This window comes from Agromyces luteolus (assembly GCF_009729855.1).
Taxonomy (GTDB): domain Bacteria; phylum Actinomycetota; class Actinomycetes; order Actinomycetales; family Microbacteriaceae; genus Agromyces; species Agromyces luteolus.
Genome location: NZ_WODA01000006.1, coordinates 56,389 through 111,141 on the forward strand (window position 1 = coordinate 56,389; position 54,753 = coordinate 111,141).

At 72.9% G+C, this 54,753-nt stretch carries 58 protein-coding genes (2 of these 58 cut by a window edge); 24 read left to right on the forward strand and 34 right to left on the reverse strand.

Going from position 1 to position 54,753, the window contains the following annotated elements:
* Positions 1–1,108 carry the 3' portion of an HNH endonuclease signature motif containing protein gene (locus GLX25_RS03860; protein WP_155840890.1) on the forward strand. It extends 284 nt beyond the left edge of the window, so only the last 1,108 of its 1,392 coding nucleotides appear in the window; the start codon falls outside the window, past its left edge; its stop codon occupies positions 1,106–1,108.
* 52 nt (positions 1,109–1,160) lie between these two features.
* Here the strand turns inward: GLX25_RS03860 and GLX25_RS03865 are convergent, their stop codons facing one another.
* From GLX25_RS03865 to GLX25_RS03875, 3 genes are all read right to left on the reverse strand, one after another.
* Positions 1,161–3,221, reverse strand: coding sequence for an elongation factor G (locus GLX25_RS03865; RefSeq protein ID WP_155840891.1), 2,061 nt, complete (start codon positions 3,219–3,221; stop codon positions 1,161–1,163).
* 111 nt (positions 3,222–3,332) lie between these two features.
* Positions 3,333–4,202 (reverse strand): LLM class flavin-dependent oxidoreductase, encoded by an 870-nt coding sequence (locus tag GLX25_RS03870; protein ID WP_155840892.1) that lies wholly within the window; start codon positions 4,200–4,202, stop codon positions 3,333–3,335.
* Between the two features lie 9 nt (positions 4,203–4,211).
* On the reverse strand, positions 4,212–4,859 hold the full coding sequence (locus GLX25_RS03875) for a phosphoribosyltransferase (protein ID WP_155840893.1): 648 nt from the start codon (positions 4,857–4,859) through the stop codon (positions 4,212–4,214).
* Positions 4,860–5,043: 184 nt separating this feature from the next.
* On the opposite strand from GLX25_RS03875, the gene GLX25_RS03880 reads away from it, so the two are divergent.
* Together GLX25_RS03880 and cofD are read left to right on the forward strand one after the other, a co-directional pair.
* Positions 5,044–6,033 carry a zinc-dependent alcohol dehydrogenase family protein gene (locus GLX25_RS03880; protein ID WP_155840894.1) on the forward strand — a complete coding sequence of 330 codons (990 nt, stop codon included), beginning with the start codon at positions 5,044–5,046 and terminating at the stop codon, positions 6,031–6,033.
* A gap of 224 nt (positions 6,034–6,257) precedes the next feature.
* Positions 6,258–7,319: a 2-phospho-L-lactate transferase gene (cofD, locus tag GLX25_RS03885; RefSeq protein ID WP_166548421.1), complete on the forward strand. Its 1,062-nt coding sequence runs from the start codon at positions 6,258–6,260 to the stop codon at positions 7,317–7,319.
* A 1-nt stretch (position 7,320) separates the two neighbouring features.
* Here cofD and GLX25_RS03890 read toward each other — a convergent pair whose 3' ends face one another.
* From GLX25_RS03890 to GLX25_RS03920, 7 genes are all read right to left on the reverse strand, one after another.
* A complete protein-coding gene (locus GLX25_RS03890; RefSeq protein ID WP_155840895.1) occupies positions 7,321–7,794 on the reverse strand; it encodes a hypothetical protein in 474 nt (157 codons plus the stop codon).
* 133 nt (positions 7,795–7,927) lie between these two features.
* Positions 7,928–8,275 (reverse strand): hypothetical protein, encoded by a 348-nt coding sequence (locus GLX25_RS18455; protein WP_205719822.1) that lies wholly within the window; start codon positions 8,273–8,275, stop codon positions 7,928–7,930.
* Positions 8,275–9,117 carry a DODA-type extradiol aromatic ring-opening family dioxygenase gene (locus tag GLX25_RS03900; RefSeq protein WP_155840896.1) on the reverse strand — a complete coding sequence of 281 codons (843 nt, stop codon included), beginning with the start codon at positions 9,115–9,117 and terminating at the stop codon, positions 8,275–8,277. Before GLX25_RS03900 ends, GLX25_RS18455 begins: the two co-directional genes overlap by 1 nt.
* 51 nt (positions 9,118–9,168) lie before the next feature.
* Positions 9,169–10,032, reverse strand: coding sequence for an amidohydrolase family protein (locus GLX25_RS03905; protein WP_155840897.1), 864 nt, complete (start codon positions 10,030–10,032; stop codon positions 9,169–9,171).
* A complete protein-coding gene (locus tag GLX25_RS03910; RefSeq protein ID WP_155840898.1) occupies positions 10,029–11,261 on the reverse strand; it encodes a CaiB/BaiF CoA transferase family protein in 1,233 nt (410 codons plus the stop codon). The genes GLX25_RS03905 and GLX25_RS03910 overlap by 4 nt, the downstream gene beginning before the upstream one ends.
* Positions 11,258–11,854 carry an OsmC family protein gene (locus GLX25_RS03915; protein WP_155840899.1) on the reverse strand — a complete coding sequence of 199 codons (597 nt, stop codon included), beginning with the start codon at positions 11,852–11,854 and terminating at the stop codon, positions 11,258–11,260. Before GLX25_RS03915 ends, GLX25_RS03910 begins: the two co-directional genes overlap by 4 nt.
* On the reverse strand, positions 11,844–12,851 hold the full coding sequence (locus GLX25_RS03920) for an alcohol dehydrogenase catalytic domain-containing protein (protein WP_166548422.1): 1,008 nt from the start codon (positions 12,849–12,851) through the stop codon (positions 11,844–11,846). The genes GLX25_RS03915 and GLX25_RS03920 overlap by 11 nt, the downstream gene beginning before the upstream one ends.
* Positions 12,852–13,080: 229 nt before the next feature.
* On the opposite strand from GLX25_RS03920, the gene GLX25_RS03925 reads away from it, so the two are divergent.
* Positions 13,081–14,166, forward strand: coding sequence for an ABC transporter substrate-binding protein (locus GLX25_RS03925; protein ID WP_155840901.1), 1,086 nt, complete (start codon positions 13,081–13,083; stop codon positions 14,164–14,166).
* A 161-nt stretch (positions 14,167–14,327) separates the two neighbouring features.
* The gene (locus GLX25_RS03930; RefSeq protein WP_155840902.1) at positions 14,328–14,924 is read left to right on the forward strand and encodes a hypothetical protein; all 597 of its coding nucleotides are present in this window, start codon (positions 14,328–14,330) and stop codon (positions 14,922–14,924) included.
* 226 nt (positions 14,925–15,150) lie between these two features.
* On the opposite strand, the gene GLX25_RS03935 is transcribed toward GLX25_RS03930, so the two are convergent.
* Both GLX25_RS03935 and GLX25_RS03940 read right to left on the reverse strand, forming a co-directional pair.
* Complete coding sequence (locus tag GLX25_RS03935) at positions 15,151–15,492, reverse strand: hypothetical protein (protein ID WP_205719823.1); 342 nt, start codon at positions 15,490–15,492, stop codon at positions 15,151–15,153.
* Between the two features lie 11 nt (positions 15,493–15,503).
* Complete coding sequence (locus GLX25_RS03940; RefSeq protein WP_166548423.1) at positions 15,504–15,737, reverse strand: DUF4258 domain-containing protein; 234 nt, start codon at positions 15,735–15,737, stop codon at positions 15,504–15,506.
* A gap of 304 nt (positions 15,738–16,041) precedes the next feature.
* Between GLX25_RS03940 and GLX25_RS03945 the strand changes: the two genes are divergently transcribed.
* The gene (locus tag GLX25_RS03945) at positions 16,042–16,281 is read left to right on the forward strand and encodes a hypothetical protein (RefSeq protein WP_155840903.1); all 240 of its coding nucleotides are present in this window, start codon (positions 16,042–16,044) and stop codon (positions 16,279–16,281) included.
* Positions 16,282–16,443: 162 nt separating this feature from the next.
* A complete protein-coding gene (locus GLX25_RS03950) occupies positions 16,444–16,680 on the forward strand; it encodes a hypothetical protein (protein WP_155840904.1) in 237 nt (78 codons plus the stop codon).
* Between the two features lie 616 nt (positions 16,681–17,296).
* Here GLX25_RS03950 and GLX25_RS03955 read toward each other — a convergent pair.
* Genes GLX25_RS03955 through GLX25_RS03985 form a run of 7 tightly spaced genes read right to left on the reverse strand, consistent with a single transcriptional unit; the run spans position 17,297 to position 23,659 of the window.
* Complete coding sequence (locus GLX25_RS03955) at positions 17,297–17,743, reverse strand: RidA family protein (RefSeq protein ID WP_155840905.1); 447 nt, start codon at positions 17,741–17,743, stop codon at positions 17,297–17,299.
* 11 nt (positions 17,744–17,754) lie between these two features.
* Positions 17,755–18,594: an ABC transporter permease gene (locus GLX25_RS03960; RefSeq protein WP_155840906.1), complete on the reverse strand. Its 840-nt coding sequence runs from the start codon at positions 18,592–18,594 to the stop codon at positions 17,755–17,757.
* The gene (locus GLX25_RS18745; protein ID WP_166548424.1) at positions 18,591–19,424 is read right to left on the reverse strand and encodes an ABC transporter permease; all 834 of its coding nucleotides are present in this window, start codon (positions 19,422–19,424) and stop codon (positions 18,591–18,593) included. The genes GLX25_RS03960 and GLX25_RS18745 overlap by 4 nt, the downstream gene beginning before the upstream one ends.
* Positions 19,421–20,254, reverse strand: coding sequence for an ABC transporter ATP-binding protein (locus tag GLX25_RS03970; RefSeq protein WP_155840907.1), 834 nt, complete (start codon positions 20,252–20,254; stop codon positions 19,421–19,423). Before GLX25_RS03970 ends, GLX25_RS18745 begins: the two co-directional genes overlap by 4 nt.
* A 36-nt stretch (positions 20,255–20,290) precedes the next feature.
* The gene (locus GLX25_RS03975) at positions 20,291–21,298 is read right to left on the reverse strand and encodes an LLM class flavin-dependent oxidoreductase (RefSeq protein ID WP_205719824.1); all 1,008 of its coding nucleotides are present in this window, start codon (positions 21,296–21,298) and stop codon (positions 20,291–20,293) included.
* Between the two features lies 1 nt (position 21,299).
* Positions 21,300–22,712 carry a dihydroorotase gene (locus tag GLX25_RS03980; protein WP_166548425.1) on the reverse strand — a complete coding sequence of 471 codons (1,413 nt, stop codon included), beginning with the start codon at positions 22,710–22,712 and terminating at the stop codon, positions 21,300–21,302.
* Complete coding sequence (locus GLX25_RS03985; protein WP_155840908.1) at positions 22,709–23,659, reverse strand: alpha/beta hydrolase; 951 nt, start codon at positions 23,657–23,659, stop codon at positions 22,709–22,711. Before GLX25_RS03985 ends, GLX25_RS03980 begins: the two co-directional genes overlap by 4 nt.
* Positions 23,660–23,894: 235 nt before the next feature.
* Between GLX25_RS03985 and GLX25_RS03990 the strand changes: the two genes are divergently transcribed.
* The 5 genes from GLX25_RS03990 (at position 23,895) to GLX25_RS04010 (ending at position 28,197) form a co-directional block, all read left to right on the forward strand.
* The gene (locus tag GLX25_RS03990; protein WP_155840909.1) at positions 23,895–24,914 is read left to right on the forward strand and encodes a putative F420-0 ABC transporter substrate-binding protein; all 1,020 of its coding nucleotides are present in this window, start codon (positions 23,895–23,897) and stop codon (positions 24,912–24,914) included.
* Positions 24,914–26,029, forward strand: a complete 1,116-nt coding sequence (locus GLX25_RS03995; RefSeq protein WP_155840910.1) for a putative F420-0 ABC transporter permease subunit — start codon at positions 24,914–24,916, stop codon at positions 26,027–26,029. Before GLX25_RS03990 ends, GLX25_RS03995 begins: the two co-directional genes overlap by 1 nt.
* Positions 26,026–26,871, forward strand: a complete 846-nt coding sequence (locus GLX25_RS04000) for an ABC transporter ATP-binding protein (RefSeq protein ID WP_166548426.1) — start codon at positions 26,026–26,028, stop codon at positions 26,869–26,871. Before GLX25_RS03995 ends, GLX25_RS04000 begins: the two co-directional genes overlap by 4 nt.
* Before the next feature lie 172 nt (positions 26,872–27,043).
* Positions 27,044–27,529 (forward strand): nucleoside/nucleotide kinase family protein, encoded by a 486-nt coding sequence (locus GLX25_RS04005; RefSeq protein WP_155840911.1) that lies wholly within the window; start codon positions 27,044–27,046, stop codon positions 27,527–27,529.
* 41 nt (positions 27,530–27,570) lie between these two features.
* The gene (locus tag GLX25_RS04010; RefSeq protein WP_155840912.1) at positions 27,571–28,197 is read left to right on the forward strand and encodes an MSMEG_1061 family FMN-dependent PPOX-type flavoprotein; all 627 of its coding nucleotides are present in this window, start codon (positions 27,571–27,573) and stop codon (positions 28,195–28,197) included.
* A gap of 36 nt (positions 28,198–28,233) precedes the next feature.
* Here the strand turns inward: GLX25_RS04010 and GLX25_RS04015 are convergent, their stop codons facing one another.
* The 3 genes from GLX25_RS04015 to GLX25_RS04025 are packed head-to-tail and all read right to left on the reverse strand — an operon-like array spanning position 28,234 to position 31,439.
* The gene (locus GLX25_RS04015) at positions 28,234–29,151 is read right to left on the reverse strand and encodes an ABC transporter permease (protein ID WP_155840913.1); all 918 of its coding nucleotides are present in this window, start codon (positions 29,149–29,151) and stop codon (positions 28,234–28,236) included.
* Positions 29,138–30,136 carry an ABC transporter ATP-binding protein gene (locus GLX25_RS04020; protein ID WP_166548427.1) on the reverse strand — a complete coding sequence of 333 codons (999 nt, stop codon included), beginning with the start codon at positions 30,134–30,136 and terminating at the stop codon, positions 29,138–29,140. The genes GLX25_RS04015 and GLX25_RS04020 overlap by 14 nt, the downstream gene beginning before the upstream one ends.
* A gap of 10 nt (positions 30,137–30,146) precedes the next feature.
* A complete protein-coding gene (locus GLX25_RS04025; protein ID WP_155840914.1) occupies positions 30,147–31,439 on the reverse strand; it encodes a LolA family protein in 1,293 nt (430 codons plus the stop codon).
* 158 nt (positions 31,440–31,597) lie between these two features.
* On the opposite strand from GLX25_RS04025, the gene ggt reads away from it, so the two are divergent.
* Positions 31,598–33,445, forward strand: coding sequence for a gamma-glutamyltransferase (gene ggt, locus GLX25_RS04030; protein WP_155840915.1), 1,848 nt, complete (start codon positions 31,598–31,600; stop codon positions 33,443–33,445).
* A 189-nt stretch (positions 33,446–33,634) separates the two neighbouring features.
* On the opposite strand, the gene fgd is transcribed toward ggt, so the two are convergent.
* The 6 genes from fgd to cofE form a co-directional block, all read right to left on the reverse strand.
* Positions 33,635–34,660, reverse strand: coding sequence for a glucose-6-phosphate dehydrogenase (coenzyme-F420) (gene fgd, locus GLX25_RS04035; protein ID WP_271192354.1), 1,026 nt, complete (start codon positions 34,658–34,660; stop codon positions 33,635–33,637).
* Entirely contained in the window at positions 34,657–35,634 is a 978-nt protein-coding gene (locus GLX25_RS18460) for a CofC family guanylyltransferase (protein WP_271192353.1), read from the reverse strand. The genes fgd and GLX25_RS18460 overlap by 4 nt, the downstream gene beginning before the upstream one ends.
* Positions 35,631–36,500 carry a coenzyme F420-0:L-glutamate ligase gene (locus GLX25_RS04045; protein ID WP_155840916.1) on the reverse strand — a complete coding sequence of 290 codons (870 nt, stop codon included), beginning with the start codon at positions 36,498–36,500 and terminating at the stop codon, positions 35,631–35,633. The genes GLX25_RS18460 and GLX25_RS04045 overlap by 4 nt, the downstream gene beginning before the upstream one ends.
* Positions 36,497–37,495 (reverse strand): TIGR03557 family F420-dependent LLM class oxidoreductase, encoded by a 999-nt coding sequence (locus tag GLX25_RS04050; protein ID WP_271192352.1) that lies wholly within the window; start codon positions 37,493–37,495, stop codon positions 36,497–36,499. The genes GLX25_RS04045 and GLX25_RS04050 overlap by 4 nt, the downstream gene beginning before the upstream one ends.
* A gap of 154 nt (positions 37,496–37,649) precedes the next feature.
* Positions 37,650–38,423, reverse strand: coding sequence for a GntR family transcriptional regulator (locus tag GLX25_RS04055; RefSeq protein ID WP_155840917.1), 774 nt, complete (start codon positions 38,421–38,423; stop codon positions 37,650–37,652).
* Positions 38,424–38,513: 90 nt separating this feature from the next.
* Entirely contained in the window at positions 38,514–39,296 is a 783-nt protein-coding gene (gene cofE / locus GLX25_RS04060) for a coenzyme F420-0:L-glutamate ligase (protein WP_338081365.1), read from the reverse strand.
* Here cofE and GLX25_RS04065 point away from each other — a divergent pair.
* From GLX25_RS04065 to GLX25_RS04090, 6 genes are all read left to right on the forward strand, one after another.
* Entirely contained in the window at positions 39,283–39,765 is a 483-nt protein-coding gene (locus GLX25_RS04065; protein ID WP_338081366.1) for a hypothetical protein, read from the forward strand. The genes cofE and GLX25_RS04065 overlap by 14 nt on opposite strands.
* Before the next feature lie 9 nt (positions 39,766–39,774).
* Complete coding sequence (locus GLX25_RS04070; protein ID WP_240898140.1) at positions 39,775–40,305, forward strand: DUF6328 family protein; 531 nt, start codon at positions 39,775–39,777, stop codon at positions 40,303–40,305.
* A gap of 118 nt (positions 40,306–40,423) precedes the next feature.
* The gene (locus GLX25_RS04075) at positions 40,424–41,914 is read left to right on the forward strand and encodes a cell wall-binding repeat-containing protein (protein ID WP_155840919.1); all 1,491 of its coding nucleotides are present in this window, start codon (positions 40,424–40,426) and stop codon (positions 41,912–41,914) included.
* Between the two features lie 115 nt (positions 41,915–42,029).
* Positions 42,030–42,875 (forward strand): exodeoxyribonuclease III, encoded by an 846-nt coding sequence (locus GLX25_RS04080; RefSeq protein ID WP_155840920.1) that lies wholly within the window; start codon positions 42,030–42,032, stop codon positions 42,873–42,875.
* 74 nt (positions 42,876–42,949) lie between these two features.
* A complete protein-coding gene (locus tag GLX25_RS04085; protein ID WP_155840921.1) occupies positions 42,950–44,284 on the forward strand; it encodes a serine/threonine-protein kinase in 1,335 nt (444 codons plus the stop codon).
* Positions 44,281–44,745, forward strand: coding sequence for a hypothetical protein (locus GLX25_RS04090; protein WP_155840922.1), 465 nt, complete (start codon positions 44,281–44,283; stop codon positions 44,743–44,745). Before GLX25_RS04085 ends, GLX25_RS04090 begins: the two co-directional genes overlap by 4 nt.
* 8 nt (positions 44,746–44,753) lie before the next feature.
* Here the strand turns inward: GLX25_RS04090 and GLX25_RS04095 are convergent, their stop codons facing one another.
* Together GLX25_RS04095 and GLX25_RS04100 are read right to left on the reverse strand one after the other, a co-directional pair.
* On the reverse strand, positions 44,754–45,590 hold the full coding sequence (locus GLX25_RS04095; RefSeq protein ID WP_155840923.1) for an SDR family NAD(P)-dependent oxidoreductase: 837 nt from the start codon (positions 45,588–45,590) through the stop codon (positions 44,754–44,756).
* Between the two features lie 29 nt (positions 45,591–45,619).
* A complete protein-coding gene (locus GLX25_RS04100; protein ID WP_155840924.1) occupies positions 45,620–46,411 on the reverse strand; it encodes a DNA alkylation repair protein in 792 nt (263 codons plus the stop codon).
* 78 nt (positions 46,412–46,489) lie between these two features.
* Between GLX25_RS04100 and GLX25_RS04105 the strand changes: the two genes are divergently transcribed.
* The 4 genes from GLX25_RS04105 to GLX25_RS04120 all read left to right on the forward strand — a co-directional run bounded on the left by GLX25_RS04105 (position 46,490) and on the right by GLX25_RS04120 (position 49,939).
* Positions 46,490–46,960, forward strand: coding sequence for a GNAT family N-acetyltransferase (locus GLX25_RS04105; protein WP_166548429.1), 471 nt, complete (start codon positions 46,490–46,492; stop codon positions 46,958–46,960).
* A 149-nt stretch (positions 46,961–47,109) separates the two neighbouring features.
* Positions 47,110–47,964 carry an ABC transporter ATP-binding protein gene (locus tag GLX25_RS04110; protein ID WP_155840926.1) on the forward strand — a complete coding sequence of 285 codons (855 nt, stop codon included), beginning with the start codon at positions 47,110–47,112 and terminating at the stop codon, positions 47,962–47,964.
* Positions 47,965–48,030: 66 nt separating this feature from the next.
* On the forward strand, positions 48,031–49,056 hold the full coding sequence (locus GLX25_RS04115; protein ID WP_166548430.1) for an aliphatic sulfonate ABC transporter substrate-binding protein: 1,026 nt from the start codon (positions 48,031–48,033) through the stop codon (positions 49,054–49,056).
* Between the two features lie 25 nt (positions 49,057–49,081).
* Complete coding sequence (locus GLX25_RS04120; RefSeq protein ID WP_155840927.1) at positions 49,082–49,939, forward strand: ABC transporter permease; 858 nt, start codon at positions 49,082–49,084, stop codon at positions 49,937–49,939.
* A gap of 28 nt (positions 49,940–49,967) precedes the next feature.
* Here the strand turns inward: GLX25_RS04120 and GLX25_RS04125 are convergent, their stop codons facing one another.
* From GLX25_RS04125 to GLX25_RS04140, 4 genes are all read right to left on the reverse strand, one after another.
* Positions 49,968–51,644: a DUF5671 domain-containing protein gene (locus GLX25_RS04125; protein ID WP_155840928.1), complete on the reverse strand. Its 1,677-nt coding sequence runs from the start codon at positions 51,642–51,644 to the stop codon at positions 49,968–49,970.
* Positions 51,641–52,105, reverse strand: a complete 465-nt coding sequence (locus tag GLX25_RS04130; protein WP_155840929.1) for an LpqB family beta-propeller domain-containing protein — start codon at positions 52,103–52,105, stop codon at positions 51,641–51,643. The genes GLX25_RS04125 and GLX25_RS04130 overlap by 4 nt, the downstream gene beginning before the upstream one ends.
* 154 nt (positions 52,106–52,259) lie before the next feature.
* Positions 52,260–52,541, reverse strand: a complete 282-nt coding sequence (locus GLX25_RS04135; protein ID WP_155840930.1) for a hypothetical protein — start codon at positions 52,539–52,541, stop codon at positions 52,260–52,262.
* Positions 52,542–52,669: 128 nt separating this feature from the next.
* Positions 52,670–54,238, reverse strand: a complete 1,569-nt coding sequence (locus GLX25_RS04140; protein ID WP_155840931.1) for a polysaccharide deacetylase family protein — start codon at positions 54,236–54,238, stop codon at positions 52,670–52,672.
* 232 nt (positions 54,239–54,470) lie between these two features.
* On the opposite strand from GLX25_RS04140, the gene GLX25_RS04145 reads away from it, so the two are divergent.
* Positions 54,471–54,753, forward strand: partial view of a DUF6421 family protein gene (locus tag GLX25_RS04145; protein ID WP_155840932.1) — the 5' portion only. It continues 1,181 nt past the right edge of the window; 283 of the gene's 1,464 nt are visible here — the first part of the coding sequence; its start codon is at positions 54,471–54,473; the stop codon falls past the right edge of the window.

The window sequence follows — 54,753 nt, forward strand, 5'->3', positions numbered from 1 at the left end:
CGTCGCCGCTTCGACCGGGGCGTCACGCGGCGATGCCGCCCGGCTGATCGCCGTCGGCTCGGCGACCGCCACGCGCGAAACCTTCGTCGGCGGGCGGATGCCACCGCGGCGGCCGCACGTCGCAGGCGCCCTCGATCGCTCTGCGATCAGTCTCGAGGCCGCATCCGCGATCACGACGATGCTCGACCGCGTGGCGCTGCGCGCCGATCCCGCCCTGATCGACGTGGCCGAGGCGGCGCTCACCGAGCTCGCCGAGCGTGCGCCGCTCGAGCTGCTCGTGCGCGGCATCCGCGAGGCGGAGGCCCGACTCGACGCCGACGGGGTGGAACCGCGCGAAGAGCAGCTGCGCGAGCAGCGCTCGCTCACGATGCGCGAAGACCGCCACGGCGTCGTGCACCTGCACGCCAGGCTCGACCCCGAGACTGCGGCGCCCGTGAAGGCGGCCGTCGAAGCGCTCGTCGGCGACGCGCTCCGGCGACGCGACCCGCTGCCCGGCGAACCGCGCCCCGTCGTCGACGACCGCCGGTCGATTCCGCAGTTGCAGGCCGACGCGCTCGCGGCGATCGCACGCCACGCGCTCGGCTGCGAGACGACCCTGACGCCGCTCGCGAAGACCACCGTCGTCGTGCGCGTCGACCTCGACACGCTCGTCGCCGGACTCGGCGATGCTCGCATCGACGGACTCGACCAGCCGATCTCCGCGACCACCGCCCGGCGGCTCGCCGCCGACGCCGAGCTGATCCCCGCGGTGCTCGGCGGTCCGAGCCTGCCCCTCGACCTCGGCCGCACCGCCCGCCTCTTCACCCGTGCCCAACGGCTCGCCCTCGGCGAGCGCGACGGCGGCTGCGCGTGCTGCGGGCAGAACGTCGGCTACGTCGAGGCGCACCACATCCGCTGGTGGGAACGCGACGCAGGGCCGACCGACCTCGCCAACGGAGTCCTCCTCTGCAGCTTCTGCCACCACCTGATCCACCGTGAGGGGTGGTCGATACGCCCCGAGGCGAACGCGGTCTGGTTCATCCCGCCACCGCACGTCGATCCCGACCGCGTTCCGCGGCTCGGCGGGCGGGCGCGATTCGAACTGCAGATGACGGATGCCGCGGCGTGAGCGGGCGCGCCGGCGCTGCACGGGTACGAGTGGGAGGCGTTCAGGCTCAGGCTCAGGCGCGCGCCGCGCTCGGCGCCTTCGCGTAGTGGTCCGGCGTGATCGTGAGCTCCGCCTGCCCGGCCGTGATCGAGCGCAGGTCGAGCACGTACCGCGTGAGCTCGGACTCGGGCACGTGCGCCACCACCCGCGCCCGGCCGTCGCTCGCGGCCTCGGTCGCACTCACGCGACCACGACGGCCCGACAGGTCGGTGAGCACGGCCCCCTGCAGGTCGTTCGGCACGGTCACCGTCACGCTCGATACGGGTTCGAGCAGGACCGTCCCGGCCTCGGCGAGCGCCGCCTTCACGCCGATCGACGCGGCGGTGCGGAACGCCATGTCCGACGAGTCCACCGAGTGCGTCTTGCCGTCGGTCAACTCCACCCGCACGTCGACGACCGGGTGCCCCTGCGGTCCACCCGTCGCGAGCGCGTCGCGAGCGCCCTTCTCGACGGCGGTGATGTACTGGCGCGGCACCGCACCTCCGGTGACCGAGTCGACGAACTCGAACCCGTCCCCGGGCGGAAGCGGCGACACCGTGAGCTGCACCACCGCGAACTGTCCGTGCCCGCCCGATTGCTTCTTCAACTTGCCCTCGACCGAGGCCTTGCCCGCGATCGTCTCGCGGTACGCGACGGGCGCCGGACGGGTCTCGACCTTGACCCCGAAGATCCGGGCGAGACGCTCGACCGCGACCGCCACGTGCGTGTCGCCGAGCCCTCGGAGCACCGTCTGGTCCCCCGCCCGGTCGACCACGAGCGTCGGGTCCTCCGCAGTCAGTCGCGCGAGCGCGACGGGCAGCTTCTCGTCATCCGACTGCGACGCGGGCTCGAGCGCGACCGCGTACACGGGCGGTCGGGGCGGCGTCGCCGCAGGTCGGGCGGTACCCGATGCGCGCGACCAGAGCAGCGATCCCGACGGCGACCCCGTGAGCTTCGCGACGGCCCCGACCTCGCCGGCGGCGAGCGTTCCCGCGGTCACGTGCTCGGCGCCGCGCAGCCGGAACAGTCCGTGGATCCGCTCGTCAACCCCGGTCGTGGCGTTCCGCAGCTTGTCGCCGGTCCGCAGCGTGCCCGAGAGCACCTTGAGCATCGACACCTGGCCGACGAACGGGTCGGCCACGGTCCGGAAGACGTGCACGAGCGTGTCGCCCTCCTCGTTCGGCGCGACCTTCAGCTCCGACCCGCCCGACCCCTCGCCGACGAGGATGCGCCCGTCGCGGTCGGTCGCGGCGGGCGTGAGTTCGCAGACGAGGTCCGCGACCCGGTCGACGCCCGTCCCGTTGACCCCCGAGCAGACGAGCACCGGCACCGCCTCGCCATCCGCGACCTCCCGCGCGAACGTCCGCCCGAGCTCCGACGCCGACGGCTCGTCGCCCTCGAGGTACGCCTCGAGCTGCGCGTCGTCGTGCGAGACGATGTCCTCCGTCACCTCGACGTGCATCGCGTGCTCCTCGGCCTCCGCCTCCGGCGGCAGCGGCTCGTCGTGGTGCGTCCCGTCGTCGTCGTAGACGTGCGCCTCCTCGCTGAGCACGTCGGCGATCGCACGGAACGCCGCCTCCTCGCCGATCGGCAGCTCGAGCGCCCACAGGTGCTCGCCGAACTCGGCGCGCAGCTCCGCGAGCACGCGCCGGAAGTCCGCCCGCGCCTTGTCCTCCTGGGTGACCACCACGACATGCGGCACCCCGGCGGCCGCGGCGGCATCCCACGCCGCGCGCGTCCCGGCGACCACGCCGTCGACCGCGCTCACCGTGATGAGCGCGACGTCCGCCACTGACAGCGCTGCGTCGACGGCGCCCACGAAGTCCGGATGACCCGGGGTGTCCGCGAGCGTCACCGTGTACGCCGTCCCGTCCGGCCCCGTCCAATCGAGATGGGCGAGCGAGAGCCCGAGGCTCGTGTGCCGGGCGATCTCCTCGGGCTCGTGGTCGCAGACGGTGTTCCCCTGCTCGACGGATCCCGTCCGCGGGATCGCGCCGGCGCGATGCAGGAGCGCCTCCGCGAGTGTGGTCTTCCCCGAGCCCGAAGCGCCCACGAGGGCGACGGTCCGGTGGGTCTGGGGCGATGCCGAATTCATGGGGCCTCCCGCGCCGGTGCGGTTCCGTGCGTCCATCGTCGCGCGCGGAGGCCCTCAGGTCCAGAGGACGGACGTCCCGATCTGCGCGCTCGCCGGTCCGGGCGCCGCCGGTCAGCCGGCCGCGGCCCGCCGCTCGGCGACCAGTGCCCGCGTCTCCGGCGCGATGCGCGCGCCGAGCTCCGCGATCAGCGCCTCGTCGTCCCCGACGACGATGAAGGTGTCGACGCCGTGCCGGGTCGCCAGGTCGGCGAGGGTCTCCGGGTCCGAGTGGCGGGGCCCGACGTTCAGCAGGCGACGGATGCTCCGGGGCTCGCGCCCTGCGCCGCGCGCCGCCGCGTCGATGATCTCGTGCCCCGCATCGAGGGAGTCCGCGCCGTGCTCGAGCCGGCCGAGCGACGGCAGCCACCCGTCGGCCGCGCTCCCCAGCAGCCGGAGTCCCTTGGGTCTCATCACGCCGAGCCAGATGGGCATCGGCCTCTGCACTGGGGCGGGTCCTCGCTTCGCGCCGCGGATCGGGTAGTGCGTGTTGTGCAGGAACACGCCGCCCGAGGCATCCGTGTCCTGCAGCTCGCGGATCACGGTGATGGCCTCGCCGAGCGCGCCGACCTGCTCGGCGGGCGTCCGGCTCGGTGCGCCCATCGCGACCGCGGCCGGCGCGAACCCGCCCGCGCCGAGCCCCAGCGCGACGCGACCGCCCGTGAGCAGGTCGAGGGATGCCGCGGAGCGGGCGAGCACGGCCGGCGGCCGGAGCAGCAGGTTGTGCACGTTCGCGGAGATGCGGATGCGACTCGTGCGCGCGCCGACCCAGCTCATGAGCGTCCACGTGTCGAGGAATCGCGGCTGGTACGGGTGGTCCTGGAACGTGACGAACTCCAGCCCGGCGAGCTCGCTCGCGATGGCGAGCTCGACCGTGTGCTCGGGCTCGAGCGCCGAGGGCGTGATGAACGTTCCGAACTCGATCGGGCGGCCGTAGTCGGGCATGGGGCCACGCTACGCGCTCCCGGACCTCCGCGCCCGTGCCGCCTCGAGCAGCTCGAGGACCTCCTCGTCGGTCGTCTGGCGGAAATCGGCGTACGCCTGGCCGACCGCCATGAACCAGTCCGGGACCTCGACGGCGACCAGGGCGTCGGCCGACGGCACGCGCGCCGCGGCGTCCTTCGGCGCGACCGGAACCGCGAGCACGACGCGACGCGCACCGCGAGCGCGGGCGACCTCGCATGCGGCCTCGGCCGTCGCGCCGGTCGCGAGGCCGTCGTCGACGATGAGCGCCGTGCGGCCGCCGAGCGGCTCGGGCGCGCGGTCGCCGCGCAGCTGCGCCACGCGGCGGTCGAGTGTCTGCTGCTCCTGCCGTTCGACCTCGGCGAATCGGCGATCCGAGACGCGGGCGCGCCGCACGATCCCGTGGTCGACGACGCGGACGCCGCCCTCGCCGATGGCGCCCATGGCGACCTCCGACTGACCCGGTATGCCGAGCTTCCGGACGACGATCACGTCGAGCGGCGCGTCGAGCCCCTCGGCCACCGCCGCCGCGACCGGCACGCCGCCGCGCGGCAGCCCGAGGACGACGACGTCCTCGTCGCGGAAGCCGTCGAGCCGCTCCAGCAGGGCGGCCGCCGCGTCGGCGCGGTCACGGAACATGCCTCCAGCATGCGCCCCGCGCCCGTGCCCGGCGGGGCCGTTGGTCCCCGCGACACCGGCCCAGGCGGTGTCGCACCGAGGGCCGCCGGCCGGGCGGGGAGGTGCGCATCGGCCGGGGTGACCTTCGTCCCCCGCGCGCCGCGGCATCCGTCGCACGCTGGCAGTCGAAGCCGAGGGGACCGAGATGGATGCCTGGACGACGCGAGGCGACGGACGCCTCACCGCATCGACGCCGCCCGAACCCGAGCCGGCCGACGGCGAACTCGTCGTCGAGGTCGCCGCGTGCGGGGTGTGCCGGACCGACCTGCACGTGATCGACGGCGAGCTCGCGCCGCGCCGCAGCCCGGTCGTCCCCGGGCACCAGGTCGTGGGCCGCGTCGTCGCGACCGGACACGACGTGCGTCGCACCGCGGTCGGCGACCTCGTCGGGATCGCCTGGCTGCGCTCGACGTGCGGCGCCTGCCGCTGGTGCCGGTCGGGGCGCGAGAACCTCTGCCCCGATGCGCGGTTCACGGGCTGGGACGCCGACGGCGGCTACGCGCGGTTCGCCACCGTGCCCGAGGCGTTCGCGTACGCCCTGCCGGCTGACGCGGACCCCGTCGCGGTCGCACCGCTGCTCTGCGCGGGCATCATCGGCTACCGCGCGCTCCGCCGCGCGAACCTGCCGCAGGGCGGGCGGCTCGGGCTGTACGGCTTCGGCTCGAGCGCGCACCTGACGGCCCGGCTCGCGATGGCCGGGGGCGCGAGCGTCGTCGCGATGACGCGTGGCGAGGCGAACCAGCGGCTCGCCCGCGAGCTCGGACTGGACTTCGTCGGCGGCGAGCGCGACGCCGCGCCCGAGCCGCTCGATGCTGCGATCGTGTTCGCGCCGGCCGGCGACCTCGTGCCCGTCGCGCTCGAGGCCACGATGCGGGGCGGCACCGTCGTGCTGGCCGGCATCCACATGACCGACGTCCCGTCGATGACCTACGCCGACCACCTCTTCCTCGAGCGCGACCTGCGGACCGTCACGGCGAACACCCGTGCGGACGGCGACGAGTTCCTGCGGCTCGCGCTGCGCCTCGGCGTCGCGCCGACCGCGACGCCCTACGAATTCGAACGAGCGGATGCCGCGGTCGACGACCTGCGATCCGGCCGCGCGTCGGGCTCGCTCGTGCTCGTGCGCGAGGCCTGAGGGCCGCGGAAGGCGGAAGCGGCGCGCCGGACCCGCGCAGCCCTGGCTCCGAGCCCCCGCGCCCCCGCGCCCCGAGATTCCAGGCCTTCTGGCGCATGAGAATCCGGGAGATGGGCGCGCTGGAGCGCGCATCTCCCGGGATTCTCATTCGCCAGTCGCCGCACGGCCCGACGTCCGACGCGCCGACCGGCGGCCACGGCGCCGGGCGGCGCTAGCGTGGAACGGTGAAGATCACGGTGCTCGCGGGCGGAGTCGGTGGCGCGCGGTTCGCGCGCGGCGTGCGCGAGGAGTGCGCGCGCCGATGGCCGGCTGCGCCCGACGCCGAACCGGCCGCCGACGGCACCCCGGCGAGCGCCGCCGACGTGAGCGTCGTCGTGAACACCGGCGACGACCTCTGGCTCTCGGGCGTGCGGCTCATGCCCGACTTCGACTCGCTGCTCTACGCCCTCGCGGGCGTCAACGACACCGAACGCGGCTGGGGTCGCGCCGGCGAGTCCGAACGCGTCGCCGCCGAGCTCCGCGAGTGGGGCGTCGGCTGGCCGTGGTTCACGCTCGGCGACCTCGACCTCGGCACGCACCTCGCGCGCACGTCGTGGCTGCGCGACGGCCTCGCGCCGTCCGAGGTGGCCGAACGGCTCCAGCGCCGGTGGCGCCTCGGCGTGCGACTGATCCCCGCGACCGACACCGAGGTCGACACGCACGTGCGCATCGATCCGGCGCACCCCGACGCCGCGGGCCGCGACCAGCTGCACTTCCAGGAGTGGTGGACCCGCTACCGCGCATCCATACCCGCGCTCGGCTTCGAGCAACGCAACCTCGCCGACGCTCGACCCGCGCCTGGCGTCGAGGCCGCGATCGCCGACGCCGACGTGGTGCTCCTCGCCCCCTCGAACCCCGTCGTGTCGATCGGCACGATCCTCGCGATCCCCGGCATCCGCGACGCGCTCGCCACAGCGGCCGCGCCCGTCGTCGGCGTCTCCCCGATCATCGGCGGCCGGGTCGTGCGGGGCATGGCCGACGCGTGCCTCTCGGCGATCGGCGTCGAGACGGATGCCGCGGCCGTCGCGCGGCACTACGGCCCGCGCGCGACGGGCGGCGTGCTCGACGGCTGGCTCGTCGACGAGACGGATGCCGCGGCCGTGCCCGGTCTCGTCGGCGACGGGTTCGCCGCGGCATCCGCCCCGCTCTGGATGCACGACCTCGACACGTCGGCCGCGCTCGCGGGCGCGGCGCTCGACCTCGCGGCGGATGCCGCGGCGGGCACCGCGCCCGCGGGGCACCGCTGACTCAGCGGCCGCCGCGAGGCAGCGGGATCACCGGGCACTCGAAGTACCGGAGCACCCCGCCGAGCGCGAGGTCGCCCGCGCCGGCCGCGGCCCACAGCTCCTCGTCGGAGTCGAGCACGCCGTCGTCGTCGAGGTCGCCCGAGGCGAGCGCCGCACCGTAGCCGTTCGGCAGGAGCACCTCGGTGACGACCCAGCGACCGCCCCGGTACCCCGGGTCGCCGGGCGCGGCCGTGGCGACGTTCGCCTGCGTGCCCTCCGGGAAGGCGTAGATCGGCTGGAACGACGACGCGGGCGCGCCGGTGCCCGAGAAGTCGGTGGGCGTCCCGACGGTGCGGTACTGGGCGCCGTCGACCCAGAAGGCCGGTCCGCTGACGCCCGCGGCGTTCGCCGCCGGAGCGCCCGCCAGGACCCCGCCGACCGCCAGTGCCGCGGCGGCGACCGTCCCGAGGATCGGGCGGATCCGTGTGGTGTGCATGAGATTCCCCTTCCGTTCGGCCGCCGGTTCCGACGGCCCTCCAGCAGTCAATGCCGGAGCCGCGCGAGCGGCGACGGGGCAGCGCTGACGGTGCGCTTACCGTCCGCTTACGCGGGGATTACGGGGGCGCAGCTCAGGGGATGTAGTCGACCAGGCCCTGCGGCGCGACGGCGGCGCGGTAGCGTTCGACGAGCTCGCGCCATCCGAAGCCCTCGGTGTACTCGTGCTCGTACACGGCCTCGGTGAAGTGCCACAGCAGGTACGGATGCGCGCCCAGCGCGTACAGCGCACCGAAGTCGCGCGCGGCGAACGCGGCCCGCTCGGCCTCGGTGAGCACCCGGTCGTCGGTCGGGCCGTCAGGCGTGCCGCCGCCCGCGAGCCAGCGCTCGACGAACGCGGGCGGGTCGGCGACGTACTCGACGACCGTCGCGTCGCCGAGCTCGACCGCCCGGATGAACTTGTCGACCATGTACGCGCTCATCAGCGGGTGCTCCAGAGGAAGAACGGACTCGTGGAGAAGCGCGACTCGGGCACGTCGACGAAGTCGGCGGCGCGGCCGCCCATCGCCGCGAGCGCCGCGACCGCGTTCAGGAACTGGGAGGTCATGCTGCCGGCCGCGGTCAGGCGGTCGACGTCGCTGCAGACCCGGATCGCGCCGTCGAGGTCGCCGTCGCGCATCCATCCGGCGGCGAGCGCGTCGAACTCGGGGTCCGGCGACCCCGCGAACGTGCGGGGGCCGCCGACGTCGTTCGCCATGTGCCCGGAAGTGAGGATCCCAACCCGCGCGTCGGCGTCCCAGTCATCGATCGAGCGCCGCAGGTGCTCCCCCAGCGCGACGAACCGGCGTACCGACGGAACCGGCGGCATCGACGCGTTCGCGTGGATCGGCACGACCGGGATGTCGAGCTCGGGCCGCACGTACTGCAGCGGGATCACGAATGCGTGGTCGAGGCGCCACTCGAGGCTCACCGAGAAGTCGATGGCGTCGGGTTGCACGCTCCGGCCGGCGATCCGGTCGGCGAGCTCGCGGTGGCCGACGACCTCCGCGTACTCCATCCCAAACGTGCGCACCTCGTTCTCCCACGTGCCGTGGTACGCGTCGGCCTTGCCGATCGCGAACGCGGGGGAGTTGTCGTAGAAGAACTGCCGGAGGTGGTCGGTGCCGATGACGACGAGCACGTCGACCTCGTGCGACGCGACCGCCTCGCGGATGCGCGCGAAGTTCGCCGCGATCGGCCGCAGGTCGTCGGGCACGGGGTCGGTCATGGCGCGCCACAGCAGCGGGTTGTGCGGCGTGACCGCAGCGAGCACGAGCTCGGCCATCGGGTTCCTTTCGTTGCGTCGCGGGTCGGCTCAGCGGATGTCTCGGGCTCCTCAGATCCCGAACAGCCCGCGGGCGTTGTCGAGCAGGATCTTCCGCCGCGACTCGTCCTTGAAGGGCAGCTCGGCGAACTCGTCCATCCACCGGTCGGCGGTCATCACGGGCCAGTCCGAGCCGAACAGCACGCGGTCGGTGATGAGCGAGTCGGCGTAGCGCACGACCTCGGGCGGCAGGTACTTCGGCGCCCACCCCGACAGGTCGAGGTAGACGTTCGACTTGTGCCACACCATCGCGAGGTTCTCGAGGTGCCACGGCCAGGCCGGGTGGGCGCTGATGATCTTCAGCTCGGGGAACTCGGCGGCGACGTCGTCGATGTAGGGCACGGGCCTGGCGTTCTCGAGCCGGTAGCCGCCGCCGCCCGGCGTGCCGGCGCCCGCACCCGGGAAGCCCGAGTGGAACATCACGACGAGCCCGAGCTCGGCGCACGTCTCCCAGATCGGGAAGAACCGCTGGTCGTTCGCGAGGAACTTCTGCCGCGACGGGTTGAGCTCGCCCACGCCCCTGATGCCGTACTCGTCGTGCATGCGGCGGATCTCGGCGATCGCCGCCTCGCCCTTCCACGGATCGATGCCCGCGAAGGCGAGGAACACGTCGGGGTGGTCGGCCTGCGCGCGACCGAGCAGGTCGTTGGGCGCGCCCTTGATCCCCGACGTGGTCTCGGAGTCGGAGTTCACGATGACGGCCATCATGCGCCGCTCGCGGTACTGGTCGGCCTGCTCGGCGAACGACACGACGGGCCGCTCGCGCCCGAAGTGCTTCGCCATCTGCTGGTGCCGCCGGCCCATCGCAGCGAGGAACTCCTCGGTCTGCGGGTGCGTGTGCACGTCGATCGCGACGAGGTCGTCGGGGCGGGTCATGCGGGGGTCCCTTCGGGTGCGGTGGTGGCGGCGACGGATGCCGCGTCGCGAGCCAGCACGTCGGCGTTCCCCTCGCCGAGCCGCGGCGCCGCCCGCAGCGCGGGCCGTCCGCTGGCGTGGAACACGGTGCTCGGGGCGGGCACGCGCAGTGGCGCGCCATCCGGCCCCTCGATCTCCTCGACGAGGCCCATCGAGGCGACCTGCGGGTCGTCGAACAGGTCGGCGACGGTGTTCAACGGACCGTGCGGGATGTCGTGCGCGACGAGCCGGTCGAGCCAGTGCTGCCGCGGCATCCGCTCGGTGATGGCCTTCAGCTCGGCGTCGAGCTCGTCGTAGTTGCGGACGCGCGCCTCGCGGGTCGCGAAGCGCGGATCGCTCGCCAGGTCGGGGCGCTCGAGCACGTCGAGCAGGCCCGTCCAGAACTTCTCGGGCACCGACATGTGGATGACGAACGCCTTCCCGTCGGAGCCGACGCACGCGTACGCCTGCGCGCGCCGCGGGCGCGAGTCGGGCCCGGCGACCTGCCCGGTCTCGAGGTAGGTGGCCGCCGCCTCGGTGAGGAAGTCGATGAGGGAGCCGACCATCGACACCTCGACGTGCTCGCCCTCGCCGTTCGGCCGCTCGCCGCGGGCGTGCAGCGCCGCGAGAATCGCCTGCGACGCCGACAGGCCCGAGAGCAGGTCGGAGAACGCCGGGCCGAGCGGCCGGAGCGTGTCGGCCGGAACGACCTGGCTGTACATCGCGCCGACCGCCGAGATGACGGTGTCGTAGGCGGGCCGGGCGGCGTAGGGGCCGCTCGGGCCGAAGCCCGTGATCGAGCAGGTGACGAGCCGCGGGTTCAGCTCGTGCAGGGCGTCGGGTCCGAAGCCGAGGCGGTCGGCGACGCCGGGGCGGAAGTTCTCGATCAGCACGTCGGCATCGGCGGCGAGCGCGCGCAGCGCTGCGAGCCCCTCGTCGCTCTTCAGGTCGAGCACGACCGCGCGCTTGCCGCGGTTGTACGCGGCGAACTGCGGGCTCATCGCGCCGTGGCCCTCCCAGCGCCGCATCGGGTCGCCGTCGGGCGACTCGACCTTCACCACGTCGGCGCCGAGGTCGGCGAGCAGCTTCGCCGCGTACGGCCCGGAGATGTACTGGCCGAGCTCGATCACGCGGATGCCCGCGAGCGGGCCCGCGCCGCGGACCGTGCCGGCGGCGCGTCCCGGGTCGCGCATGCCCTGGTCGGGACTCATCGGGTCTGCTCCTCTCGGTGCTCGTTCCTGAGGTCGTCGGGGCGCGTGTCGAGGACGGTCCAGCCGCGCTGCACGAGCACGAGGTGCAGCGGCACGGCCTTCGACACGAGCGAGGTCGTCGGGCACCGCCGCGCCGCTTCGCGCAGCAGCGCCACGGCCTGTTCGGGCGCCGCGTCGTCGTCGATGCGGAGCTCGACCACGAACCAGAGCGGATGCGCCGGCGCGCCCTCGACGAGGTGCTCGCCTCGGAGGTCGAGGCACGTGCGCACCTCGGCCTCGAGCGAGCGGACCGCGACATCCGCCGCCGCCCAGGTCTTCGCCGCCCAGCCGAGCACGCAGAACGCGATCGAGCTGAGCAGGTACCGCATCGGGCTCGGCGCCGAGTCGTGGCCGCCGCGCTCGGCGGACTCGTCGGACCGGAACGAGTAGTGCGTGCCGTACTGCTCGAACTCGGAGACCGACGCGACGTCGCCCTCGAGCCGCGCGGCGACCCAGGGCCGCATGCGGGCGGATGCCGCGTCGGCGCGCGTCCGCTCGGCGACGCGCTGCAGCGAGGCGCGCAGCCGCGGTCGGTCGATGAGGTCAGCGGACATCGATGATCACCTTGCCCGGGGTCGTCGTGGGGAACTCGCGGTACGCGCGCCGCACGTCGTCGAGCGGGTAGCGCGCGCCGATGCGCGGGCTCACGGCGCCCGCGCGCACGAGGTCGAGCGCACGCCGCACCTGGTCGAGGTCGGCGCTCGCGACGCCGACGAGCCGCTTGCGGGCGAGGTAGAACTCGCGCGCGTCGATCGAGAGCCGGGTGTCGACGGATGCCGCGCAGAACGCCGCACGCCCGCCCCACCCGAGCGCGGCGATCGCCTGTCCGAGGAGCGCGGCGCTGCCGCTCACGTCGACGACCGCGTCGAAGCGGTCGCCGGGAGCCAGCGCTCCGGCCAGGTCGGCGCCCGCTCCGGTGACGAGCACCCGCACTCCGTCGGGCGCGTCGTCGAGCGGATGCCGCGTGGCCGCGGTCACGTCGGCGCCGACGTGCACGGCGTACTCGAGGGCCGCGCGGCCCAGCACGCCGCCCGCGCCGGTGACCAGGAGGCGATCACCGGCGCGGACGCCGGCGGCGTCGAACGCGTTGACGACGATGGGGAGGCTGTGCACGGTCGCCGTGGCGACCTCGGCGGCGAGCCCCGCACGGTCGAAGGCGACCGCCGACGGAACGACGACGAACTCGGCCGCTCCGCCGTCGCGATGCACGCCCACCACCCGCTGCGCGGGGCAGGTCGATTCGCGGCCCTCGGCGCACGCGGCGCATCGACCGCAGGGGATGTTGGGCTTGACGACGACGTGCTGCCCGACGCGCTGCTCGGGGACGCCGTCGCCGACGGCGACGATCACCCCGGCGGGGTCGATGCCGAGCACCCGTGGGAGCTTCGCGGCGGCACCAGGGCCGTGGCCGGCGATGACGTTGAGGTCGAGCTGGTTCACGCCGACCGACTCGACGCGGATGAGCACCTCGCCCGCGCCCGGCTCGGGAACGTCGACGTGCGCGACGTCGAGTCCGTCGAGGCCATGGGCCTGGAGGAGGGCTGCACGCACGGTCGCCTCGTTTCCGGTCGGTCTCGCGGCATCCGCGCCGCTTTGGATACCGTATCCAAAAATGCGCCGGTTCGTCCAGACCGAGATCGAACCCATCGTCCCCCGAAGACGTTCGTCAGGAAACCGTGGACAGATGCACAAGTTTTGGATACGGTATCCAGCAATTCGCGAGAGGCTCCGCTCTCCGCGGGACGCCGACCGCGAGTCAACCCGCCAAGAATGGAGAGTCATGCGCAGATCCATCCCTCGCTCCGGCCTCGCCGCGGCCGCCGGCCTGGCAGTGTTCGCACTGCTCACCGGCTGCGCCGCGGGCGCCCCCGCAGCAGGCAGCGACACCGAGCCCGTCGAGCTCGCCGACGGCGAACCCGGCGAGCCGGAGGACACCGACATCACGGTGGCCATCCCCTTCCCCGACATCACCATGTACTCGATGTACGTGCTCGCCACCGACCTCGGCTACTACGAGGAGGAGGGCCTCACGGTCGAGGTCATCACGGCCGACAACGTGACCGCGGCCGTGGCATCCGGCAGCGCCGACATCGGCGTCGAGTCGACCGGTACCGTCATCGAGGCGATCCGCGGCGGCGTCGAGGTCGACCTCGTCTCCGGGCACTACTGCCGGCAGAACTTCGACTTCGCCGTGCAGCCCGAGATCGACTCGGTCGAGGACCTCGAGGGCACGTCGATCGTCCTCGCCGGCACGCCCGGCGACCCGGCCGAGTTCCAGCGGGCCCGCGTGCTCGCCGAGGAGGGCTGGGACCTCGAGGGCGTGAACGTCGAGGTCGTCTACCCCGGCCCCGGCTCGGAATCGTGGACGGAGTTCTTCGTGAACGACCGCATCACGCTGCAGCCGTTCTACGGCGACGACCGCCCCGCGCTGGAGGAGGCCGGCGCGAAGTTCCCCGTCGAGGCGCTCCGCAACTGGGCGAACGACGTCATGGTCGCCGGGAGCGGCTACGTGCAGGAGAACCCGAACACGCTCGTGCGATTCCTGCGGGCGACGCTCAAGGCCGTCGACTTCGTGACCGCCCCGGCACCGGGTGAGTTCCCGGACAACGTCGACGAGGTGCTCGACATCTACGAGGCGAACGACTTCGACGTCGAGGCGCTCCGCGGCTCCGACAGCCCCTGGGTGCTCGACGGCCACCTCGCCTGCCAGAACCTCTACTTCGACACCGAGGCCTGGGACACCACCGTCGAGACGCAGAGCCTCGAGCCCATCGAGTTCGACACCGCGCAGCTCGTCTACCTCGAGAAGGCGCAGGAGCTCCTCGGCCTCGACAACTCCGGCCCGGAGACCCTCCCCTACCCCTGACCCGATCCCCCGCACGATCGACGGGCCCTCGCCGCAGCGCATGACGGCGGGGGCCCGTCGCGTGCCCGGCGGCGGTGCCCGTATGGGCCGGCCGAGCCGACGGTTCACGCGGTGCACGTGCATTCCGATCGGTCCCGCCCGAAGGCTTGTACCCTTCGTGGGTGCTGTTCGGCGTGTTCTTCGTGCTTACCTTCCCCTTCGCGGCCGGGTTTCTGATCTTCCTGATCGTGTGGTCGATCAGGCGGGCGCGTCAGGGTGGGCGTTCGGCGATCATCGCGACGATCGGGATCTGGGCTGCTGCCGGCGTGCTCACCGGACTCGCCGGCACCGCGTGGTACCTGGCGAATTGGCGGTCGGCGGTATCCGCATCCCCACCGCAGTTGACCGGTCGCTGGTCGAGTGAGTCGTCGGATGGCAGGGCCACGATCGAACTGAGACGGGACGGGTCCGCCGTCGTCGAAGGTGTTCCGTCGGATGCGGCGTGGACCTTCGACTGGATGGATGAAACCCCCGATCTTCCGGCCGTGCTCGACGGCCACGGAACGTGGGAGGGCGAGCGATTCGGCTCCGTCGAGCTCAGCTGTGCGGACGGACGAGACCTTCGCCTGCTCTGGCATGCGGTCGAGAGCCCGACCGGCACGATGTACCTGCAGTTCATCGCAGGCGACCCCGATGCTCCGGAGTACTTCGGCGAGTTCAGCAAGGTCGACGACCAGAATGCGCCGGACATGCAGGCGACGACGAAGCCGGCCTGCTGAGATGACTTCGGGTCGTTGATTGACCCCCCATCGCATCACAGGCCATGCGGATCGACGTCACTGGCATCAGCTGTGAGGTGAGGAGAGGGATTCGCCTTGGAGGCGTCGGGCGTCGAGGCGGCAATGGGCGTCTCCGGCCTCGGCACGAGGAAGTGGGCAACGATCTCGGCGTCCGCGAAGGCGCAGCGCTTCTTCGCATGAGGCGCGGGTGCTCGGCCGTCTCAGATCACGTCTTGGACTTGCCTCGCCCGGCTCGGACGTTCTTCAGTCCCTGAACCCCGCTGGCGATGTTGCGGCCAACGGCATTCGGCACGCTCTCGTTGGCCAGCGGCGCGTACTTCCGGTGGGCGGCTTGCCTGGAGGTTCCGAGGACGGCGCCGATCGCCGCCCATGTATCACCTGCGGCGTGCGCCTCCGCGACCGCGTCCGCGAGATCGCGTTCTGCCGCCTCGAGCGCGTCGAGTGCAGCACCGATCCTCGCCAACTGCGCTCCATCGCGCATGTCCGACTTGGCGAGTTCGAGTTCATCGAGCCACGCCTCCGTGCTGTTCTTCTTCGTTGTCGTCATGCTGTCACCGCCTAGATCAGGTCGTACCACTTGGGGCGAAGGTTGTCGGCGTGAATGACCCGGGTCGGATCGGCCGCCGGGACCACGACGATCTCGAGGAACCGCCCGTCCTGGGCTGGGCCGATGATGAGGATCTGAGGGTCGCCGTCACGCTCGACTTCGCGGTACACGCGCGGGTGGCGGATGGCGTGTCGGATGTCGGCATCCGTGATGCCGTGCTTCCTGGCGCTCGACCTGATCTCCACATCGTCAACCTATTGTTGACGGCCGACATCCCGGATGTCAACCAAATGATGACACGTGCAGGGACGCTGCAGCTTCAGTCGCAATGTCGCGTCGAAGGGATCCCTCACTGCGGCATTACCTCGAGGGGAGCATGTAGCGCTTGGGCGAATTCGGCAAAGAACCAACTGCCGCACTTCGAGGACCTCGCCAATCGGCGGGGCCCTCTGCATGTCTGTGAGGGACCTACGATGGTCCCTGACCCAGCCCTTGCGCCCGCCGATGGAGGGAACGTTGACCTCGGATACATCGCCCTCACTGAACCAGTTGTTCAAAGCGCTCGGCAAGGACCCGCGGTATCAACTCATCTCCGCATGGGTCTCGGTCGGGCTGTCGCCCTTCTTCGTCTTCATCTTCTGGGTGCTCGCTCAGACGCTGTCGCCTTGGTTCTGGATGCTGGTCGCCGCCGCCGCGGTGAACTTCGCGCACAACATCTGGCTCGTCGTGAAGTACCGGCGCGCATTTCGGCAGGAGACTCCGGCTGAGGCGCGTTTACACGCCGAGTAACTTCGGCAAGAACTAACTGTCGCACTTCGAGGGCCTCGCCACTTGGCGAGGCCGATCCCTCACTGATCATCGGTCGGCCTGATCGGTCGTCGAGGAGATACGCTTCCGTCTGCAGCTCCTCGAAGCCGGATCCGAGCTGGTGATCGAGAAGGAACGACCGGGATGCCGACGACTGCCATGTTCTTCCTCGCATTCTGGTGGGGAATGGTCGGTATCGGCTCCGCAGGAGTCCGCGCTTGGTTGATCGACCGCCTCAGGATCATCAACGGCGGCGTCGACTCCTCGCGCCTACGATTCGGCAAGCGGGTTGCCGATGTCCTCATCCTCTTCATGCTCGCTACTGCAGCGTTCTGGTTGATCATGGCGCTGGTCGGTCTCGCGACGAATGGCCCCTCATGATCAGTCTGATGCGCCGCTGGTTCTGCTGGTCCGACACGTTCAACCCCTGGGGCCCGACAGGTGCCGTTGGCGCAACATTCAACGTATTCGCGGCCGGAGCACTGATCCTGATGTCCCTCGGGAGCAGTCCGATGCCGTGGCCCTTCCACTTCGTCTCCTGGCTGGCGCTAGTTGGCTCGCCGTCCGTGCGTGGTGGAACCTGATCCACTCGTGGCGATATCCGACCCTGCCGGACGAGTCGGAGGACTGACGCAATCGCCGGCTCTCAGAGCTCAGCGCCCGCAAGCTGGTCCTTCACCGAGACCTCGTCGGTTGGGATATTGCCATGCGGCAGCGGGATCGGGTGGACCGACCGGGAACATGGATCGGGGGTGGCGGTTGTCGTCAGCTCTGGCGGGTGCAACGGACTTCGCACCCGCCAGTAGTGACGACATCCTCAAATGACGACCCGCGGCGCGCGGCGGCCGTCCCGGATAACCCGCCCGATGCCCGTCGCAATGAGGGCGCCCCGTCAGGCGTCGCCGCTCGTGCCGGCCCGGCCCGCGCACGCAGCAGCCGGCCCCCGTCATCGCGCATGAAACGGGGGCCGGCGGTCTGTGGGCGAGCGGATGCCGCGTCAGCCGCTCGACACGCGGGCGGGCGCAGCAACGGAAGCCGCGCCATCCGCCCGTGACGGCACCGCCGCGATCGCCTCGATCTCGAAGCGGTACTCGGGGCCGGCGAAGCCGGCGACCTGCACGAGCGTCGACACGGGGAAGTCGTGCGTGAAGTAGCGCGCGCGGATCTCGCGCACGTCGTCGCGCACGAGCCGGAAGTCGTCGCGGACGAACACGTTGACCTTGACGACGTCGGCGGGGGTCGCGCCCGCGGCATCCAGCACCGCGGCGAGGTTGGCGAAGGCGAGCTCCACCTGCTCGCGGGTGTCGGCGGGCATCGTGCCATCCGCTCGCATGCCGATGATGCCGCTGACGAACACGAGGTCGCCGCCCGAGACGCGGATGGCCTGGCTGAAGTCCGCCGTCGGCGGGTAGACGCCGACGGGCCTGATGATCTGCTTCTGCATGCGCCAGACCCTTACGACGCCCCGACGATCTTGCGGTCGTCGTACCAGGGCGCGAGCCGGCGGCGCAGCGTCGAGATGAGCCACAGCGTGAGGTTCGCGATGATCACCATGACGATCACCAGGGCGATCGCCTCGGCCATCATGAACTGGTACGCCGCGAACTCGAGCAGGTGGCCGAGGCCGCCCGTGCCACCGAGGAACTCGCCCAGCACCTCGCCCGTGAAACCGAGCGCCGCACCGCGCTGGATGCCCGACAGGCTGTAGGGCAGCGTCGCCGGGAAGATCACCTTCCAGCCGAGGTACACGCCGTTCACGCCGAACACGCGGCCCGCGCTCACGAGCGACGGGCTCACGGTGACCGCACCCTCCATCGTGTTCAGGATGATCGGGAAGACCGCGAGCAGGAACACGAGCGCGATCTTCGACTCGTTGCCGAGCCCCAGGATCAGGATGAAGAGCGGCGCGAGCGCCACCTTCGGCGTCGAGTACAGCAGCCACAGGAACGGCGCCACGGTGAAGCGCAGCACCGGCGACCAGCCGACCGCGAGGCCGACGACCACGCCGACGACGATCGCGAGGGCGAGGCCGATCAGCAGGTTCTGCATGCTGTAGACGAACGCCTGCCAGAACTCGGGCTCGCCGAGGAGTCGCACGAACGCCGCGATGATCTCGGTGGGCGGCGGCAGGAACGCCGCGGGCACGAGCTGCAACCAGCTCACCGCGGCCTCCCAGACCAGCAGGACGGCGGCGACGACGCCGACGAGCAGCCACGCCCACTTGCCCTCGCCGGAGCGGACGACGCGGCGCGGACGGACGATGCGGTTCGTCCCGGTCGCTGAGGTGACGGTCATCGACGTGCCTTCCTCGTCCACGGTGCGACCCAGCGCTCGACGAGGGTCACCACCTGCGTCATGCCGACGCTCCACACGACCACGAGCGCGATCGCCGCGAACGCCTGGTCGGTCTGGTAGGTGTTCGCGGCACGGATGATCACCGCGCCCATGCCCTGCGCCGAACCGGTGAGCTCGGCGACGACCATGCCGATCGTCGCGAGCACGACCGCCTGTCGCAGCCCGGCGAAGAGGAACGGCACGGTCGACGGCAGGTACACCGACCGGTACAGCTGGAATCGGCTCGCACCGAAGACCGTGCCGGCCCGGATGATCGACGGGTTCGTCGTCCGCATGCCCGCCGCGACGTTCAGCAGGATCGGGAAGACCGCGCTGATCGCGACGAGGAAGATCACGGGACCGATGCCGAACCCGAACCACGCCTTCGCCAGCGGCTGGTAGGCGATCGTCGGCGTCGCGTAGATCGTCCACGCGATCGGCCCGACGACCCGGTCGACCGGGAGCGACGTGCCCATCAGCAGGCCGAGCGGGATCCCGATCGCGACCGCGATCGCGAAGCCCGTGAGCCACGCCTGCAGCGACACGAGCGCGTTCGTCGCGAGCACGCCGCTCGACCACAGCTCGAGGAAGCCCTGCCAGATCGCCGACGGCGGCGGGAAGAAGACCGGGTTGATCCAGCCCAGCACGCCGACGACGAGCTGCCAGAGCACGAGCATCACGACGACCTCGGCGGCGAGCACGAGCGCCTTGCCGCGCGCGCTCAGCCCCGCGAGCCAGGCGCCGATGCCGCCGCGACCGAGGTTCGGCCCCGAGGCGAGGAACGTGCTCACTTCGACACCGCCGCGGCGGTCGCCTCACCCTGCAGCGCGTCCCACAGGTGGTCGCGGAGCTCGAGGAAGCGCGGGTCGCTCTGGATGCTGCGCTCCGATCGCGGCCGTGCGAGGCCGGTCTCGATGACCTCCTTGATGGCGCCCGGATGGCTCTTGAACACCACGATCCGGTCGCCGAGCAGGATCGCCTCCTCGATGGAGTGCGTGATGAAGAGCACCGTCTTGCCCGTCGCCGCGATGAGCTTCTCGATCTCGGCGCGCATGACCTCGCGCGTGAGCGCGTCGACCGCACCGAGCGGCTCGTCCATCAGCAGGATCCGCGGCTCGGCGACGATCGCGCGGGCGAGGCCCACGCGCTGCTGCATGCCGCCCGAGAGCTCGCGCGGGTACGAGTGCTCGAACCCGCTGAGCCCGACGAGCTCGATCGCCTCCTGCACGCGGTCGCGCCATCCGTCGCCTTTCAGGCCCTTCTGCATCTCGAGCCCGAACTTCACGTTGTCGAAGACCGTGCGCCACGGCAGCAGCGCGTAGTCCTGGAACACGACCGCCCGGTCGGGGCCGGGGCCCGTGACCGGTTCCCCGGCCACGAGCACCTGCCCCGCACTGGGCTTCACGAGCCCCGCGATCACGTTCATGAAGGTCGTCTTGCCGCAGCCCGACGGGCCGAGCACGGTCACGAACTCGCCCTCGCGGACGTCGAGGTCGACGCCCTCGATCGCGACGAGCTTCTTCCCGGTCCTGGCCACGTCGTAGCTCACGCCCAGGCCGCGCACCGAGATGAGCGACGAGACGGATGCCTCGTCCTCGGCCGGCTCGATGGTGGTCGTCATCGCAGTCCCCTCTCCCATGTCCACGGGGCGCCTCGATCAGGTCAGCGCCGGCTCGGCGGCGTGCTCGCGCATCTTCGGCAGCACCTCGGTGCCGAGCAGCTCGATCTGCTCGAAGAAGCGGTCGAACTTGAACCGGAAGTCGAACACGAGGTGCTCGGTGCCGATCGCCTCGAACTTCCTGAGTTCCTCGACCGCCTCGTCGGGGTCACCGACGATGAGCTGGCCCTCCAGGTCCTCGACGGTCTCGAACGTACCCGAGGGCGGCTTGACGGCGAACTTCGCCTTGTTCGCCCAGGCGAGCAGGCCCGGGATGTTCACGTGCTTCAGCGCCTCCTCGCGCGTCGCCTCGATGGAGGTCGGCGGGATCACCGACACGGTCGGCATCGGGCGGCCCGAGGCATCCGTCAGCTCGCGCATGTTGGCGATGCGCTTCTCCATGGTCGCGAGCGAGATGCGGCCGGGCATCCAGCCGTCGGCGTACTCGGCCGCGAGCCGCGCCGAGCGCGGGGTCGCGCCGCAGTACCAGAACGGCACGCGGCCGCCGACGGGCTTCGGCTCGATCGTGACGTTCTCGAACGAGAAGATGCCGTCGTCGTAGGTCACGTCGTTCTCGGTGAACACGCGCTTCAGGATCTCGGCGTTGGAGCGGACCGCCTCGACGCGGTCGAGGTCGCCCCAGCCGATCGCCTCGAACTCGTGGTCGAACGTGCCGGCGCCGAAGCCCAGGATCAGCCGCGGGCCGACGAGCTGGGTGATCGTGCCGGCCATGAGCGCCGTGACGAGCGGGTGGCGGAACGGGATGAGCGACCCCGTGCCGAGCTCGAGCTTCTCGGTGACCGCCCCGATCGCGGTGAGCGTCGTGAGCGCGTCGTAGAAGGTGCGGTTCGGCTTCTCCATCTCGCCGTGCGGCTCGAAGACGAGGTGGTCGCGCACCCACACGGAGTCGAAGCCCATCTTCTCGGCGAGCTGCGAGCCCTCGAGCAGCTTCTCGCGGCTCGCCTCCTCGCCGAAGTGCGGCAGCAGCAGTCCGAATTTCATCGCCATGTCAGTTCCCTTCCGTTCCGGCCGTCTCGGCCGAGATGTCGGCCGGCGCGGCCGCGAGCTTCCCGTATCCGGGCTCGCCGACGACGGCGCCGTCGGCGTAGACGTCCCGGCCGCGCACGAGGGTGCGCTCGATCCGGGTGCTGATGGTGCGGCCGTCATACGGCGTCCAGCCGATCTTCGAGAGCACGTCGTCGTTCGTGATCGTCCACTCGTGCTGCATGTCGGCGATCACGATGTCAGCGTCGGCGCCGACCTCGAGCGTGCCTTTCGTGCCGGCCAGCCCGAACTTCTCGGCCGGGATCCGGGCGACCATGTCGACCGCGCGATCGAGCGTCAACTCGCCGCGGTTCACGGCGTCGAGCATGAGCTCGTAGTAGTACTGGATGCCCGGAGTGCCGGTGTGGGCGCTCCACATCTCGGTCCAGCCGATCTCCTTCTCCTCGCGCGTGTGCGGCGCGTGGTCGGAGCTCGCGATGTCGATCGTGCCGTCGCGCATGCCCTCCCAGATGGCGGCGCGGTTGTCGTCGGGCACCCAGTACGACAGCGCGTACGGCCCGAGGGTCTCCACGTCCTTCCAGGTCGAGAGGAACGGCGCCCAGTGGTTCACCTCGCACGTCACGTCGATGCCGGCGGCCTTCGCGCGACGCACGGCCTCGATCGAGCGGCGCGTCTGGATGTGCGCGATGTGCACGGGGCATCCGGATGCCTCGGCGAGACGCAGGATCACGTCGATCGCCGTGTCCCAGATGACGCCCTCGCGCGCGGCGTACGCCGAGGCGTAGCCCTGCGGCGTGTTCTCGCCGCGGGCGAGCACCTCGCCCTCGATGTAGTCCATGAGCGCCTGATCGTGCGGGTGCACGATGAACCGCTTGCCGGTGCCGGCGATGCGGTCCATGATCTGCAGCAGGTGGCCGTGGTCGTGGATGCCGGTGCCCGCGGGGTGCGGGTAGGTGCGGCCCGTGTCGACGACCATGTAGATCTTGTAGGCGTTGATGCCCATCTCGGCCATGGGCACGATGTCGTCGAACTTCGTCGGCGCCGGGTTGTGGTTCCAGTCGACGATCGACGTCGACGCGTAGCGCTCGAACACGTCGGTCAGCGTCTCGACGTCGACGGTCGGCGGGTTCAGGTTCGGCATGCCGAAGATCGTCGTCACGCCGCCGGCGGCCGCCTGCCGCGTGGTCGTGAGGATGTCGTCCTTGTGCTCGTAGCCGGGCTCCCGGGTGTGCACGTGGGCGTCGACCATGCCGGGCAGCACGAGTCGCCCGGTCGCGTCGATCGTGCGGGCGGCGTCGACGGCGACGCCGGGTGCGACGAGGCCGGCGATCCGGCCGTCGTCGACGAGCAGGTCGGCGGTGGTCGGGCCGGACGGCGTCACGACGACGCCGCCGGCGATCCTGAGGTCGATGGTCACTGGGGTGCCTCCATGCGCTCGAGGTGCTCGTCCTGGCCGGGCGAGCGGGTGGTGCGGACGTCGACGTGGCTCGGGCGCACGTAGCGGTCGAGCCAGTCGACGATCAGCGGGGTGGTCTGCTCCCAGTAGCGGTCGTACGCGGCGTAGTGCGTGGTGTGCCGCTGCACGACGAGCTGCTTGGGGCCGCGCGCGGCGGCGTACAGCCGCTCGGCGTGGTCGGTGGGTGTGGTCGCGTCGCCCTCGACGCCGATGACGAGGAGGGGCGTGGTGAGCCGGGCGGCCGCGTCGATCGGCCGGTAGGCGAGGATCTCCTCCGCGCACGAGAGCGGGATGGCGCTCGGGATGCGGTCGTCGACGTCGGCCTTGATCGTCGTCGCGCGCCGCTCGGGCGTCGGGACCATGATCTCCTCGCGGGGGTGCACCAGGCGCCCCTCGCCGGTCGTGACCCGGAGGCGTCGGTCCTCCTCGAGCCCGGCGAGGAAGGCGAGCCACTCGTGCTCCTGCCGCATGCGGTGCAGCCAGTCGGTGCCGTCGGCGACGGGCACCTGGCTGACGGCCGCCTTCACGCGCGGGTCGGCGTCGGCGAGGAGCACGGCGTTGCCGCCGCCCGTTCCGCCCGTGCCGAAGACGCCGATGGCGTCGGGGTCGACGTCGTCGCGCGTGGTCAGGTAGCTGACCGCGTTGACGAGGTCCTGCAACTGCCGCGCGGGGGAGAGGATGCCGCGGTCGCCGCCGGAGTCGCCGAAGCCGCGATAGTCGAAGACCAGCACGGCGAAGCCGGCGGCCACGAGGGCCTCGTGGTAGCGGACGTAGAGCTTGGCGTCCTTGAGCCCGAGCCATCCGGGGCCCTGGACGATGGCCCGGTACGGGCCGGGCTCATCGGGTGTGCGCCAGAGTCCCGCGAGGCGGTCTCCCTCGCTGTAGAACTCGACCGGTGTCGTCTGCATGGATGCGACGTCCTTCCGTTGAACGCTGCGACGCGTGGTTCGGGTGGATTCCTGCACCCGTGATTTGGATCATGCACCATTCTGGATCCAGAATCCAGTATTGAATCCACTTCCACCGCGTGGAATGATGACGAGTGACCGCCGGTTCGGATTGACCGGTCGGGCCGGCCCGGGATTGGGCCGCGAGTCGCCGACGTTCGTCGGATCACGCAACGCACACCGTCCCGGAGGCCCCATGTCCACGTTCACGAACCCCCGATCCCGTGCCGCGCGCGTCATCGCGCCGCTCGCCGCCGCGGCATCCGTCGCCCTGCTCGCCGCGTGCGCCACGACGGCGAACGCCGGTTCCGACGACGCGAGCGCCGGCCAGGACGCCGCCGCGTCCGGCTTCCCCGTCACGATCGACAACTGCGGCACCGAGGTGACCTTCGACGCCGCCCCCGAGCGCGTCGTCACGATCAAGTCGTCGACGCTCGAGCTCCTGCTCGCGCTCGGCCTCGAGGACCGCGTCGTCGGCGCCGCCTTCACCGACGGACCCGTGCCCGACGAGTTCGCCGACGCCGCCGCGGGCATCGAGATCCTCTCCGACAAGGTGCCCTCGCAGGAGGCGACGCTCGCCGCCGAGCCCGACCTCGTCTTCGCCGGCTGGGAGTCGAACCTCAGCGCCGAGGGCGCGGGCGACCGCGCCACGCTCGAGCAGCTCGGCGTGCACACCTACGTCGCGCCCGCCGCGTGCAAGGCCGAGGGCTACATGCCCGACCCGCTGACCTTCGACGGCGTCTTCGCCGGCTTCGAGGAGGCGGGCGAGATCTTCGGTGCGACGGATGCCGCGGCCGACCTCGTCGCGGAGCAGCGCGCCGCGCTCGAGGCGATCGAGCCGAGCGACGACGGGCTCACCGCGCTCTGGTACTCCTCGGGCGACGACCAGCCGTTCGTCGGCGCCGGCATCGGCGCGCCGCAGATGATCATGGAGGCCGCGGGCCTGGCGAACGTCGCCGCCGACGTGCACGACACCTGGACCTCGCTCTCGTGGGAGGCCGTCGTCGACGCGAACCCCGACGTGATCGTGCTCGTCGACGCCGCGTGGAACACCGCCGAGGCGAAGATCGAGAAGCTCGAGGCGAACCCCGCGACGGCCGCCATGCCCGCGGTCCAGCAGGGCCGCTACGTGATCGTCGACTTCCCGTCGACCGAGGCCGGCGTCCGCAACGTCGACGCGGTCGCCTCGATCGTGGAGCAGCTCGGGGCACTCTGATGGCGATCCAGACACCCGGTGGTCGAGTAGCCGGCGCAGCCGGCGCATCGAGACCTTCCCAGCCTCGGCGGGGCCTCGATACGCGGCCTCCGGCTGCGACTCGACGATCGGGCTGGACCGCGGTCGGCGTCGGCGGCGCGCTCGTCGCGCTGCTCGCGGCATCCGTCGTGCTCGCCGTGACGATCGGGCCGGCCGGGCTCGCGCCCGGCGACGTGCTCGCGTCGATCGCCGCGCACCTGGGGCTCGGCGAGCCGACGCTGTCGCCGCTCCGCGACGCGATCGTCTGGGAGCTGCGCATGCCGCGCGTCCTCACCGCCGCCGCGGTCGGCGCCGGACTCGCGATCTGCGGCGTCGTCATGCAGGCGCTCACGCGCAACCCGCTCGCCGACCCCTACCTGCTCGGCCTCTCGTCGGGCGCGTCGGTCGGCGCGGTGATCGTGCTCGTGCTCGGCATGGCCGTCGCCCTCCCCGTCGCCGCGTTCGCGGGCGCCCTCGCTGCCCTCGCCGCGACGCTCGGGCTCGCGCGCGCGGCCGGCGGGCTCAGCCCGACCACGACCGTGCTCGCGGGGCTCGCCGTGTCGGCCGTGTTCGGCGCGGTGACGAGCCTCGTGATCTTCTGGAGCGCCACGACCGACAGCTACCGCGAGATCCTCAACTGGCTGCTCGGCTCGCTCGCCGGCGCCGGCTGGCCGGCCGCGGCCCTCGCGGGCGCCGCGATCGCGATCGTCGGGCTGCCGCTGCTCGCGACCGGGCGCACGCTCGACGCCTTCGCGTTCGGCGACACCGCGGCATCCGCCCTCGGGATCCACGTGCCGCGCACGCGCGCGCTGCTGCTCGTCGCGACCGCGCTGCTCACCGGCGCGCTCGTCGCGGTGAGCGGGGCGATCGGGTTCGTCGGCCTCGTCCTTCCGCACGCGGTGCGGCTCGTCGTCGGCGCGCGGCACCGCGCGTTGCTGCCGCTGTCGGCGCTCGCCGGTGCGGTGTTCTTGGTCTGGGTCGACACGGGAGCCCGCACGCTGTTCGATCCGCGGGAGCTGCCGGTCGGGATCCTCACCGCCCTCGTCGGCGGGCCGGTGTTCGCGGCGCTGCTGCTGCGCGCTCGGAGGACGTCGTGAGCGGCGGGCGCCCGGGCAACGGCCTCGAGGGCTCGCGCGTCTCGTTCGCGCGCGGGTCGCGGCTCGTGGTCGACGGCGTCGACATCACCGTGCCGCGCGGCGCGGTCGGCGCGCTCCTCGGCCCGAACGGCGCCGGCAAGTCCACGCTGCTGCACCTCCTCGCGGGCGTCGAACGTCCAGAGGTCGCCTCGCTCACGCTCGACGGCGACGACCTCGTCTCGCTGCGGCGACGCGAGCGCGCCCGGCGCATCGCGCTCGTCGAACAGGACGCGCAGGCGCCCGACGCCCTCGGCGTCGAGCACGTCGTCGGCCTCGGCCGCATCCCTCACCAGTCCGCGTGGGGCGGCGACTCGACCCGCGACCGCGAGGTCGTCGCGCGCGCGCTCGAGGCCGCCGACGCGACGGCGTTCGCGGGCCGCCGCTACGACGAGCTCTCGGGCGGCGAGCGCCAGCGCGTGAACCTCGCGCGCGCGCTCGCGCAGGAGCCCGAGCTGCTCCTCCTCGACGAGCCCACGAACCACCTCGACATCCGCGCGCAGCTCGCGACGCTCGGGCTGCTCCGCCGCCTCGCCGACGACGGGCTCAGCGTGCTCGCCGCGCTGCACGACCTCTCGCTCGCCGCGTCGTACGCCGACCACGTGGTCGTGCTCGCGAACGGTGTCGTGGTCGCCGCGGGCGACCCCTCCGACGTGCTCACCCCGCCGCTCATCCGCGCGGTCTGGGGCGTGGAGGCGAGCGTGCTGCGGCATCCGTCGACGGGTCGGCCACTGCTGGCGTTCGCGCCCGCCGACGCGGATGCGCCGGCCGCGCCCGAGCCGGCACCTGCGCCCGAGCCGGCCTGATCGGATGCCGCGGCGCGGTTCGCTCCCTCGGTGCGCGCGACGCCCGGACTGCTCCCGGTTCACAGGAGATCCGTCGGACTGCAGGACCCTCCGGCGTGGAACGTCCTGTCGATCGACGGCCGTCCTGCGAACTCGGATGCCGCGGCGCGGGCATCGGCGTAGCGTGGCCGCCATGGCACAGGTGACCGAGGACCGCCGGGCGCTCGTCGAGTCCGTCGCGGAGGAGTTCCTGCACAATTCGTGGCGCGGGCGACGCCTGGTCGCGGTCGAGGGCGCCTCCGAGGCATCCGCCGCGCGGTTCGCCGACGACCTCGCGGCGACGCTCGTCGAGCGCGGGCACCCCGCCGTGCGGGTCTCGCTCGGCGACGTCTCCGAGGAGGAGCTCCGCGCGGAGACCGTCGATCCGTTCCGCGCCGGCACGCTCGCGGGAGCCGAGGCCGACGACGCCGTGCTCGTCGTCGACGGCCGGCGCCTGCTGAACGACGCCGTCCGCGGCATCTGGCACTTCACGGTCTGGACGCTCGCGGGCGACGAACTCCCCCACGCCTCGACGAACGTGATCATCGACCTGACCGACGAGTCCGCGCCCACGCGGTACTTCTACGACCTCTGCAAGCTCCCGCCGAGCATCGGCGAGCGCCGCGCCGCGACGGGCTGACCGCTGAGGCGCCGGCGCGCACGGGGTACAGGATGGGACGCATGAGCGAACGCGGCATCTCCGTGACCACGGCCGAGGAGCTTGAGGCGATCCTCGGCGCCCCGACGAAGGCGGCCTCCGAGAAGACGCGCGACCGCCTCAGCGGGATCGACCGCGAATGGCTCGCCGCGGCATCCCTCGCCTTCGTCGCGACCGGCGACGAGCACGGCGACCTCGACGTCTCGCCCAAGGGCGACCCCTCCGGCTTCGTGCACGTGCTCGACGACACGACCATCGCGATCCCCGAGCGCCCCGGCAACCGGCGCGCCGACGGCTTCCACAACGTGCTGCGGAACCCGCACGTCGGGCTGATCCTCGTCGTGCCCGGCCGTGGCGACACGCTCCGCATCAACGGCCGGGCGACGATCGTGCGCGACGCGCCCTTCTTCGATCGCCTGGTCGTGAAGGGACACCGGCCTGCGCTCGCGCTGGTCGTCGACATCGACGAGGTGTTCTTCCACTGCTCGAAGGCATTCCTCCGCTCGCAGGCGTGGAAGCCCGAGTCCTGGACGCCCGACGCCGTCCGCCGGCGCGCGCTCATCGCCAAGGCCCTCGAACGGCCCGAGGCGGATGTCGCCGAGCTCGACGAGTACTACGGGCCGTCGTACGCCGACCGCATCTACGGGTAGCGCGCGAGCGCGGCATCCGCCCCGCCCGGGCCGACCTCAGGACAGGATGTCGCGCGTCGCGAACCGCCAGGCCGCGAGCCCGCCGAACACCGCGATCCACGCGGCCTGCAGCAGCGCGTTGTCGCCGAACGACTCCCACGACGGCGGCGAGCGCAGCAGGTCGGCGAAGTCGAACCAGCGGTCCGTGAACAGGAACGGATGCACCCACTCGAGCTGCGGGATCGCGCCGACGATCTGCGCGACGACCGCGAGGATCGCCGTCGCGGCCATCGCGCCGACCGGCACGACCGTGAGCGTGGACGCGAACAGGCCGATCGCGGAGAGGCCGAGCATCGAGACGGCGACGTACGCGCCGATCGCGAGGAGGCGCAGCAGGCCCTCGCCGACGGGGATCTGCCCGCCGGAGAGGAGCGTGACCGGACCCACGGGGAACAGCATCCAGCCGACGAGCGTGCCGACGACCACCACGGTGAGCGCCGCCGCGAGGCAGAACACGGCCGCGACCGCGTACTTGACCGAGAGCAGTCGCAGGCGCCCCGCCGGGGCGATCAGCAGGTAGCGCAGCGTTCCGTGGCTCGCCTCGCCGGCGATGGTGTCGCCCGAGACGACCGCGATCGTGAGCGGGAGGAACAGCGGGGTGGCCACGACCAGCGCGGTCATGCCGACGAAGAGGCCGTTGCCGGCGACCTGGTCGAGGAAGGCCGGACCGCGGCCCGGGCCGGACGGGCCGGCGATGCGGATCGCGATCGCGATGAGGATCGGGATGAGCGCGAGCGCCGCGAGCATCGCCCAGGTCCGCCGGCGTCGGAGGAGCGTCACGGTCTCGGATGCGAGGAGCGAGGCGAGGCCGCCGCCGCGTGGGCGTGCAGGAGCCGTCCGGGGCGTGTCGACGGCCGGAGCGTCGCCGACACCGGCGGGGGCGCCGACGGCCGCGGATGCCTCAGGCGACGACATCGAAGCCCTCCCCGGTGAGCTCGACGAAGCGCTGCTCGAGGCTCGTGCGGCGGATCGCGAAGCCGCGGACGCGGACGCCGTCGCGCACCAGGGCGGCGACGATCGCCTCCGCGGCAGGTTCCTCGCCGTCGCCGCCGGAGTCGTCGGTCGGCAGGGCGGCGACGACGAGCGCGTCGCCGGACCCGCCTGAGGGCGCCGCCTCCGGCCGGGCCGCGGGCGCGGCATCCGTCGCCAGACCCAGGCGAGACAGCACCGCGCGCGCGGCCTCGGCGTCGGGCGTGACGACCTCGACCCGGGAGGCCCCCGACCGGCGGAACTCGTCGAGCGTGCCCTGGGCGACGAGCCGGCCCGCGCTCATCACCCCGACGTGCGTGCAGAGCTGCTCCACTTCGGCGAGCAGGTGGCTCGAGACGAACACCGTCGTGCCGTCGGCCGCGAACGAGCGGATGAGCGAGCGCACCTCGCGCGTGCCCTGGGGATCGAGGCCGTTGGTCGGCTCGTCGAGCACGAGCAGGTCGCGCGGCATGAGCAGGGCGTTCGCGAGGCCGAGGCGCTGCTTCATGCCGAGCGAGTAGGCGCCCGCCTTCTTGCGGGCGGCGTGCGAGAGTCCGACCCGGTCGAGGGCGGCCGCCACGCGCCGGGCCCGCGTCGACGGCGGGGCGTGCCGGTCGGCGGCGTCGAACCGGGCGAGGTTCGCGGCACCGGAGAGGAACGGCGCGAACGCCGGCCCCTCGACGAGCGCGCCGACGCGGGGCAGGACGTCGTCGAGTCCCTTCGGCATGTCGGTGCCGAGCACCCGCGCGGTGCCGGAGGTCGCCCCGACGAGTCCGAGCAGCATCCGGATGGTCGTGGTCTTGCCCGATCCGTTCGGCCCGAGGAAGCCGAACACCGACCCGCGCGGCACGGCGAGGTCGATGGCGTCGACCGCGACCTGCGCGCGGAAGCGCTTGGTGAGTCCGTCGGTCCGGATGGCGAGGTCGCTCACCGGCGGCCCGTCAGCGACCCGACTCGGCGTACCCGACGAGCGCGTCGACCGGCACCGACCCGGCGAGCACGCGTCCGTCGTCGGTGAACAGCACCGACAGGAGCGACGTCTGCAGCGCCCGACCGCCCTCGACGGGGGTCGTGAGCGTGTCGAGCAGGTCGAGCGCCTCGCCCTCGGTGAAGGGCGGCTCGGTCGCGGGCGCGACCGGGTCGTCACCACGGTGCTCGGCCATCATCTCCGCGGCCGTCGCGGCATCGAACTCGACGACCGTGGCCCAGCCCTCGCCGTGGACGACCGGATGCGGCGCGTCGGCCGCGGCGTCCGCCCCCGACCCCTCCCGCGCCTCGGCCTCGGCGAGCCGCTGCCGGAGCTCGTCGACGCTCGGCAGCGGCAGCGTCTCCTCCTGGACCGTGAACGCATCGCTCGGCTCGAAGTCGAACACCGACGCGTCGGGCGCGGCGAACGAGACATCCGTGAACCCGGTCTCGAAGGCGGGCGCGTCGGCGCCGCGGGCGGTGACGGATGCCGCCAGCGCCACCCCGTTCTCGCCGTCGACCGCGACGCGGATCTCGCCGACGAGCGTCTCGTCGGTTCGCGGCACGAGCACGAGCTCGTACACGTCGCGGCCGGCGACGCGCCCGTCGGTCCCGACGGAGACCTCCGTGGTCTCGTCGAGCCGATCGAGCGCTCGGTCGAGCAGCTGCTGGGGGGTCGGCAACTGCTCGCCGTCGGGGAGGTCCGCCTCGGCCTTCGCCGTCGCCTCGTCGGCGAGCCGCTCGAGCTCGGCCTCGAGTCCCTCGACGTCGGCGCCGTCGGCCACGCTCAGGCGCGTCGCGGTCTGGGACTCGGAGTCGACGAACCACGCCTCGCCGGGGGCGACGTAGACGTTGCGCTCGGCCATCCGGTCGAGCACCTGCAGCCTGGCGCGCTCGCCGTCGAGGTACACGTTCGCGTCGAAGCTGCCGGTCGCGAGCGACACGAGATCCGAGAGGGTGTCGGATGCCGCGGGGTCGCCGCCGCCCTCGGCGTCGCCCGTGCCGGAGCCGCCGCCGGCGCCGCCGGTGAGCGCGCCGAGGTCGGGCAGGCCGAGCTCGGAGCGCTGCTCGATCGTGCCCGACAGCGCGTCGACGTCGCTCGCCTTCGCGAACGCGACGAGTTCCTCCGGGGTCTTGTCGGGCAGGTCGACCGTGGCGTTCGCCTGCATCGGCACCAGCACGGCGATCGCGATCGCGACCGGCACCCCGACGGCGGGGACGACGGTGCGGGCTCGGAAGCGGGACGGCCCGGTGCGGCGTGGGCTCATGCCCTCAGGCTACGCCCGCCGGATGCCGACGCGGCCGGTCCGGGAGCGAATTCGCAGGCTCCCCGACGAACGACGACACGCGCAACCCCATTGCCCGGTGTCGCGTCGCGGGTCTACGGTGGGCAGCATTCGCTTGTAACCAGTTCGGGGGGTATTCCATGGTCGACACCGAAGTCCGCTCCCGCTCCGCGCTCCGCCGCGCGGGCATCGCCACCGCTGCCGCGCTCGCGGCCGGAGGGCTCGTCGCCGCCGGTCCGGCGGTCGCCCTGCCGTCCGCCGCGCCGCCCGGTGCGAGCGTCACGGCGGGCAGGCCGGCGCCGCCCTCGCCCGCGACCTCGACGGGGTACGGCGGCGCCGTGTCATCCGTCGACGCCGAGGCGAGCCGCATCGGACTCGAGGTCCTCCGCAAGGGCGGCAACGCCGCCGACGCCGCGGTCGCCACGGCCGCCGCGCTCGGCGTGACCGAGCCCTACAGCGCCGGCATCGGCGGCGGCGGGTACTTCGTGCACTTCGACGCCGCCACCGGCGAGGTCACGACGATCGACGGCCGCGAGACCGCCCCGGCCGCGATGGAGAGCGATGCGTTCATCGACCCGGCGACGGGTGCACCGTACCCCTTCTTCGACGTCGTGTACTCGGGGCTATCCGTCGGCGTGCCCGGCACGCTCGCGACCTGGGAGACCGCGCTCGACGAGTTCGGCACCGAGTCGCTGAAGGAGATGCTGAAGCCGTCGATCCTCCTCGCGACGCGCGGGTTCGAGGTCGACGACACCTTCCGGGCGCAGACCGCGGCGAACCAGGCGCGCTTCGCGCAGTTCCCCGCCACTGCCGAGCTGTTCCTCCCGGGCGGCGAGCTCCCCGTCGTCGGCTCGACGTTCCGGAACCCCGATCTTGCGAAGACGCTCCGCGAGATCGCGCTGCGCGGCACGGACGCGTTCTACGAGGGTGCGATCGCCGACGAGATCGCGGAGCTCGTGCAGGACCCGATCACGACCGCCGACGCGACCCTTCCGGCCTATCCGGGCTCCATGACCGCCGACGACCTCGCCGGGTACGAGACCCTCCTGCAGGACCCGACGCACGTCGACTACCGCGGCCTCGACGTCTACGGCATGGCGCCGTCGTCGTCGGGCGGCACGACCGTGGGGGAGTCGCTGAACATCCTCGAGGACTTCGAGCCGTCGGCGGATGACCCGGGGCAGGCGCTCCACCTCTACCTCGAGTCGACCGCACACGCGTTCGCCGACCGCAACGCGTACGTCGGCGACCCGGCCTTCGTCGACGTGCCGACCGAGACGCTGCTGAGCCAGGAGTTCGCCGACGCGCGAGCGTGCGAGATCGACCCGGACGCGGCATCCGTCAAGCCGGTCGCACCGGGCGCGCTCGACGCGACCGGCTGCGCTGCGGCGGCGGCGGCGATGCCGGAGGGCGCCGAGGGCCCGTCGACCACGCACCTCTCCGTCGTCGACCGGTGGGGCGACGCCGTCGCCTACACGCTCACCATCGAGCAGACGGGCGGATCGGGCATGACCGTGCCGGGTCGCGGGTTCCTGCTGAACAACGAGCTGACCGACTTCAGCTTCGTGCCGAACCCCGACGACCCGAACATCGTCGAGCCCGGCAAGCGCCCGCGCTCGTCGATGTCGCCCACGATCGTGCTCGACGACGGCGACGTGCGCTACGTGGTCGGCTCGCCCGGCGGCTCGACGATCATCACGACGGTCGTGCAGATCCTGCTGAACCGCATCGACCTCGGCATGACCATGCCGGAGGCCGTCGCCGCACCGCGTGCGACGCAGCGCAACACGGCAGCGGTCCTCGCCGAAGCCGACTTCATCTCGGAGTACGCCGACGACCTCGCGCCCTACGGGCACGTGATCAACCCGACCGGCGAGATCGGCGCGGCGGCCGCGATCGAGGTGGACGCCGACGGGCTCATGACGGCCGCGGCCGAGCCCGAGCGCCGCGGCGGCGGCACCGGGCTCGTGCTCGAGCCGACCGGCTGAGGCGGTCCGGTGGTCGAGTAGCCGCGGAGCGGCGTATCGAGACCGTACGCGGGTCTCGATACGGGCGCTGCGCGTCCTACTCGACCACCGATCGGACCTCCGCGGCCTACCGACCACCGATCGGACCTGCGCGTCCTACTCGACCGCCGATCGGACCTCCGCGGCCTGCTCGACCACCGGTGCGACCGGCTACCCCAGCGCGCGCAGCCGCGGCGCGAGGTCGCGCTCGAACAGCTCGAGGAATCGCAGCTGGTCGTGGCCGGGCGCGTGGAACACGAGGTGGTTGAAGCCCCACTTCACGTACTGGCCGATCTCGTCGACGACCTCGTCGGGGTCGGTGCCGACGATCCAGCGCCCCGCGATCTCCTCGATGGGCAGCGCGTCGGCGGCCTGCTCCATCTCGACCGGGTCGGTGATGTCGTGCTTCTGCTGCTTCGACAGCGACAGCGGCGACCAGAACCGGCAGTTGTCGAGCGCGTCGTCCTCGTCCTCCTCGTACGACAGCTTGATCTCGATCATCCGGTCGTACCCGTCGAACGCGAGTCCGTCGCCTCGGGCCTCGAGGCCGTCCTTCACGGCCGGCATGAGCTGGTCGACGTAGAGCCCGGCGCCCTTGCCCGACGTGCAGATGAAGCCGTCGCCGGCCCGGCCGGCGTACTTCGCGACCTGCGGTCCACCCGCCGCGATGTAGATCGGCACGCCGCCATCCGGTCGGTCGTAGATCGACGCGTCGTGGGTCGAGTAGTACTCGCCCTCGAAGTTCACGCGCTCGCCGTTCCAGAGGGCGCGCATCAGCCGGACGGACTCGCGGAGCCGCGCGTAGCGCTCGCGGAACTCGGGCCACTCCTGCTCGCCCGCGCCCTGGAAGCCGGTCGCGATCTCGTTCAGCGCCTCGCCCGTGCCGAAGCCGGCGATGACGCGGTCCGGGTACATGACGCCGAGCGATGCGAACGCCTGCGCGAGCACGGCCGGGTTGTAGCGGAACGTCGGCGTCATGACGCTCGTGCCGATCTTCACCGTGGAGGTGCGCTCGCCGACCGCCGCCATCCAGGTGAGCGAGAACGGCGCGTGCCCGCCGGTGTGCCGCCACGGCTGGAAGTGGTCGCTCGTCCACACGGACTCCATGCCGTGCGCCTCGGCCGCGACGGCGATCTCGACGAGCTGGCGCGGGTCGAACTGCTCGGCGCTGGCCTTGTATCCGAGGGTCAGGGTCACGATGCTGCCTTCCTGTCTGCGCCGTGCGGCGCGGTTGCGGCGCCCGTGGGCGCGGTCGATGGGTCGAGCGGATGCCGCGGCGCGACGCCGTCGGCGAGGTCGAGCCGGTCGCCGAGTGCGCGGACGACCTCGGCGGTGCGGTCGCGGACGCCGAGTCCGATCGCCTCGCGGAGTTCGCCCGCGGTGTCGACGTCGCGACGCAGTCCGGGCGCGATCGCCCCAGGTTCGAGCGCGACGAGGTCGGCGAAGCCGGCCGCACGGTGGTGGGCGGCCGAGTCGGGTCCGAAGTGCGCCGTGAAGGGCACTCCGGCGAGCGCGGTCGCGAGCGCGGTGCCCGTGCCCTCGGCGTCGGCCGCGAAGGCGAGCGGATGCCGCGCCGCGGCCTCGAGCGCCGCATCGAGGTGCGCCGAGGTCATGGCCGGCAGGTCCCCGAGCAGCACGGCGACCGCGTCGGGCGCGCCACCCGCCGGCTCCTCATCGAAACGTCCCGAATGGCGATCCGCACCCTGCATCTGCGACGTCTCGACGTGGGGCTGTGCTTCGAAGCGTCCCCCCGCGCGGGCTTCCTCATCGAAACGTCCCGGATGGCGGGCCTCAGCCTGCATCTGCGACGTCTCGATTGCGGGGGCGGTCGACGGCAGCGACGGCAGCAGCACCGGCGTCCCGGCCGCTCGAGCGACGGCGATGCCGTGGGCGATCGCGGCGGCGAGGCCGCGCGGACCGAACTCGGGCACGACGTCGACCCCGGCGACGCCGCGCAGCTCGCGCTCGACGACCGGTTCGTCGGACACGACGAGCACCCGCCGCACGCCCCCCGCCGCACGCGCGGCGTCGATCGTGTCGAGCGCGAACGCCCGCGCGAGCGCGGCCCGCTCCGCGGGCCCGAGCTCGGGCGCGAGCCGGGTCTTCGCGCCCGTGAGCGACTTGACCGGGACGACGACCGTCCAGCCGGGGGCATCCGCTCGCCGGCTCACCGGGGAACCCGCTCCCGGTCGACGGCGGCGAGCGCCGCGGCGAAGCCCTCGGCGAACCCGATCGAGCGACCGGCCGAGTAGCCGGCGGTGCGGCCCGCCGTCATGCCCTGCGACATCGCCTCGTCGGCGCCGAGGCGGAACAGGTCGCGCTCTGCGGGCCGGACGATCGACCTCGCCCCGGGCAGGTCGAGGGGTCCGACGAGATGCCCGAGACCAGAGACGACGGCCACGGGACATCCGCTCGCCTTGCCCTTGACCAGGTCGCCGGCCGCGGCGAGCTCGTCGGCGACGCACGGCATGGTCACCGAGAGGGGCTTGCCCGCGGCATCCGTCGTGCCCCGCAGGTCGTCGAGCACGTGCACGCCGGCGGCGCCGATCGCGACGTCGGTCTGGCCCTCGCGCCACGGGCGGCCGAGGGTGTCGCTCAGGATGACGCCGACCAGGCGGCCGGTGCGCGTCCGCAGGCCCTCGGCGATCCGGCGGGCGGAGGCGTCGGGGTCGACGGGCAGCAGCAGCACGGTGCCGTCGTCGGTGTTGCTCGCATCGACTCCGGCGGCCGCCGCCACGATCCCGAGCCGGTTCTCGACGATCCGCGTGACGCCGCCCTCGTGCGCCCGGGTCGCGACGAGCCGCACCGTCTCGTCGGTGATCGCCTGCTCGCGGTCCGCGGCCCGCACGATCCGCCCCTCGGCCTTCGAGACGACCTTCGAGGTCACCACGAGGATGTCGCCGTCGGCGAGCGCGCCACCGGCCGACGCGAGGATGACCTCGACGAGGTCGTCGCCCGGACGGATCTCGCCGATCCCCTCGAGCACGCGCACGGCGAGCGTCCGGCCCGCCGGCCGCGCCCGGGTCGCCGCGCTCATGCGCGCAGCCCCGGAAGCACGTCGCGGCCGAACACCTCGAGGAACCGCTGCTGGTTGCGGCCGACGTTGTGGAGGTAGATGCGGTCGAAGCCGAGGTCGAGGTGGCGCTGGAGGTGCGCGCGGTGCACGTCGGGGTCGGATGACACGAGCATCCGACCCTCGAAGTCCTCCGGGCGCACGGTGCGGGCCAGCTGCTCGAACTCGAAGGGCGAGCGGATGTCGCTGCGCGAGAAGCGCATGCCGCCGATCGGCCACTCGGTCAGGGCGTTCCGCATCGCCTCGGCGTCGGTCTCGGCCCACGACACGTGGAGCTGCAGCACTCGCGGCATCGCGCTCGCGTCGCGACCCGACTCGCGGGCGCCCTCGGCGAAGCGGGCGACGAGCGCCGCGAGCCGCTCGTACGGCCCGCCCGTCGTGATCAGCCCGTCGGCCGCCTTGCCGGCCCGGCGTGCGGTGACCGGACCGTTGGTGGCCACGAGCACCTGGGGTGCGACGGGCGGCATGGTCCAGAGGCGCGTCGTCTCCATGCGGAAGTGCGGGCCGTGGTGTCGCACCTCGCGGCCGGCGATCGAGGCGGAGAAGAGCTTGCGGATGACCTCGACGGCCTCGAACATGCGCGCGATGCGCTCGTGGGCCTCGGGCCAGTACTCCCCGACGACGTGCTCGTTGAGCGCCTCGCCGGAGCCGATCCCGAGCCAGTGGCGGCCCGGGTACATGGAGGCGAGCGTCGCGCTGGCCTGGGCGACCACCGCTGGGTGGGTGCGGAAGGTCGGCGTCGTGACCCCCGGACCGAAGTCGCCCCGGGTACGCGCGCCGATCGCGCCGAGCACGCTCCAGACGTGGGCCGACTGCCCCTGCTGCGGCAGCCAGGGCTGGAAGTGGTCGGTCGCCATGGTCCCGGAGAACCCGTGCCGCTCCGCCAGTTCCGCATACGCGACCGCGTCGGATGGAGGGAACTGCTCGAGCATCGCGGCGTAGCCGATGTGCACTGACACCCCTCCATCCTGACGCGTCGTCGCAGTGGTGTCATTCGGGGCCGGTCGGCCCGAACGGCGGGTCCACCTCCCGCTTGGCCATTATCTCGGATACTGGATCCAAAATGCAAGCAGAAGGTGCCAGTAATCCGGCCGGGCGGGCCGGCGGGGCGGCTCAGCCTCGCGAACGCCGACGACGGGCCGGGGTCGCCTGCGCCAGGGTCTCCGCCTCGAGCATCTCCAGCACGCCGTCGCGCACCCCCTCGAGGTGATGCTGCAGCAGCTGCACGGCGGGTTCGACCTCGCCCGCCGCGACGGCATCCGTCAGCTCGTCGTGCGAGTGGTGGTGCGTGTCGTCACCGACGAGGCGCCACCCGAGCATGTAGCGACCGACCTTCAGCCGGAGCTGCTCGATGAGCTCCCACTGGATCGGGCGGCGGGCGGCGTCGTATAGCTCCGCGTAGAACGCGGTCCTCGCGTCGACGAAGTCGCCTCCCTCCTGCTTCGCGTCGGCGGTGCGGCCGAGTTCGCGGAGGCGGGCCAGGCGCTGGTCGGTCATGTCGGCCATCGACTGCCGCAGCGCCTCCGTCTCGAGCAGGATGCGCAACTGGTAGACCTCGCGCGCCTGCTCGACCGAGAGCGACTTGACGACGGCTCCGCGCCGATCGTGGAACTCCACGAGACCGTCGGACTCGAGCTGGATGAGGGCCGAGCGCACGGGCAGCCGCGAGACGCCGATCAGCTCGGCCAGCGTCTCCTGCCGCAGCTTGTGCCCGGGCGGGAGCGTTCCGTCGAGGATCGCCTCGCGGATGATGTCGTACGCCATGACGCCCACCGACCGGTACCCGACGGCGTGGCGGCCGGCGAGTCGAGCGAGCGCGGCCTCGGGATCGCGCGGCGCCCCGGCGTCGATGGACTCGTCAGCACCGTTGGTCTCGCCTGCCGTCATGGATCCCGAATGTATCGGAAAGATCACGGCGAAGTCTGCATCTTGGATCCAGAAATCGAGTTGCGCGCCGTGCCGGCGGGCGCGAACCCGTCACTCCGCGCGCAGCGGCCCCTCGGCCTGCGCCTCGTCGAAGCCGGCGCGATAGCCCTCGTCGTACGCCTCCTCGGCGCCCTGGCGGAACAGGTCGCGATCGGCCGGTCGCACGATCGAGCGGGCGCCCGGCAGGTCGAGGTCGCCCACGAGATGGCCGAGCCCGCGGACGACCGCCACCGGCACGCCGGCGGACTTGCCCTTCACGAGCTCCGCCGCGCCGGCGAGCTCGTCGGCCACGCACGGCATCGTGACCGCGAGCGGCTTGCCCGCGGCATCCGACTGCCCCCGGAGGTCGTCGAAGACGTGCACGCCGGCCGCACCGATCGCGATGTCGGTCTGCCCCTCGCGCCACGGCCGACCGAGCGTGTCGGAGAGCAGCACCCCGACCCGCGCGCCGGTGAGCGAGCGGATGCCGGTGGCCAGCGCCCGGGCGGAGGCGTCGGGGTCGACGGGCAGGAGCAGCACCGTCCCCTCCGGCGCGTTCGACGCGTCGACACCCGCGGCGGCCCCGATGATGCCGAGCCGGTTCTCGACGATGCGGGTCGTGAACTCGCCCGTCTGGCGGGTCGCGACGACGCGGACCGTCTCGTCGGTGATGGCCTGCTCCCGATCGTCGGCCTGCACGATGCGCCCCTCGGCCTTCGAGACGATCTTCGACGTCACGACGAGGATGTCGCCGTCGGCGAGCGGTTCGTCGATCGCGCCGACGATGAGCGCCGCCAGGTCGACCCCGACGCCGATCTCGGGCAGGCCCTCGACGCCCTCGATGCTGTACCTCACGCCCACGCCGCACCCTCCGCTCGCCCTCCTCACATCTTGGCAGCAGCCGCCCTCGCTGTCAGACTTCGGTCAGGCGCGCGGGGCGCGCCCGGGGGAGGGTCGGATGTCCGAGGTCGTCGCCGCACCCGCGAAGCGGCCCGTGATCGTGTGGGACCTGGTGCTCACGATCGTGCTGCTCGCCCTCATGGCGGGACTGGCGTTCGTGCTGCTCTTCTTCTCGTTCTTCCTCGCGTTCGCGGGCGACTCGTGCGGGGCCTCCTCGACGTGCGACTACGACCGCATGGGCACGGGCATGCTGCTCGCCATGATCCTGCCGATCGTCGTCGCACTGATCGCGCTCGTCGCCGCGGTCGTCGTGCTCGTCCTCAAGCGCATCGCGTTCTGGATCCCGATCGTCGGGATGGTGCTCATGGTCGGCGCGTTCGCGCTCGGCGCGGGGATCACCGCGTCGGGCGTGCAACCGGCGTAGCATCCGGCCATGGCATCCCACTCGATGGACGAGGCGGGCGCGGCGGCGCCCCGAGCAGAGCACTCGGGGGCGGCACAGGAGCGCCACGAGACCGAGGCCGAACGCCAGGACCGGAAGTTCAACGACATCCTCCAGGAGCTCCGCGTCGTCATGACCGGCACGCAGCTCATCACCGGATTCCTCCTCGCCGTCGCGTTCCAGCCGAAGTTCGCCGAGCTCGAGGCAGGGGAGGTCGTGCTCTACCTCGTGCTCGTCGTCCTCGCGACGACCGCCACGATGCTCGGCCTCGCGCCCGTGATCCTGCACCGGCAGCTCAGCGGCAAGAAGCAGAAGGACCGGGTCGTGCGGATCGCGAACACGCTGCTGCTGATCCTGCTCGTCGTCGTGTCGCTCGTGGCCGCGGGCGTGGCCATGCTCATCTTCGACGTGACCGTGAACCGCCAGGCCGGGTACGTCGCGGGCGGAGTGGCGCTGCTCCTGCTGCTCGCGTTCTGGACCGTGGTGCCCCGCATCGGCCGGCACGAGCCGCGACGGCGTTGACGCCGGCGCCGAGCGTGCCCCGTGTGGGGGTGTCGCGCACCGGATCCCCCGCCGCCTAGCATGTGCCGGAGGGGCTGCCCGAGCCCCGAAACCCTACGACCCTGAAAGGGATCCGACGATGGTGTCAACCGCCCCCGCGGGGCTGCGACGCGCTGCCGTGCTCGCCGCAAGCCTCACCCTCCTCGGCGCCGGCGCGCTCCCCGCCCATGCCGCCGAACCCGACCGCCCGCTGGCGCAGTCCCAGTCCGTGGAATCGGAGCAGCCGCGCACCGATCCGATCGCCCCTCGCGACGGTCGTTCCCTCGGGGCGTCCGCGACGGCGGCCGCCGTCGAGTCCTCGGATGCCGCGATGTCCCTCCGTTCCGCGGGGACGGGGTCGATCTCGGGGACGATCGAGGAACTGGTCGACTACAACGCGGCCGCACCGCTGCAGGGCGCGACGGTGACGGCGTTCACCTACGACGCCGGGACGGGCACCCTCTCCGCGCCGGTCGCGAGCGCGACCAGCGCGGCAGACGGGTCCTACTCGATCACGGGACTCGACGCAGGCGACTACGTCGTACTGGTGGAGGACGGATCGGCCGGCTCGAAGCTGCTCCCCGACTTCTACCCCAACCAGGCGTTCGCCGCGTACGCGTCGCAGATCGCCGTGGCCGACGGCCAGGACTCCCCCGGCATCGACGAGGTGCTCGCCCCGATGCTGAGCGACTACATCGCCGGCGCGACGCGATACGAGACCTCCGCGGCGATCGCGGCCGAGTTCCCGTCGGGCGTGGACTGCGTGTACGTCGCGTCGGGACAGAACTTCCCCGATGCGCTGAGCGCCGCACCCGCGGCGGCCACGTGCGGCGGGCCGCTGCTGCTCGTGTCGCCGACCGCCGTCCCCGGGGCCATCGCCGACGAGCTCGTGCGCCTGGATCCCGCGACGATCCACATCGCGGGCGGAACGGTCGCCGTGTCGGCGAGCGTGCAGTCGACGCTCGCCGGGCTCGTTCCCGGCGCCGACGTGAAGCGGTACGCGGGCGCCGACCGGTACGCCACCTCGCGCCTCATCGTCGACGGCGCGTTCGGCGCGACCGAATTGGTCTGGATCGCGACCGGACTCAACTTCCCGGACGCGCTCGCCGCGAGCAACGCCGCGGCCGCGTACCGCGAGCCGGTGCTGATCGTCCCGGGCAGGTCGGCGTCGCTCAACGACGCGACCATGAAGACGATCGCGAACCGATCGCCCGAGGCGGTCATCATCGCCGGCGGCACCGCCGTGGTGTCCACGGGCATCGAGGACCAGTTGTGGGCGCAGTACGGCATGCTCCGCCTGTCCGGCCCGGACCGCTACGCCACGTCGCTCGCGATCAACGAATGGGCGTGGCACGCCCCCGCCGGCGCCAACTCCGTGTACGCGTTCGTCACGAACGGCACGAAGTTCCCTGACGCGCTCTCGGGTGCCGCGCTCGCCGGCGGCCTCGCGTACGCCCCGATGTACACGGTGCCGCCGACGTGCGTGCCCGACGCCGTGCAGGAGCACATCGCCGACCTCGGCGTCTACGAGACGTACCTCCTGGGGTACTTCTCCGAGATCTCGTTCGAGGAGCCGCTGAAGCGCTGCTGACCGGCAGGGCCGACGAGGAGGGGGGTGCCGACGGTTCGGCACCCCCTCTCCGTTCCGGGTCCGCGAGTCGTCCGGGCGTCCGGCACGGTCGGCGGCCGACCCTAGGCTTGCATCCATGCGCATCGCCACCTGGAACGTCAACTCGATCCGCACCCGATACGGGCGCGTGGTCGACTGGATGGTGCGCGAGGACGTCGACGTGCTCGCGATGCAGGAGATCAAGTGCAAGGCCGAGCAGTTCCCGCACGACGCGTTCGAGCAGGCCGGCTACGACCTCGCCCTCCACGGGCTGAACCAGTGGAACGGCGTCGCGATCGCGAGCCGCCTGCCGATCGCCGACGTCGAGACCGAGTTCCCCGGCATGCCGGGCTTCCTCAAGGGGCACGAGGGCCCCGACCTGCCGAAGGAGGCGCGCGCGATCGGCGCGACCGTCGACGGCATCCGCCTCTGGAGCCTCTACGTGCCGAACGGCCGCTCCCTCGGCGACCCGCACTACACGTACAAGCTCGACTGGCTCGCCGCCCTCGCCGACCTCGCCCGAAGCGAGACGACCGCGCGCCCCGAGCGTCCCTTCGCGCTCATGGGCGACTTCAACATCGCGCCGCTCGACGAGGACAACGGCGACCCGACCGTCATCGAGGGCGTCACCACCCACGTCTCGCCGCCCGAGCGCGCGGCGTTCCGCGCGCTCGAGGAGGCGGGCCTGAGCGACGTCGTCCGGCCGATCGTCCCGACCGGCTACACCTACTGGGACTACAAGCAGCTCCGCTTCCCCCGCAACGAGGGCCTGCGGATCGACTTCGTGCTCGGCTCGTCCGCGTTCGCCGACCAGGTGACGGATGCCTCGATCCACCGCAACGAGCGGAAGGGCGACGCACCGAGCGACCACGTGCCCGTGCTCGTGGAGCTCGCTCGCGAGGAGTCGACCGATGACGACGACCTGCCCATGATCTTCGGCTGACACCGCCGAGGGTGTTCGACCGCCCGTCCGCAACCCCGACCGCGCATCCAGCGCGAGGGGTTACCCTTCGTCAGATGGACTCCCCCACGGAACAGGTCGCGAACACCGCGACCGACCCGGTCCTCGGCTCGATCCTCGCCGACCGGTACCGCGTCGACGGCCTCATCGGGCGCGGCGGCATGGCCGCCGTCTACCGCGCCGACGACCTCGCGCTCGGCCGACGCGTCGCCGTCAAGGTGTTCACGGCTTCGACCGAGGGCATCGACGACGCCGACCGCCGCCGGTCCGAGACGGCCCTCCTCGCGAGCCTCACCCACCCGGCGCTCGTCACGCTCTTCGACGCCGCGAAGGACCCGGCGAGCCGCCGCGAGTTCCTCGTCATGGAACTCGTCGAGGGCGAGGACCTCCGCAAGGTGCTCGAGCGCGGCCCGATCCCGCTCCGCGATGCCGCACGCATGCTCGCGGACCTCGCCGAGGGGTTGCACGTCATCCATTCCCGGGGCATCGTGCATCGCGATGTGAAGCCGGCGAACGTGCTGCTCGCGCCCGCGCACCTGCCCACCCGACGCTGGAACGCCAAGCTCGCCGACTTCGGCATCGCGCGCCTCCTCGACGAGTCGCGCCTGACCGCGACCGGCCGGATCATCGGCACGCCCGGCTACCTCAGCCCCGAGCAGGTGCGCGGCGAGCCGGTCGGCAGCAGCGCCGACGTGTACGCGCTCGGGCTGCTCGTGCTCGAGTCGCTCACCGGTGTCCAGCCGTTCCCCGGCCCGGCGCTGGAGTCGGCGAGCGCACGCCTCGTGCGCGATCCCGACGTCCCGAACGGTCTCCCGGCCGACTGGCGCGAACTGCTGGCCGCCATGACGGCACGGGATGCCGCGCAGCGGCCGACCGCGCTCGACGTCGCGCTCGCGACCGAGACGCTCCCGACCGACGCGGCCGATGCGGCGGCCCCGGCCGCCGACGCGACCGCGGCGATCACGCGTCCGCCGGCGGAAGCGGATGACACGCGGATCCTCCCGGCGACCCGCGTCGTCGCCGCGGAGTCGGAGTCGGAGTCCGCGTGGGCGACCTCGGAGCCTGCGTCAGCGGCCACGTCGCCGTCGTCGCCCGACGACGACGCCACCGCGGCGACCCGCATCCTGACGGGCATCGCCCCGGCGTCGCCGGCCGTCCCGGTCGCGACCGGCCACGGCGCCACGGGCAGGCGGCTCCCACGACGCGTCGTCCTCGCGGTCGCCGCGGCGCTGGTGCTCATCGGGGCGGTCGTGGTCGTCCCGATCACGGTCGGCGCCCTCGCGGGCGACGGCGCAGCGACCGAGCCGACCCCGTCCGAAGCCCCGATGCCGAGCGTCGGGGGCGACCTCGGAACCCACCTCGACCAGCTGGAGGAGGCGGTGTCGCCATGACCGTCCGTCTGCACCGCGCGGTGGCCGCGGCATCCGCCACCATCGCCCTCGTCGTCGGCCTCGCCGGGTGCGCGCCCGGGCAGGACGGGTCGTCCGACATGACGGGCCTCCGCGCGCAGGTCGTCTCGATCGCCGAGTCGTCGTCGAACGGCGATTTCGCCGACGCGCTCGCGCGCCTCGACGCCCTGCAGGCCGAGGTCGACGCGGCCGAGGCCGACGGCAGCCTCGACGGCGACCGCGCGGCGAGCATCACGGAGGCGATCGCGCTGGTGCGCACCGACCTCGAGGCGGCGATCGCCGCGGCGACGCCCAGCCCGACGCCGACTCCGACGCCCACCGAGGCTTCCGACGGCGATGACGACGACGCCGACGAGGAGGACTCCGACAACAGCGGCTCGGGCAACTCCGACGACAAGCCCGGCAAGGGCAAGGGGCGCGACAAGGGCGGCGACGACGACTGACGGGCGGCTCAGCCGCGCCCGGTGAACCGCTCCATCGACCGGTAGACCCCGAAGCCGTCCCCGACGACGCGGTCGAACACGCGGGTGGGGAGCAGCCCGCGCAGCGCGCGGGAGAGTCGCACGCTCGCGGGCAGCTCGACGAGCGGCCGCCCGGCGAGCATCGCGCGCCAGACGCGATCGACGACGAACTCGGGCTCGAGCACGGGCGCGAGGATCGGGCCGCGCGCGCCAGCGAACATGCCCGTCGCGATGTACGACGGCGTCACCGTGGTCACGGCCACGTGCCGGTGTCCCGCCTGCTCGAGCTCGAGCCGCAGCGAATCGCTCCAGCCGTTCAGCGCCGCCTTCGACGCGGCGTACGCGGCCATGCGCGGGTTCGCGAGCGTGCCCGCCGCGCTGCCGACGTTGACGATCCGGGCGGGTCGGCCGCGGGCGATCATCGCGGGCAGGAACTCCCGCGTGACGTACATCGGCGCGAGCGCGTTCACGAGCATCGTCGGCCGCACGTCCTCGCCGCTGTCGGCCTCCCAGAAGTAGGCGTTGCCGCGGACGATGCCGGCGTTGTTCACGAGCACGTCGGGCGTGCCGAGTTCGCGCCGGACCTTGTGCGCCGCCTTCGCGATCGCGCCCGGCTCCGCGACGTCGACCACGTACGAGCGCACGCGCGTCCGCCCCCGCGCCCGACGCCCGAGTTCGTCGGCCGTGCGCGCGAGCGACGCGGCGGCGCGGTCCCAGAGCACGACGGATGCCGCGCCCTCGGCGACGGCCCGCTCGGCGTACATGCGGCCCATGCCGCCGGCCGCGCCGGTGATCAGGAGGTTCGCGCCACGAACGGTTCTCGCCATGGGGGACATTCTCGCAAGCCGCCCGCGGTTCAGCGCATCGCGCGGTACCGCGCCCGCTCGGCGGGCTCGAGGTGCTCGGTCGCGTACGACAGCATCGTCCGCGGCATCCGGGCGGCGTACCTGTCGAGGAAGCGCTCCAACTCGGCCCGGTCGACGCGTGCGCCGAGCTCCCGGAGCATCCACCCGGTCGCCTTGTGGATGAGGTCGTGGGGGTCGTCGAGCAGGCGCGGGGCGAGCCGGAGCGTGGGCCCGCCGTCGCCGGCCTTCAGGAACGCGAAGGTCGCCATGATGCCGGCCCGCCGCTGCCAGAGGTCCGGGTTCGCGACGAGGTCGTCGAGCACCTCGGGTCCGGGCGCCGGGGTCGTGCCATCCGCCGCACCCGCCACCGCGGGCGCCGGGTCGAGCAGCCAGGCACCGAGGATCCGGTCGGCCGAGGCGTCGACGAGGTCCCAGTTGTCGACGCGACCGGCGCGCACGCGTCCGAGGTAGAAGGCGGCGATCCGGGCCCGCTCGGCGTCGTCGCGCGTCCGGACGCGGCTCGCCCGGTCGAAGCGGTCGACCAGGACGACGAGCGCGCAGAGCCGAACCTCGTGCACGGCGCTGTCGAGCAGCTCGCGGATCTCGAGGAGCGGCAGGTCGCGGAACCCCTTCGCCACCACGCGCAGCTGCGGCACCGTCACGCCGAGGAAGGCGTCGCCCTCGCCGTACTCGCCCGGCCCGGTCTTGAAGAACCGCGCGGATGCCGCGGCGCGCGCCGGGTCGGCGACGGCGGCGAGCGCCGCGCGCACGCCGGCCGCCGTGGCATCCGCCGGCTCGGCCATGACGCCATGATCGCAGCCCCGGCCGACCTTCGGACGGACGGGGTTCCGCACGACGGGCGCGACCGGCAGACTGCCGCCATGGACGAACACGAGGTGCGGCTGGAGCGGATGTCCGACGACGAGGTCGCCGACTGGCTGCCCACCGCCATGGCGCTCTACGAGCAGGCGCGACGCGAGGCGGGCGACACCCCCGAGCAGGCCGCCGCCGGACGCCGCGCCTCGGAGCAGCGGTTCTTCCCCGACGGGCGACTCGTCGAGGGGCAGCTGCTGCACTCGATCCGGCTCGGCGACGAGGTGGCCGGATGGCTCTGGCTCGGCCCGTGGGACGATCGGGGCGAGCTCTGGTGGGTGTGGGACCTCGAGGTGCACCCGTCGTTCCGGCGGCGGGGCGTGGCCCGCCGGGCCATGCTCGCGGGCGAGGAGATCGCGCGGGAGCACGGCGCGTCGCGGCTCATGCTGAACGTCTTCGGCAACAACGACGGCGCGATCGCGTTGTACCGCGACCTCGGGTACGAGGTCGCCTCGCTGCACATGGCGAAGCCGCTCTGAGCGCGCGAGGAGCCGCGCGGTCCTGATGTCGCACGCGGCGCGTCGTGACGCCGCGAGTCGTGCGGTGTTACGCCGTGCTTCGGCGCCCCGGCGGCGGAGAGCGTGTTCCGGTTAGCGTCGAGCATCCACGCCACGACCCGGAGCACGAGATGACCACCGCACCCGCAGCACCCGCGACCGCCGCGCCCGCGGCGCCCGTCGCGCTGCGCGGGGTCGGCCGCGCCTTCACCGCCCCCGACGGCGGCACGCGCGACGTCCTGCGCGGCGTCGACCTCGACGTCGAGGCGGGCGAGATCGTCGCGATCCTCGGCCCGAGCGGATGCGGCAAGTCGACGCTGCTGCGGATCGTCGCGGGCCTCGACCACCCGACCTCGGGCGGGGTCGCGATCGACGAGGCGCCCGTCCGTCCGTACGACGTGCGCTGCGCGGTCGGCTTCCAGGAGCCGCGACTGCTGCCGTGGCGGAGCATCGAGAAGAACGTCGCGCTCGGCCTTCCACGCGGCACCGCACGTCGCGACGGCCGCGCGCAGGTGGCGCGCCTGCTCGAGCTCGTCGGCCTCGCCGAGTTCGCCGGGCATCGTCCGCACGAGGTCTCGGGCGGCATGGCGCAGCGTGCATCGCTCGCCCGGGCGCTCGCGCGCAACCCCGAGGTGCTCCTGCTCGACGAGCCGTTCGGCGCGCTCGACGCGCTCACCCGCCTGAAGATGCAGGACCTCCTGCTCGACGTCCACGCGGCCGAGCCGACCACCGTGCTGCTCGTCACGCACGACGTCGACGAGGCGCTGCAGCTGGCCGACCGGATCGTGCTGCTCGGCTCCGACGGCGATGCGCCCGGAGCCGGCATCCGCCAGACCGTCGTCGTGCCGGGCCACCGCCCGCGCGACCGCGGATCGGCCGAGCTCGCCGAACTCCGCGGCCGCCTGCTCGACGGCCTCGGCATCGACCGGCACGGCGCCGCACGCGGCATCCAGGCCACCACGACCATCCCGCACTACCCGTACTGACCGGCGACGACGGCCCGACCACAGCACCGCCGTCGACGCCCGACCCATCACCGAGAAGGAGCCCCCGTGTCCCGCACCACCGTCTTCCGAACCGCGCTCGTCGCGGGCGCCGCCGCGACCGCGCTGCTGCTGTCCGGCTGCGTCGCCGGCGAGAACCAGTCCGCCGAGGCCGTCGCCGAGGGCGACTCGCTCGAGGGCCAGGCGCTCAACATCGACTTCGCGACCTACAACCCGCTGAGCCTCATCATCAAGGACCAGGGCTGGCTCGAGGACGAGGGCCTCGAGGTCACCTGGGTCCAGTCGGCCGGTTCGAACAAGGCCAACGAGGCGCTGCGCGCCGGAGCGATCGACGTCGGCTCGACGGCCGGCTCGGCCGCGCTCCTCGCGCGCGCCAACGGCTCGCCGATCAAGACCATCGACATCTACTCGCAGCCCGAGTGGTCGGCGATCGTGGTCGGCGAGGGCAGCGACATCGACGAGGTCGCCGACCTGAAGGGCAGGACCGTCGCCGCGACCAAGGGCACCGACCCGTACTTCTTCCTCCTGCAGACGCTCGAGGCGGAGGGCCTCGCGCCCGACGACGTCACCGTCGAGAACCTGCAGCACGCGGACGGCTGGGCCGCGCTGCAGAACGACGCCGTCGACGCGTGGGCGGGCCTCGACCCGATCATGGCCGGAGCCGAGGAGGCGGGCGCGACGCTCGTCTACCGCAACGTCGACTTCAACAGCTACGGCTTCCTGAACGCGACCGAGTCCTTCCTCGAGGAGAAGCCCGCGCTCGCGCAGCTCGTGATCGACGCCTACGAGCGGGCGCGCGCCTGGGCGGCCGAGAACCCCGAGGAGACCGCCGCGATCCTCGCCGAGGTCGCCGGCCTCGACGAGTCCATCGCGTCGAAGGTCATCCTCGAGCGCTCGAACCTCGACGTCGACCCCGTCCCCGGCGACGCCCAGGTCGCGCTCCTCGAGAAGATCGGGCCCGTGTTCGTCGAGCTCGGCGACGTCGCCTCGCAGGACCAGGTCGACGAGGCGCTCGCGACCCTCATCGACGACTCGTTCGTCACGCAGGCGGACCCCGAGCGGTTCGCGAAGTAGCCGGAACCCATCCAGGGAGCAGACCATGACGACGGATGCCGCGAGCCGCACCATCGCACGCCGGGAGCGCGCGAGCGCCGCGGCATCCGTCGCCGACCGCGGTCCGGCCCGCGAGCGCCCCCGGTTCACGTCGCGCCGCTGGTTCCGCATCGTCGGCGGCGCGCTGATCCCGCTCGCGCTCCTCGCCGCCTGGCAGGTCGTCTCGACGTCGGGCGCGGTGCCCGTCTCGCAGCTGCCGAGCCCCGAGATGGTGTGGCTCGCGGCGGTCGACCTCGCCGAGCGCGGCCTGCTCGGGCTCTACGTCGCCATCTCGACGCAGCGCGTCTTCATCGGCTTCGCCTTCGGCGCGCTGTTCGGGCTGCTCGCGGGCGCGGTCGTCGGCCTCTCGCGGCTCGGCGACGTGCTGCTCTCGCCGACGCTCGGCGCCGTGCGCGCGGTGCCGTCGCTCGCGTGGGTGCCGCTGCTCATCCTGTGGTTCGGCATCGGCGAGGACTCGAAGGTCATCCTCATCTCCATCGGGGCGTTCTTCCCCGTGTACACGATCGTCGCGTCATCCCTCCGGCACGTGGACACGCGGCTCCTCGAGGCCGGTCGCGCGTTCGGCCTCCGCGGCGCGACGCTCTTCGCGACCGTGCAGCTGCCGGCCGTGGTGCCCTCGGTCATCGCGGCGCTGCGCCTGGCGCTCGCCCAGGCCTGGCTCTTCCTCGTGGCGGCCGAGCTCATCGCGTCGTCGATGGGCCTCGGGTTCCTGCTCAGCGACTCGGGGAACTCGGGCCGCATCGACCGCATCTTCCTCGCGATCATCCTGCTCGCGGTGCTCGGCAAGCTGAGCGACGCGCTCGTCGGGCTCCTCGAGCGGTGGGCCGTCCGCCGCTCGGCCTGAGCCCGGCACGACGTCGCGGGCCCGGGGCTCAGTCGGCGAGCGGGATCGCCTCGATCCGGCCGTCGGGCCCGACGAGCACGAGCGCGCGTGGCGCCGTCACGCCGTCCAGCGCCGCGACGACGGCTGCGGCATCCGGCCCGGGCGCCTCGGGCGCGGGCGCGGCCGCGGGCTCGCCACCGGCGCCCACGCCGCCGTCGGCACCGCCGGCACGGCGCCACACGACCACGCTCGCACCCGTCGCCGCCGCGATCGCGCGCTCCGCGGCATCCGTCGCACCCGCGGCGACGAGCACGACGCGCCCGATCCGGCGGGCGGGCGCGACCCCGGCCGCGGAGATCATGGCGCGGTCGCGTCGCCAGACGGCGAAGTGGTAGGCGAACACGAGTGCGGTGGCCACGAGCAGGCCGAGGGGCGCACGGATCCGGTCGACGAGCGCGAAGCCGGTCCCCGGATCGAGCACGAACTCGAACACGCGGTAGCCCACGACGAGCAGCGTGATGATCGCGACCACCGCGCTCGCGCCGAAGACGGCGACGAGGTAGATCCGTCGCCCGACGTCGGCGGCGTCGGCCGGGTCGGGCCGGCGGGTCGGCCGCCAGTTCAGCCACCAGGTCGGCCCGCCGACCACGATCGCGCTGAGACCGCCGAGCAGCAGTGCCCGGTTCCCGGAGGAGGCGAGCGGCGTCGACAGCTCCGCGAGGAGCGCGTTGACGACGACCCCGATGCCGGACGCCGCGGCGACGAGGCCGAGGCCCGACATCACGAGGACCGCGGCGCGACGCGTGCCGTCCGAGTGCGCCGCGGCGATGCGCGAATGCAGGAGCCACACGAGGGCGCCCACCCCGGCCGCGGCGATCGCCGTGCCGAGCGGGACGAGGACGGCGCTCGCGGGCTCGCTCGGGGCGAAGGCGAGCCGGAGCCCGACGAAGAGGACCGTGCCGATGCCGCCGAGCATCGCCGCCCCGCCGCCGAGGACGCCCACGACGACGAGCGCGACCGCGGCGAACCCGCTCGGGATGCGCCGGACGCCGTCGTGGATCCAATGCCACCACCACACGACCGCGCCGATCGCCGCCCAGACGAGGCCGTCGAGCGCCGCCGAGCCCCACGAGTCCCGACCGACCAGCACCGTCTCGGAGGCGCCGAGGATCGCCGCGTCGAACACCGCGGCGAGCGCGGAGATCGCGCCGCCGGCGCCGACCACGAGGCCGTAGGCGGCGCCGATGACGAGCGGCGCCGACGCCAGGCGGGTCGGCCCCTTCACCGGATGACGGAGCATCCATCGGTGCCACAGCCAGACGAGCGCCCACAGCAGGCCGATCGCGAGCCCGCCCGGGTTCCACCGGCCGTCGACGAGGCTCGTGATGGCGCCCGCGATCGACGTCGACGCCACGATCAGGGAGACCGTCGCCATCGCGGCGAGGTAGAGCGGCCACGCGATCGAGCCGCGCTCGGCGGGCTCGCCGAGGCGGCGCCACGCGCCCCACCAGAGCAGCGCCGCCAGCGGGCCGCCGATGAGCGCGAACGCGAGCTGGAGGGCAAGCTCGTCGGCGCCGCTCCCCGCGAGGGTGCGATCGACGTCGAACGCGCGATCGAGCAGCCCCCCTACGCCCACCGCCGCGATGGTGACGAGCACGAACAGCAGGACGAAGACGATGATCCGCCGCACCGCACCCTGGGCCGAACCGCCCGCCGCCGTGCTCATCCCCGCACCGCCATCGGATCGCAGATCGTGAGCGGCCACGGCGCCGACTCGATGCGCCACTCGCCGTCGACCCGGACCAGGTCGAACACCCCGCGTTCCTCGTACTCCGACGACCCGAACGGCCCGTCGCCGTACGTCGTGACGATGAGCACGTCGACATCGGCGGTGTCGTCGCGCTCGGTCGTGCCGACCAGGGTGACGCGGATGCCGGCCGGCTCCGAGGTCGGCATCCTGACGCACTCGTCGGCGAGCTCGGGGACGAGGTACTCCATCGCGGCCGCCTCGTCGCCGTCGATGACGGCGGCCGAGTACTGCTGGACCACCCCCTCCGGCGTGCCGGCATCGAGCTGCCCGGGCTCCCCGCGCGTGAAGACGACCACGAGCGCGAAGACGACGAGCACCCCCAATGCCGCGAGGATGACGACGAGCGTGCGGTCGGGTCTCGAGCGCTTGGCCTCCATGCTCGTATCCTCGCGCGGCGCGCCGCCCGGCACCGGACCGAAGGTCACCCCGCACGGGCGTGTCGCCGCCCGGACCCGCGGACAGCACGGACCCCGCCGAACGGGCGGTCGGCGCGGCCGTGGGCCGTGGTTCGAGCGGTCGACGCCCGTCCGTCTACTCGGCCGCCGCCATCGCATCGGCGAGGCGAGCGAGCCGTTCCCCCTGCGCCGCGCTCGCGCCGGTGCCGTCGCTCGCCGCGGACGCGGCGTCCGCGTAGGCCGCGAGACGGTCGCCCTGGACGACCGAGGCGTCGGCCCCGGCCGCCGCTGCGCGCAACTCCGCCGAATCGGCCCGCGCCCGGTCGTCGTCGACCGTCGCCTGCGATGCACACGCACCGAGTGCGCCGACGACGCCCGCTGCGAGTGCGACGGCGACGATGTGCTTCCGGATCTCCATGATGGCCCCCCATTCATCGGACTCGAACGGGGCGAACGTACGATCGGCGTGCGCCCGCCGCATCCGGAGGTGACCCTTAGATCCGGGGGGTCCACCCCTCAAGTCCTCGAGGGGCACGGGTCGGCCGGTCAGCGCGGGCCGTGGCTGACGAGCGCACCTGGCCCCGGCAGTGATCCGCCGAACTGGTCCTCCACGGTCGCCGTCGCGAAGCCCCTCGACCTCAGCCGGTCGATGATGGCGGGCACGGCCTCGATCGTGTCCTCGTGGGTGTCGTGCATGAGCACGATGCTGCCGGGCACGGCGCCGCCGGCGGCCCGGTCGACCACGACGTCGACGCCCGGGTCCTGCCAGTCGCGCGTGTCGATGTCCCAGACCACGAAGGGCAGCGGGACGAGCGCTCGGACCCGCTGGTTCGAGGCGCCGTAGGGCGGACGGATGCTCGTCGCGCGGACGCCGGTGGCGTTCGCGATCGCGTCCTGTGCGCGGCGCACCTCGTCGCGCACCTGGTCGTCCGTCAGCTTCGTCAGGTCGGGATGCGCCCACGTGTGGTTCGCGACCTCGTGGCCGGCGGCCACGGCGCGCGCCGCGGTCCCCGGGTTCCGCGCCACCGCCGAGCCCTGGACGTAGAAGGTCGCCGCGGCGCGGCGCGCGTCGAGGACGTCGAGCAGCGCCGGGGTCAGCGAGCTCGGCCCGTCGTCGAACGTCAGCGACGCGCACGCCAGCAGCGCGCAGTCCACCGGGTCGTCGCCGCTCGGCGTCGACGACGGCTCGTACGGGTCGCCGGAGACGGACGCGGATCCGACGATCGACCCCGCCTCCGAGAGGAACGGCTCCAGCAGGCGCCACGGCACGTGGACGGAGGTCGGGCTCGGGCGCTCGTCGCCGGGCACCGCGAGCGTGATGACGACGCCCGTCGCTCCGGCCGCCGAATCGGCGAGGAGCGCCCTCGACTCCTCCGCCGCCGTGCCCGCGAACGGATCCTCGCCCGGCGCGATCCGACCGGCGGCACGGAGGGCCTCCGCCACCAGCGCGAGGACCCGGCCGGCCGAGCCGTCGCGGTACAGCGCGGCGCCGTCGTGCGGCGCGGCGCCCGGGCCATCCGCGTACCAGACCTCTCGGGCGACCTCGGTCGGCGCGCCCGCCTCCGCCGTGACGATCACCAGCCGCTCGCCGACGACCGTGCCGGATGCCACGACGACGGCGCACTCGACGGACAGCCGGGTCGGACCCACGACGAACGCGCTGCCCCCGGAGCAGGGCTCGCTCGCTCCGCCGGCCACGAGGTCGACGCCGGGAGACCATGCGGCGCCGTGCGCGTCGGCGAACCCGCGGAGGACCCCCGCGACGCGGGAGGTCAGGGCGTCGCCGAACGCGGTCGCTCCCGGGGGCACGGCCCATCGGGCGCTCGCGACGAAGCCCTCGGTCCGCATCGCCGCGAGGCGGGGGACCAGCGCGGCGACGCGGTCGCCGGTGAGCGCGACGGGGCCGGGGACGACGCGGGGGCCCGGCTGCGGTGCCGGCGGCGCCGTTTCGGGCGGAGGCGGACCGGACGGCTCGGCCGAGGTCGCCGCCGGATCGCCCGCGAACGGCGTCGTCGCCGCCGGGTCGCACGCGCTGAGCCCTCCGCCCAGCGCGACCGCGACGGCGATCGCGAACGCGGTCCGCGTCCGTCGGCGTCGCCCCGTCGCCGCCTTCATGCCCTCAGGCTACGCGCGACCACCCCGTTCGCCGCGGCGGCACCGGGGCCGTCGCCGACCCCGGGTCGTTCGCAGGATGTGCGCGTGAGACCGAGCGCGCACGCAACATTCCCGCGCCCGACCGCAATCAATCGCGGAGGCCGCGAACGTAGCCTTGGATTGCGCGCGGATTCGCCGCGCCGTCAGTCGCCGCAGGCGTTGCGGCCCGACCCATGAGGAACGGAGGTTTCCGATGTCACAGAGCACCATTGAGACGATCGTTGGCGAACCCGAGGTCCTCGAGGACGAGGCTCGCACCGAGATCACGCCGGAGCTCATCGCGCTCGCCGACGGCGTCGAGACCGACCCCGCCTGGGTCCGCCTCAAGGAGTCGGCCACGCGCCTGCAGTCGCTCCAGGTGAAGGACGGCTCGGTCCCCGAGGAGTCCGACAAGCCCGCGGCATCCGCCCTCGTCGACGCCGTCGTCGAGTCGGTCGCCGCCCTCGCGCCCCGGTTCCCGCACGAGGCGGCGTACC

What these genes read in the sequence shown, in the direction of transcription:
- GLX25_RS03865 (WP_155840891.1), bottom strand. Translation starts at nt 3,221, where the DNA reads ATGAATTCGGCATCGCCCCAGACCCACCGGACCGTCGCCCTCGTGGGC.
- GLX25_RS03870 (WP_155840892.1), bottom strand. Translation starts at nt 4,202, where the DNA reads ATGCCCGACTACGGCCGCCCGATCGAGTTCGGAACGTTCATCACGCCC.
- GLX25_RS03875 (WP_155840893.1), bottom strand. Translation starts at nt 4,859, where the DNA reads ATGTTCCGTGACCGCGCCGACGCGGCGGCCGCCCTGCTGGAGCGGCTC.
- GLX25_RS03880 (WP_155840894.1), top strand. Translation starts at nt 5,044, where the DNA reads ATGGATGCCTGGACGACGCGAGGCGACGGACGCCTCACCGCATCGACG.
- GLX25_RS03890 (WP_155840895.1), bottom strand. Translation starts at nt 7,794, where the DNA reads ATGCACACCACACGGATCCGCCCGATCCTCGGGACGGTCGCCGCCGCG.
- GLX25_RS18455 (WP_205719822.1), bottom strand. Translation starts at nt 8,275, where the DNA reads ATGAGCGCGTACATGGTCGACAAGTTCATCCGGGCGGTCGAGCTCGGC.
- GLX25_RS03900 (WP_155840896.1), bottom strand. Translation starts at nt 9,117, where the DNA reads ATGGCCGAGCTCGTGCTCGCTGCGGTCACGCCGCACAACCCGCTGCTG.
- GLX25_RS03905 (WP_155840897.1), bottom strand. Translation starts at nt 10,032, where the DNA reads ATGACCCGCCCCGACGACCTCGTCGCGATCGACGTGCACACGCACCCG.
- GLX25_RS03910 (WP_155840898.1), bottom strand. Translation starts at nt 11,261, where the DNA reads ATGAGTCCCGACCAGGGCATGCGCGACCCGGGACGCGCCGCCGGCACG.
- GLX25_RS03915 (WP_155840899.1), bottom strand. Translation starts at nt 11,854, where the DNA reads ATGTCCGCTGACCTCATCGACCGACCGCGGCTGCGCGCCTCGCTGCAG.
- GLX25_RS03925 (WP_155840901.1), top strand. Translation starts at nt 13,081, where the DNA reads ATGCGCAGATCCATCCCTCGCTCCGGCCTCGCCGCGGCCGCCGGCCTG.
- GLX25_RS03935 (WP_205719823.1), bottom strand. Translation starts at nt 15,492, where the DNA reads ATGACGACAACGAAGAAGAACAGCACGGAGGCGTGGCTCGATGAACTC.
- GLX25_RS03950 (WP_155840904.1), top strand. Translation starts at nt 16,444, where the DNA reads ATGCCGACGACTGCCATGTTCTTCCTCGCATTCTGGTGGGGAATGGTC.
- GLX25_RS03955 (WP_155840905.1), bottom strand. Translation starts at nt 17,743, where the DNA reads ATGCAGAAGCAGATCATCAGGCCCGTCGGCGTCTACCCGCCGACGGCG.
- GLX25_RS03960 (WP_155840906.1), bottom strand. Translation starts at nt 18,594, where the DNA reads ATGACCGTCACCTCAGCGACCGGGACGAACCGCATCGTCCGTCCGCGC.
- GLX25_RS03970 (WP_155840907.1), bottom strand. Translation starts at nt 20,254, where the DNA reads ATGACGACCACCATCGAGCCGGCCGAGGACGAGGCATCCGTCTCGTCG.
- GLX25_RS03975 (WP_205719824.1), bottom strand. Translation starts at nt 21,298, where the DNA reads ATGGCGATGAAATTCGGACTGCTGCTGCCGCACTTCGGCGAGGAGGCG.
- GLX25_RS03985 (WP_155840908.1), bottom strand. Translation starts at nt 23,659, where the DNA reads ATGCAGACGACACCGGTCGAGTTCTACAGCGAGGGAGACCGCCTCGCG.
- GLX25_RS03990 (WP_155840909.1), top strand. Translation starts at nt 23,895, where the DNA reads ATGTCCACGTTCACGAACCCCCGATCCCGTGCCGCGCGCGTCATCGCG.
- GLX25_RS03995 (WP_155840910.1), top strand. Translation starts at nt 24,914, where the DNA reads ATGGCGATCCAGACACCCGGTGGTCGAGTAGCCGGCGCAGCCGGCGCA.
- GLX25_RS04005 (WP_155840911.1), top strand. Translation starts at nt 27,044, where the DNA reads ATGGCACAGGTGACCGAGGACCGCCGGGCGCTCGTCGAGTCCGTCGCG.
- GLX25_RS04010 (WP_155840912.1), top strand. Translation starts at nt 27,571, where the DNA reads ATGAGCGAACGCGGCATCTCCGTGACCACGGCCGAGGAGCTTGAGGCG.
- GLX25_RS04015 (WP_155840913.1), bottom strand. Translation starts at nt 29,151, where the DNA reads ATGTCGTCGCCTGAGGCATCCGCGGCCGTCGGCGCCCCCGCCGGTGTC.
- GLX25_RS04025 (WP_155840914.1), bottom strand. Translation starts at nt 31,439, where the DNA reads ATGAGCCCACGCCGCACCGGGCCGTCCCGCTTCCGAGCCCGCACCGTC.
- ggt (WP_155840915.1), top strand. Translation starts at nt 31,598, where the DNA reads ATGGTCGACACCGAAGTCCGCTCCCGCTCCGCGCTCCGCCGCGCGGGC.
- GLX25_RS04045 (WP_155840916.1), bottom strand. Translation starts at nt 36,500, where the DNA reads ATGAGCGCGGCGACCCGGGCGCGGCCGGCGGGCCGGACGCTCGCCGTG.
- GLX25_RS04055 (WP_155840917.1), bottom strand. Translation starts at nt 38,423, where the DNA reads ATGACGGCAGGCGAGACCAACGGTGCTGACGAGTCCATCGACGCCGGG.
- GLX25_RS04065 (WP_338081366.1), top strand. Translation starts at nt 39,283, where the DNA reads ATGCTGTACCTCACGCCCACGCCGCACCCTCCGCTCGCCCTCCTCACA.
- GLX25_RS04070 (WP_240898140.1), top strand. Translation starts at nt 39,775, where the DNA reads ATGGCATCCCACTCGATGGACGAGGCGGGCGCGGCGGCGCCCCGAGCA.
- GLX25_RS04075 (WP_155840919.1), top strand. Translation starts at nt 40,424, where the DNA reads ATGGTGTCAACCGCCCCCGCGGGGCTGCGACGCGCTGCCGTGCTCGCC.
- GLX25_RS04080 (WP_155840920.1), top strand. Translation starts at nt 42,030, where the DNA reads ATGCGCATCGCCACCTGGAACGTCAACTCGATCCGCACCCGATACGGG.
- GLX25_RS04085 (WP_155840921.1), top strand. Translation starts at nt 42,950, where the DNA reads ATGGACTCCCCCACGGAACAGGTCGCGAACACCGCGACCGACCCGGTC.
- GLX25_RS04090 (WP_155840922.1), top strand. Translation starts at nt 44,281, where the DNA reads ATGACCGTCCGTCTGCACCGCGCGGTGGCCGCGGCATCCGCCACCATC.
- GLX25_RS04095 (WP_155840923.1), bottom strand. Translation starts at nt 45,590, where the DNA reads ATGGCGAGAACCGTTCGTGGCGCGAACCTCCTGATCACCGGCGCGGCC.
- GLX25_RS04100 (WP_155840924.1), bottom strand. Translation starts at nt 46,411, where the DNA reads ATGGCCGAGCCGGCGGATGCCACGGCGGCCGGCGTGCGCGCGGCGCTC.
- GLX25_RS04105 (WP_166548429.1), top strand. Translation starts at nt 46,490, where the DNA reads ATGGACGAACACGAGGTGCGGCTGGAGCGGATGTCCGACGACGAGGTC.
- GLX25_RS04110 (WP_155840926.1), top strand. Translation starts at nt 47,110, where the DNA reads ATGACCACCGCACCCGCAGCACCCGCGACCGCCGCGCCCGCGGCGCCC.
- GLX25_RS04120 (WP_155840927.1), top strand. Translation starts at nt 49,082, where the DNA reads ATGACGACGGATGCCGCGAGCCGCACCATCGCACGCCGGGAGCGCGCG.
- GLX25_RS04125 (WP_155840928.1), bottom strand. Translation starts at nt 51,644, where the DNA reads ATGAGCACGGCGGCGGGCGGTTCGGCCCAGGGTGCGGTGCGGCGGATC.
- GLX25_RS04130 (WP_155840929.1), bottom strand. Translation starts at nt 52,105, where the DNA reads ATGGAGGCCAAGCGCTCGAGACCCGACCGCACGCTCGTCGTCATCCTC.
- GLX25_RS04135 (WP_155840930.1), bottom strand. Translation starts at nt 52,541, where the DNA reads ATGGAGATCCGGAAGCACATCGTCGCCGTCGCACTCGCAGCGGGCGTC.
- GLX25_RS04140 (WP_155840931.1), bottom strand. Translation starts at nt 54,238, where the DNA reads ATGAAGGCGGCGACGGGGCGACGCCGACGGACGCGGACCGCGTTCGCG.